We start from the raw sequence: 57,671 nt of genomic DNA, 5'->3' as shown, positions 1-57,671 counted from the left end.
ATTTCTATAAATCCTTTATTAGAAAAAAATTTTCGTATTATTAATGTAATTTCATGACGCAAAATAAGTTTATTTTTTATTATATTTCTACGTATATCAAGATAACGATACCTCATACGTAACTCATCATTACCATCAGTTTTATCTTCTATAAGAAATGGAGGTACACGTGATTTATTAAGTATTTTTACTTCTGATACTAATACTTCTATTTCACCAGTAGGATTATCTAAATTTTTGAATTTTCTTTCTACAACTTTTCCTTTTATTTGAATAATAAATTCTCTACCTAATTTAATTATCCTTTTTTTTAATGGATTATCTTTATAAAAGGTTAATTGAATTATACCTGAATAATCTCTTAAATCAATAAAACTAATAGAGCCTAAATTTCTATTTTTATGAATCCATCCTACTAATAAAACATATTTTCCAATATCTGTTATGCGTAACGTACCGCAATAGTGTTTTTTATACATTTAAATAATATAACAAAATAAGTTTTTTATCTTTGATAAAGATAAAAAAATATGAATTTTTTAAAAAAAATATTATATACTGTAATAGGATTAGGATTAGTTTTAATAACTTTATGTATAGCATTATACATAAGTTTATTTTCTTTTTTGATTCATTTTAATAAATATCAAAATTATAATTCATTTTATGAATTAGAAAAAACTAAAAATTTTTTAGTAAAAATTGGTGCTCTAATTGTAGATAAATTTATTTATAATGGTTCTTTTTTATTGCCATTATTATTAATTGGATTAATAATTTTATTTTGTATTAATTATATTAAATATATTTTAATACTTTTGATTCCTATTGTTATTTTATATAGTGGTACTATAAGTATATTATTTTTTTTATATATAATTTTTTTATTTAAAATTACTCCTTTTAAGTTAAGAACTCTAAAAAAACTTTATGATTTAAAAAACAAAACTTGTAGAGAAGAATTTAACAAAAAAGAATTTAATAAAAAAGTAGAATATAATAAGTACAAAATTGTTGAAATTTTTAAAAATTATAAAATAGAAATTAAAAATATAAAAGCTACAATAGGACATCAAATAACATTATATGAAATAGTTCCAGAAGTAGGAGTACGTATTGCAAAAATAAAAAATCTTGAAAATGAAATTGCTCTTAATTTGTCTGCAATACACGTCCGTATTATAGCTCCTCTCCCTGGAAAAGGAACAATTGGGATAGAAATTCCTAATAAAAATCCTATTCCAGTTTATATTAAACATGTTATTTTGTCACAAATTTTTAAAAAAGCAATAATGGAATTACCTATAATTATAGGTATAAATATATATAATAAACCATTTATAGTAGATCTTACTAAGATGCCTCATTTACTTATAGCAGGGGCTACTGGACAAGGAAAATCTGTAGGATTAAATGCTATAATAATATCATTATTATGTAAAAAGAAACATTATGAATTAAAATTTGTTATGATAGACCCTAAAAAAGTAGAATTATATCAATATAAAAAAATTGATTTTTTTTTAGCTAAAATACCTAACGATGATGAATATATAATAACTGATGCAAATCGAGCAAAAGATGTGTTAAATGCTTTGTGTAAAGAAATGGATAGAAGATATAATATTCTTAAAAAAAAGATGGTTAGAAATATTCAAGAATATAATAAAAAATATAAAATTTTGCCTTATATTGTATTGATTATTGATGAATTTGCAGATTTAATAATTAAAGAAATAGAAATTTATATTCTACGTTTATCTAGATTATCTCGTGCTGTAGGAATTCATCTAATAATAGCCACGCAACGTCCATCAGTTAATATAATAACAGGTATTATAAAAGCTAATTTTCCAGCACGTATTGCTTTTAAAGTAGCATCTAAAGTTGATTCAATAACTATATTAGATACTATAGGTGCTGATAAACTAATGGGTAAAGGTGATATGTTATTTTATAATGGAAGTGAAATAATACGTTTACAATGTCCTTTTATAGATACACATGATATTGAAACTATTATAAATAATTATAAAAAAACTAATAAAATTATGAAAAACGATAATTTTCAACTTCCTATGCCTGATTAAAATATTTCTGAATTTTATTACGAATTAAATCAATATTTATTGATTTTAAAAGTTGACCTTTAATCATAGCAAAAAAGTTATGTCCTACACATTTTCCCAAAATATAATTATCAAATAAATTAATAATCAATCTAGCATCAATTCCATTTTTAATAATATTGTCTGAAAGTGCTGTACAAAGTATTATTTCATTTTTAAAAATATTAAAAATAATAATGCATAAATTAAATATATCTTTACGTAATTCTAATGTAATAGTTTTAATTAAATTAAAATCTAAATCAGTTTTTTCCAAAATAATAGTATGTGATGTAGTTTTTTCTGCTCTAGATATCCATTCGTTTTTTAAAATATTAAGTTGTTTTTTTTCAATATTTTTAAGCTTAAATTTTAGTATTTTATTATTATTTTTAATATTATTAATAGCTTTTATTGGATCAATTGGATTTTTTAAATTATTGATAATAATATTATATTTTTTATAAATGTCTTTTAGATATTTTATAGCATTTATTGATGTAATGGCTTCAATACGCCGTATACCTAAAGCTACAGATGATTCGGAAATTATTTTAAATATTTGAATATCTTTTGTATTATGTACGTGGGTGCCAATACATAATTCTATTGAATTACCAAATCTAATTGTACGTACAATATTACCATATTTATTTCCAAAAAGTGCTATAGCTCCATCTTTTAAAGCTTGTTTTAATGATATATTTCTCTTTTCTTCTAAAGAAAATCCTTTATTAATTATTTCATCTACATTAGATTCAATAATCTCTATTATATTATCATTTAATTTATATGAATTAGAAAAATCAAATCTTATCTTATCTGGTCCTACGTAAGATCCTCTTTGTTCAACATGATTTCCTAAAATTTTTCTTAATACATAATGTAATAAATGTGTTGCAGTATGATTTTTTTCAATTTTTTTTCTTCTATCAATGTCTACTATTGCTTTAAAATTCTTATTAGGATTATTAGGAATTTTTGATACTATATGTAATATAAGATCATTTTCTTTTTTTGTATTTAAAATAGAAATTTTTTCATCATCATTTATAATAAAACCAATGTCTCCAACTTGACCACCACTTTCAGGATAAAAAGGAGTATTATCTAAAACAATTTGATAATATTTATCTTTATATGTTTCTACTAATCTATATTTAATAATATTAGCGTATGTTTCTAATTTATCGTAACCTACAAAATAAGAATAATCATTTTTATTAATGATCCAATCATGATATTGTATTATCCTATTTTTTCTTGAACGTTGTTTTTGTTCAAACATTTTTTTTTCAAAACCACTTTTATCAATAGTTAAATTATTTTTTTTTGCTATAGTATAAGAAAAATCATATGGGAATCCATAAGTATCGTAAAGCTCAAATATTTTAGCTCCATCAATAGTATTTTTATTTTTAAATTCCTTTATAATTTGTTTAATACGTATTAAACCATTATCTATAATTTTAATAAAAGAATTTTCTTCTTCTTTAATTACTTGTTTAATCAATAATTTATTATTGTTAATTTCAGGGAATACTTCATTTGTATTAATAGCTAATGTATCAACTAATTTATAAAGGAAAGGATTTTTTTGTTCAAGAAAATTATAAGCATAACTCATAGCACGTCGTAAAATACGACGTATTACATATCCTGCACCAGTATTAGAAGGACGTTTACCATCTGATATAGCAAAAGCAATTGCACGAATATGATCAGCAATAATACGTATTGCAATATCTTCATTTGTTTCTAGTCCATATATTTGGCCAGTATATCTTTCAATATCTTTAATTAAAGGCATAAATATATCAGTATCATAATTAGATGATTTTCTTTGAATAATTCTACATAATCTTTCAAATCCTAGACCAGTATCAACATGCTTTTTTGGTAATTTTTCTAAATTACCATCTTTTTTACGACAAAATTCTATAAAAACAATATTCCATATTTCAATAACTTCAGGATTTCCTTGATTTATTAATTTATAACCAGGAACTTTAACTTTTTCTTTATTACTTCGCAAATCAATATGAATTTCTGAACAAGGACCACATGGTCCAGTTAAACCCATTTCCCAAAAATTATATTTTTTATCAAATAAAAGTATGCGATTATCATTAATAATGTTTTTCCAAAATTTATATGTATCTTTATCAAAAGGTAATTTATCTTGCACATCACCACTAAAAATTGTTACATAAATATCTTCTTTTGAAATGTTATAAATCTCTGTCAATAGCTCAAAAGCCCAATAAATAGCTTCTTCTTTAAAATAATCACCAAAAGACCAATTACCAAGCATTTCAAACATAGTATGGTGATAATTATCATATCCAACATTATTTAAGTCATTGTGTTTTCCAGTAATACGTAAACATTTTTGAGTATTTGCAATACGTGGATATTCTATTTTTTTATTATCTAAAAAATAATCTTTGAATTGATTCATTCCTGCATTAGTAAATAACAATGTAGGGTCATCTTTAATTATAATAGATGATGACTCAACTATTTTATGATTTTTTTTTTAAAAAAATCTATAAATGCTTTCCGTATATATTTAGATTTCATAAGTTTTTTTATAAAAATGAGTTTTATGGAAATATTCCTAATATTTGATATGAATTATATATTTTTTGAATAGCTAATGTAAAAGCAGCTATACGCAAATTTTCTATATTTTTCTGTTTTTTTATGTTTAGCAATTCATGAAAAGAATTTATCATTGTATCTTCTAATCCACTATATACTAAATCAATTTCATATGGACTATGTAAAATAATATTTCTTTCATATTCAGATATTTTTTTTCCACTAATTTTTTCTATTGATTGTAAAATCTTTAAATTTTTATTTTCATTAAAACGTCTTTCAATACGACCATGTCGTACATGACTAATGTTTTTTAACCATTCAAAATAAGAAACTGTAACTCCTCCTGCATTAAGATATATATCTGGTATAATAAGTATACCTTTTTTATTAAGAATTTCATCTGCTTCTGTAGTTACTGGTCCATTAGCAGCTTCTCCTATAATTTTGGCTTTTATACGGTGTGCATTTTCACTATTAATAACATTTTCTAATGCAGCGGGAATTAAAATATCGCATTCAATTTCTAATGCTTCTAAAGTATTTTTAATATTTTTAGCTCCAGGAAAATTTAAAATAGATTTATTTTCTTTTAAATAAATCATTACTTCTTCTATGTTAAATCCTTTAGGATTATATATTGCACCTTCACGTTCTGCCAATGCTATTATGATAGCACCAGATTCATATAAAAATTTAGCAGAATGATAACCTACATTACCTAATCCTTGTATTATTACACGTTTTCCTTCTAATCCAACATCTAAACCTAGATTATTCATTTCTTCTTTAAGATTACAAAGTTCTTTTATACCATAAAAAACACCTAAACCAGTAGCTTCTTTACGTCCACGCACACCTCCTTGTGAAATTGGTTTTCCAGTTACACAAGCTAAAGCATTAACATCACCTGGATTTAATGAAATATAAGTATCTAATATCCAACTCATTTCTTGTTCTCCAGTACCATAATCTGGGGCAGGAACATCAATACCGGAACCTATAAAATTTTTTTTTATTAATTCATATGTATATCTTCTAATTAATTTTTCTTTAAATTCAGATTGTATTTTAGGATCTATTTTTATACCACCTTTAGCTCCTCCAAATGGTACATTTACTATTGCACATTTATAAGTCATAAGTGCGGCTAAAGCTATAACTTCATCTTGGTTAACATCTGTACTAAAACGTATTCCCCCTTTACAGGGTAATTTATGTTGAGAATGTTGAACTCTATAAGCCTCTATAACTTTTATTTCATCACCTAATTTTATAGGAAAAAATATTCGGTATACTGCATTACAAACTTTAATCTGTTCTAATAAACCTTTATCATATTCTTTATAAAATAGAGAAGCTTTTTCAAAATTTTTTTCTACAGATTTAAAAAAACTATTAGACATAATTTTATTATTTATTTTATTATTTGTTTTGTAATTTAAATTTTTTTTTAGTTAACCAAAATTTTTATATAACTATATTTATTATTTTATTTGGAATAATAATAAAATTTTTAATTTTTTTACCATTTAAAAAATTTATTATTTTTTTATCATTTAAAATAATATTTTTAATATTATCAGTTGTAACATTTATTTCAAAATCCATTTTGAATTTTAATTTTCCATTAAACATTATAGGATATGTAATATTTTTTTCTGATAAATATTCTGAACAAAACTTTGGAAGTTTAGCAAAGCTAACTGAATATTTATAACCTAATTGACACCATAATTCTTCAGTAATATGGGGTGCAAAAGGAGAAAGCAAAATTACTAATGGTTCTAATATAACACGTTTATTACACTTTAATTTTATCAAATTATTTACGGAAATCATAAAAGTACTAACTGAAGTATTAAAAGATAAATATTGCATATTTTCTATAATTTTTTTAATTGTCTTATGTAATATTTTTAATTCTTCAGTAGAAGGCGATTTTTTATCATCCACATAAAATGTCCCTTTATTATAAAATAACATCCAAAATTTTTTTAAAAAATTATGGACACCAGTAATTCCTTGTATATCCCATGGTTTAGAATATCTTAAAGGACCTAAAAACATCTCATATAATCTTAACGTATCAGCACCATATTTATTACAAATAATATCTGGATTAATAATATTAAATTTAGATTTTGACATTTTTTCCATTTTACGTTTACATAAAAACAATCTGTTTTTCATATATAAATTGGCTTTAAAAAATTCAGGGTGCCATTCTCTCAATTTTTTTACATCTAATTCATTATTTGTTTTTAACAAATTTATATCAATTGGTATATATTGTATATATGGTAAATGTTTTTTTTTAACTAAATCATAAGATATTAATATATTATTCTTAATATCACGTAATATATAAGCAGAATATCCTAATATAAGTCCTTGATTTATAAGTTTTTTAAAAGGTTCTTCTGTTTTTACAATACCAATGTCTTTTAAAAATTTATGAAAAAATCTAGCGTATATTAAATGTCCAGTAGTATGTTCAGATCCACCTATATATAAATCTACATTTTTCCAATAAGATTCATTTTCTGGGTTTACAATATTTTTTATATTTAAAGGATCCATATAACGTATAAAATACCAACTTGATCCTGCCCAACTGGGCATAGTATCAGTTTCTATAGGAAATACATGTTTTTGATCTATAAGATCATTAGAAACAACTTTTTGTTTTATTTCATCCCAAGCCCATATTTTAGCTCTATTAAGTGGAGATTTTCCATTTTTTAACGGCAAATAATAATCAATATTTGGAAGTACTAAAGGTAATTTATCTATTGTTTTAGGTATTCCTTCTTGAAAATATATAGGAATTGGTTCCCCCCAATAACGTTGTCTAGAAAATACAGCATCACGTAAATGATAATTTATCATAGAAAAACCTATACCTTTTTCTTCTATCTTTTTTGTAATGATTTCAATAGCAGCCTTTACATTTAACCCATTAAGAAAATAAGAATTTATGCAAACTCCTTCTTTAGCTTCATAAGCTTGATTTTGTACATTAATATTGTTTTTGCTTTTAATTACTTCTAATATATTTAATCCAAATTTTTTAGCCAATTTATGATCTCGTTTATCATGTGCAGGAACAGCCATAACAGCTCCAGTTCCATAAACATCCAAAATATAATTACTAATATATATTGGAATTTTAGTTTCGGTAAATGGATGCAAAGCATAAGCTCCAGTAAACTCTCCAGAAATATTATCTATATTTGCTATATTTGTTGATTCATTTATATATTCTTGTATTTTTTCATATTGTTCAATAGTAGTTATATTATTTACTATAGTATGATTAATAGATAATACAATAAATGAAACTCCAAATATTGTATCTGGACGTGTAGTAAATATTTGTATAGTATAATTATGATTTATTATTTTGAATATAATATTTACTCCATAAGATTTTCCTATCCAATTAATTTGTGCTTCTTTTATAGAAGTAGGCCAATCTAAATATTCTAATCCTTTTAAAAGACGTTCAGCATAAGCAGTTATTCTAAGATTCCATTGTATCATTTTTTTTTTATAAACAGTATTACCACAACGTTTACTTTTTCCATTACTTATTTCATCATTTGCAAGCACAGTTCCAAGTTCTGGGCACCAGTTTACTATAGATTCTGAATAAAATGCTAACCTATACATTTGTAATATATTTTCTTTAGTAGTTAAAGAAAAATCTTTCCATTCTTTAGAAGAAAATTTTTTATGATTCGTTTTAATAGATAAATTACCATTTTTTTCAAAAATTTTAATTAATTTTTTTATAGGTTTAGCACTATCAGTATTTTGATCATACCAATGGTTGAAAAGTTGTACAAAAATATATTGTGTCCAACGATAATATTTTGGATCACTAGTCCGTATTTCTCTATCCCAATCAAAAGAAAAACCAATATTATTTAATTGTTTTTTATATCGTTTTATATTAATTTTTGTAGTTTTCTTAGGATGATTTCCAGTTTTAATAGAATATTGTTCTGTGGGAAGACCAAAAGAATCAAATCCCATTGGATGAAGAACATTATAACCTTGTAAACGTTTGTATCTAGCCAATATATCAGAAGCTATATATCCTAATAAATGACCAACATGAAGTCCCGATCCTGAAGGATAAGGGAACATATCTAATATATAAAATTTAGGTTTTTTAGAAATATTCTTTGTTTGAAAAATTTTATTTTTTTTCCAATATTGTTGCCAATATTTTTCTATATACCTAAAATTATATTCCATAATATTTATTTACTATAAATAGATTTAGTAATTTTTATTGATAAATCAAATATAACTATTTTGCTATTAGCATTTTTATCTATATGATAAATTGCTTCATTAATTAATGAAATTATATTTTGTATATTTTTGATATTAATCATATTAATCAAATCTTTATTATCTATATTAGATATCTTTATATAAGAACTTAATAAAGCTTTTCTGAATATTTCTAAACAATAAATTAGAAATTTTTTTTGTTTTTCTTTTTCCCATTTATAAATAAATTCACTAATTTTTAGAAAGTTTTTTAAAACTTTAGGTGTTGATTTAGCTATAAAAACATTTTTAATAAAAAAATTAAAATAATTTTCAAAAATCTTATTATTTTCAATTCCTTTAGCTAGTTCTAAAGCCATATTCCAATTACCGTAAACTTTACTACTTATATATTCTGCTTTTTTTTTATCAAGCAAAATTTCTTGTTGTAAAGCATTTTTTATTTGATCAAATGTTAATGGGTTAAACCTAATAATTTGTGTTCTGGAACGAATTGTTGATAATACATTTTCTTCATTTTCTCCAACAAGTAAAAATATAGTTTTGGATGGAGGTTCTTCTATAATTTTTAACAATTTATTGGATGATGCTATGTGTAAAAGTTCAGGCATCCAAATTAATACAAATTTACGAGTATAAGTTTTTAAATAAATATTTTTGATTATTTCTTTAGTTTCTTCTACTCTTATTTGTACATGCTTATTTACCTTTATATAATTTATCCAATTATATAAACTACCATAAGGTTTTTTTTTTATAAATGTTTTCCATTCTGATAAAAAATTTTTATTATATAGTAGTGGAATTGGAAAAAGATAGTACACATCAGGATGATTAATAAAATCAAATTTATTAATTTTATATTCATATTCAAATAGATGTTTTATATAGACTAAAGCCATTAACAATGTTCCACAACCCTCTGGACCAACAAAAAATAATGCATTGGGAATTATATTAGTTTTAATAGTATTTAATAGATATTTTTTTATTTTTTCTTGTCCAATTATATTTTTGAATTCCATTTATATTTTTGAATTCAATCTTAAAAATTATTTTTTTCTTTTTTCTTAATTATCATTTTTTTTAAAGCATCAATAGCTAAATTTACAGATTCTTCAAATGTATGGCCTGATTTTTTTACAATTATATCATCTCCTGGAACAGATAAGCGGATCTCTATTATTTTTTGTTCTTTAATAGATTGTAAGTATACGTTAGCTGAAATGATTCTATTATAATAATTTTCTAATTTTGATAATTTATTTTTAATAAAATTGTTTAAAATATTATCATTTTCTACATGATTTAATATATTAATTTTCATTTATTTTATAATAAAATTAATGCGGAGAGAGAGGGATTCGAACCCCCGGAGGTTTTGACCTCTACGGTTTTCAAGACCGTCGCAATTGACCACTCTGCCATCTCTCCTAAATTCTATCTAAATCTATTTCAACAATATTTTTAATAATATCTTGTAAAGATTCTCTTTTTCTAATAAGAAAATCATTGCCTTTAAATATCAATACTTCAGCTGGACGATAACGTGAATTATAATTTGAAGCCATTGAAAAACAATATGCTCCAGCATTATTAATACATAATATATCTCCTTCACGTATTTCATTTATTTGACGATTAAATCCAAAAGTATCAGATTCACATATATAACCTACTACCGTATATAAACGAAAACGACCTAATGGATTAGAAATATTTTTAATATCATGATATGCATTGTAATACATTGGACGTATTAAATGATTAAAACCTGAATCTACTTCAGCAAAAACTGTAGAAATTGTATGTTTAATAACATTTACGCTTACTAAAAAATATCCAGACTCACTTACTATAAATTTTCCAGGTTCAAATATCAAAGTAGGTGTTTTTCCATATTTTTTACAAAAACTATTAAATTTTTTAGTTATAGTAGAACCCAATATTTTTATATTGGTTTTTTTATCTTCTTTTTTATAAGGAACTTTAAAGCCACTCCCCAAATCGATATAATCAATATTCATAAATTTGTTGGCTAATTCAAATAAAATATCTACTCCACGTAAAAATAAATTGATATCTAAAATATCAGAACCTGTATGCATATGAATACCCTCAACATTAATACCTGTATTATCAATAATTTTTTTAATATATGGAATTTGATAATATGATATACCAAATTTTGAATCTATATGTCCTACTGATATTTTATCATTTCCTCCAGCCATAATATGCGGATTAATTCTAATTCCTATAGGATAATTTATATTATGAAATCCAATATGTTCTAAAGTAGAACAGTTATCTATATTTATTTTTACTCCTAAATTTATTGATTTATTTATTTCTGAAAATGATACTCCATTAGGAGTATATAAAATATCCTTTGGATCAAAACCAGCTTTTAATCCAATTTCTACTTCTTGAATAGAAACAGCATCTAACCCACTTCCCATTTTTTTCAAAAATTTTAAAATATTTAAATTAGTATTTGCTTTGCAAGCATAATTAATTTTTAATTTTTCTATATTAGAAAATACTTTTAGCATAGTATTATATTGCAACGCTATTTTATCTGCATTATAAATATAAAGTGGAGTACCATATTTTTTTGCTAATTTTATTAATTGAGAATTTTTCATAATAATGCAATATTAATTACTTCATTCATATTATTAACGTATTTAAATGTAATACCTTTTAAATAATCTTTATTTATTTCTTTAATATCTTTTTTATTTCCTTTAGAAAGAATTATCTCTTTTATATTAGCACGTTTTGCTGCTAATATTTTTTCTTTAATACCACCTACAGGTAATACTTTACCTCTTAAAGTAATTTCTCCAGTCATTGCAATATGCGGTCTTAATTTTTTATTAGTATAACTTGAAACTAATGAAGTTAGCATAGTTACTCCTGCAGATGGACCATCCTTTGGAACAGAACCTTCTGGTACATGAATATGCACATTATATTCTTCAAACATTTTAGGATCAACTCCAAATTCTTCATAATGTGCTTTTATATATTGTAAAGCTATAGTAGCAGATTCTTTCATTATTTCTCCTAAATTTCCTGTTATACTCAATTCACCTTTACCTTTAGATAAACTAGATTCAATAAATAAAATATCTCCACCTATATTGGTCCACGCTAAACCTGTTACTACACCAGGATAATCGTTACCTTCATAACGAGTAATATCTTGGGGAGTACCTAAAATATCTTCTATTAATTCAATAGTTAAACGTTTTTTATATTGTTTTCCCATAGCAATATTTGTAACAGCGTTACGTATTAATTTGGTAATACATTTTTCTAAATTTCTTACACCAGATTCACGTGTATAACTTTCAATAATTTTTTCAATTTGTTTTATTCCAATTAATAAATCATTATGTTTTAAACAATGCTCTTTAAGTTGTTTAGGGAATATATGTTTTTTAAAAATCTGTATTTTTTCTTCAACAGAATAATCATTCATTTCAATAATTTCCATTCTGTCTAATAGTGGATTCGGAATAGTATAAAGTGAATTTGCTGTTGCAATAAACATTACTTTAGAAAGATCATAACTTAATTCAAGATAATTATCATAAAAATTCATATTTTGCTCAGGATCTAATACTTCTAACATTGCAGAAGAAGCAGAAGAACTTCCTAATTTATCAATTTCATCTAATATAATAACTGGATTAGAAGTACCAGATTTTTGTATTGATTGTAACATTCTTCCTGGCATAGCTCCAATATATGTTTTACGATGACCTCTTATTTCAGCTTCATCATGTACACCACCTAGAGAAATACGTAAATATTTTCTATTAAGCGCTAAAGCTATAGATTTTCCTAAAGAAGTTTTACCTACACCTGGAGGACCATATAAACAAAGTATAGGTGCCCGCATATCTTTTCTAAGTTTTAATACTGCTAAATGTTCTATTATACGTTTTTTTACATTTTCGATACCATAATGATTATCATCAAGAATTTTTTTAGCACGTTTTAAATCAAAATTATCTTTAGAATATTTATTCCATGGTAAATCAAGCATTAGATCTAAATAATTACGTATTACAGTATATTCTGTAATATTGGGATTTATACGTTGTAGTTTTAATAATTCTTTTTCAAATTGTTTTTGAGCTTCTTTAGACCATTTTTTTTTTTTACCTTTAATACGTATTTCATCAAATTCCTTTTCGTAAGAAATATCTCCTAATTCTTCTTGTATAGCTTTTATTTGTTGATGAAGAAAATATTCACGTTGTTGTTGATCAAGGTCATTACGTACACGAGATTGTATATCATTTTTTAATTTTAAATGTTGATATTCAATATTTAAAAAACGAAAAGTTTCCATAGCTCTTTTTTTTAATTTATCATATTCAAGTAATTTTTGTTTATTTTTAATTGATAAATGCATATTAGTAGCTATGAAATTAACTAGTAAATAATAGCTTTCAATATTACGTATAGCAAAATTAGTTTCTGAAGGTATATTAGGATTTTCTTGTATTATTTTAATTGTCAGTTCTTTAAGAGATTCTATTAAAGCAATAGATTCTTTGTCCTCTAAAGATTTGTCTTCATTTAAAGGTAAAATTTCTGCATTAAAGTAAGGTTTATTATGAATAATATTTTTAATTTTAAAACGATAAATTCCTTTTATTATTACTGTAATATTCCCATCTGGGAATTTTAATAATTTTAAAATTTTAGAAACTGTACCTACAGAATATAGATCTTTTTCAGTGGGATTTTCTATATTATTTTTTTGTGTAAGTATACCAACAATTTTATCTGAAGAATAAATATTCTGTATTAATTGTAATAATTCAATTGAAAAATTTTTAATTACTGTAATAGTAGTTACTACACATGGAAATAATACAATATTACGTACATTTAGTATATTTAAATTTTTCGAATTAGTATTATTAATAATATTGTCTTCTTCATCTTTACTCTCTTCATCTTGATTCAATAAAGGAATAAAATCTGATTCAGATTCTTCAATAAAGATATTTTCCATAATTTAAAATATAATGTTATAACAAGAACACAATAGTTATGCCAAATATATAACCATTATTTAAATAATGGATAATCTTTCATAAAATTATTTATTATATTTTTTATATTTTTAATTTTTGAAATATTTGATTTATTAATTATTACTTCATTTATCCAGTTAGCAATATTTTCCATATCATTTTCTTTTAATCCACGTGTAGTTATTGCCGCAGTACCTAGACGAATTCCTGAAGTAATTAATGGTGATTTATTATCAAATGGAACCATATTTTTATTACAAGTAATATCTGCATTCACAAGAATATTTTCTGCTTCTTTTCCAGTAATATTTTTATTTCTAAGATCCAAAAGTATACAATGATTATCAGTACCTCCTGAAATTACATTATATCCTTTATCTATTAATGATTTAGATAACGCTTTAGCATTACGTATAATTTGTTTTGCATAAAATAAAAATTCTTTTGTCATTGCTTCTTTAAAAGCAATAGCTTTTGCAGCTATTATATTTTCAAAAGGACCACCTTGGCAACCAGGAAATACTGCATTATCTATAAGTTTAGACATTTTTATAGGTGTTAACACACTTTTTTCACGTTTAATTTCAAAATCATTTCCTATTAAAATTAATCCTCCACGAGGTCCACGTAAAGTTTTATGTGTAGTAGAAGTTATTATATGACAATGTGGAAAAGGATGATTTAAAAGCCCTTTTACTATTAACCCTGCAGGATGAGCAATATCAGCAACAAGAATAGATCCTATATAATCAGCTACTTCACGAAATTTTTTATAATCTATGTCTCTAGAATATGCTGATGCTCCACAAATTATTAATTTGGGTTTTTTTTCTATAGCTAACCTACTCATTTGTTCATAATCAATTAATCCTGTTTCTTTATTTAATCCATAAAATATGCTACGATATATACTACCAGAAAAATTAACATTAGCACCATGTGTTAAATGACCTCCATGACTTAGGTCAAATCCCATTATAGTATCTCCAGGTTTAATAGTAGCTAAATAAACTGCTGTATTGGCTTGTGATCCAGAATGTGATTGAACATTTGCATAATTGCAATTAAATAATTTTTTTGCTCTATTAATAGCGATTTCTTCGATTTCATCAATTATTTCACATCCTCCATAATAACGTTTATTAGGATAACCTTCTGCATATTTATTTGTTAATATTGAGCCTATAACATTCAATATATCATCACTAACAAAATTTTCTGATGCAATAAGTTCTAAACCACGTAATTGACGATCTTTTTCCTTTTCTATTAAAGAATAAATATAATCTTTCATATTAAACATTATTTATTTTAAACAATATTTATTAATATTTTTATATATTAATAAATATTTATAAATATTATAATAATATTTTTTAAATATTTTTTATATGGCTAATCCAAAAAAAAAACAGTCTAAATCTAGAACTAATAAAAGAAGGACACATTATAAACTAAATTTAGTACAATTATCTATTGATACTAATACTAATCAAATACATCAATATCATAGAGCTTTTTGGCAAAATAATAATTTATATTATAAAGGTCATTTAGTTTTTACTAAAATTAAAAAAATTAAAAAATGATTGTAGAATTATAAAAAAGTAAAAATATTGAAAAATATAATTAAAATTTTGCCTAAAAATATTATAAATCAGATAGCTGCTGGAGAGGTCATTCATCGTCCTTCATCTATAGTTAAAGAACTTTTGGAAAATGCAATAGATGCAAAAGCTACAGTAATTGATCTTGTTATAAATAATTCTGGTAAAACATTAATAAAATCTATTGATAATGGTATAGGGATGAGTATGGATGATGCAGTAATGAGTATTAAACGATATGCTACTTCAAAAATTTATAATATTAATGATTTATTTAATATTTATACAAAAGGATTTCGTGGAGAAGCTCTATCGGCTATAGCTGCTATCTCAAAAATGGAAATTCGTACTAAAAATAAAATGGACGATTATGGAGCATATCTTATTATAGAAAATGGATTATTAATAAATAAATCATATTGTACAACTATTGAAGGAACTATAGTAAGTGTAAAAAATATATTTTATAATATGCCTGTTAGACGAAGATTTCTTAAATCAGACAGTATTGAATTTCATTATATAGTTTACGAATTTTATAAATTAGCTTTAGCACATGCAGATATAAATTTTCGTTTATATCATAATAATAAACTTATTTTTGATTTAAAAAAATCTTCAATTAAACAACGAATTATAGAAATATATGGAAAATATATTAACGATAATAATCTAGTTTTTTTTAATGAAAAAATTAATTCTGTAGCTGTAGAAGGTTTCATAGTTAAACCTACACATAAAAAAAATAAGGTTGAACAATTTATATTTGTTAATAATCGTTATATTAAAAATAACTTTTTACATAAAACTATTCTAAACGCTTTTTATGGACTTTTAAAAAAAATATATTATCCTTCATATTTTATTTTTTTAAATGTAGATTCTAAATATTTAGATATTAATATTCATCCAGCTAAAACTGAAATTCAATTTTATTACGAATATACTAATATTATATGTGATATGCTTTTATCAAATATAAAAAAAGCATTAGGACAATATAAAATAACAGAATATAATATTATATATGATAATTTTTTGCAAAAAGATTTTAAAGAATATGACAATCAAATTCAAATTTTTAAAAATTTATATGATCATAATAAAAAATCATTAGTTTCTTTAAAAGAAAAAAATTCATCTCTAGATAAAGAAATTTATTTTTTTCAATTTGATTATAAATATATTATTGCAATTTTAGAAAATGAATTAATAATAATAGACCAATATAGAGCCCATCAACGCATTTTATATGATCATTTTTTTAAAACTATTAATAATAATTTAGATATAAATAGTCAAAATTTTTTATTTCCTATTAAAATTAATCTTTTACCTAATGAAATAATTATAATTAAAGAATTAGAAGTTGATTTAATCAAATTAGGTTTTGCTATTGAATTTTTTAAAAATTTTATTTTGATAAAAGCATCATCAGTAATGATAAATCAAAATTGTATTATAGATTTTATACATAATGTAATAGATAATTATATTAATAATTCTTCTTTTAATTATAAAGAATTATTCGTTAATAATATTGCTAAATTAGCTGCTATAAAACGTGGTATTAAATTGAGTCGTATTGAAATGGAATACCTATTTTATAGTTTATTTGTTTGTAAACAACATAATTTTACTCCTTTGGGAAAAAAAATTTATTTTATTTTAAATAAAATAAATATTGCTAAACAATTCTATTAATTTATTAATTATTATTATTTATATTTAATTATTTATCAAATTACTTAAAAATTATTTTTTTAAAATATGTTAGATGAACATTTTGAAAATATTAATTATATAGGAGAATCAGATAAAACTAAAGATTTTAAAAAAAAAGGTACACCTATATTAGATAATTTTTCACAAGATTTAACTAGTCTTGCTTTAGCAGGTAAATTAGATGAGTTGATAGGACGTCACAAAGAAATAGAACGTGTATCTCAAATTTTAAGTATGAGAAAAAAAAATAATCCATTACTTATAGGAGAACCAGGTGTAGGAAAATCTGCTATAGCAGAAGGATTAGCTATTAGGATAGTGAAACGTCAAGTATCAAGAATTTTATATAATAAAAGGGTTATTTCACTAAATATATCTGATATAGTTTCTGGTACTAAATATAGAGGTCAATTTGAAGAAAGAGCTCTCGCTATATTAAATGAATTGCAAAAAAATACCAATATTATTATTTTTATTGATGAAATTCATACATTAGTAGGTGCAGGAGGTACTACAGGGTCTTTAGACGCTTCAAATATATTCAAACCAGCTTTAGCTAGAGGAGAAATTAAATGTATTGGTGCAACTACTTTAAATGAATATAAACAATATATAGAAAAAGATGGTGCATTAGCACGTAGATTTCAAAAAGTATTAATAGAACCTACTACTGAAGAAGAAACTATTGAAATACTTAATGAAATAAAAGACAAATATCAAAAACATCATAATGTTATATATACTGATGAAGCTATAAAAGCATGTGTCTCTCTTAGTTCTCGATATATAAATGATCGTTATTTACCAGATAAAGCTATTGATGCAATGGATGAAGCTGGTTCACGTGTACATATTAAAAATTTTAAAGTTTCATCAGAAATTATTGATTTAGAAAAAAAACTTAATGATATCCGTGATAAAAAATATAAAGTAGTAAAAACCCAAAATTATGAAGATGCAGCACGTTTACGTGATAATGAAAAATGCATAGAACAAGAATTATGCAAAGCTCAAGATTTATGGTATAAAGTTTCTTTAGAAACTAAAGAAATTGTTGTAAAACAAGATATAGCTGAAGTAGTATCAATAATAAGTGGTGTTCCAATTGGACGGATAAATGAAAATAAAAAAATTTTAAATTTAACTAAAAAAATAAAAAAACAAATTATTGGACAAGATAAAGCTATTGAAAAAATAGTTAAAGCTCTTAAAAGAAATATAGTGGGATTAAGAGATCCTAATCGTCCTATAGGTTCTTTTCTTTTTATAGGTGATACTGGGGTAGGAAAAACTCAATTAGCTAAAATAATTGCTAATGAATTTTTTAATACATATGATGCTTTTGTCCGTATTGATATGAGTGAATATATGGAAAAATTTTCTGTTTCTAGACTATTAGGAGCTCCCCCTGGTTATATAGGTTATGATGATGGTGGACAATTAACTGAAATTATACGTCGTAAACCTTATGCTATTATATTATTAGATGAAATAGATAAAGCTCATCCAGAGATTTGTAATTTACTATTACAAATATTTGATGATGGTTTTATTACTGATAGCTCTGGTCATAAAGTATTTTTTCATAATACAATATTTATATTAACTTCTAATATAGGTATTAGAGAATACAAAGAATTTGGAATAGGATTTAAAAAAAATAATATTAATTCTATTATAATAGAAAATACATTAAAACGTACTTTTTCACCTGAATTTTTAAATCGTTTAGATGATATAATCATATTTAATTCTTTAGAAGAAAAACACATTTATGAAATAATTAATATAGAATTAGAAAAATTAATTAATCGTATGCATAAATTAGGATACGAATTAAATTTATCTTCTAATATTAAAGAATATATCCTTAAAAAAGGTTATAATAAAAATTATGGAGCACGTCAATTGAAAAGGGTTATATATAATTATATAGAAAATATTATAGCAGAAAAAATTATTTGTGACGAAATTAAAACTGGAGATAAATTATCGTTTAAAATTAATAAAGATAAATTAGAATTAATAATAAATAAATAATTTTATTCTGTTTTTTCAGATTCTATTTTTTTAGATTCTGTTTTGTCAGAAGATTCTGTTTTTTTAGATTCTGTTTTTTTAGATTCTGTTTTTTTAGATTCTGTTTCAGACTCTACTTGCTCTACTTGCTCTACTTGATCATCAGAAGATTGTTGAGTAGCTTTTCTAAATTCTTTTAATCCTAAACCTAATCCTTTCATTAATTCAGGAATTTTTTTTCCTCCAAAAAGTAAAAGAGCCAAAATAATAATAACAATAATTTCTGTAGTTCCAAAAGTTCCTAATATCATGATTTTAATTTTTTAAAAAAAAATAATATGTTTTTATATTCAATTAATAATATACTTAAAAAGTATATAATTTGACCAATTAATCTTAAATTTTTTTTATTATATAATATATATACAATAAATATTGCTAATATAAAATGAATTATTATTTTTTTTTTATTAAAAGGAATATTAAAATACATTTTGTTAATACAAATATATGAACATAATAACATACTTCCATATGAAATTAAATTACCCCACACACAACTAATAAAATTTGATCCTGGCAATATTATTAAATTATATAATAATGTTATTAACATCCCTAAAATAGATATATATGTTGCTATAATTGGTTTATCAAATGCTTTATAGTAAATAGATAAATTATTATAAATACCAAAAAATAAATTAGACATAGTTGCCATTGGAACTATTAATAATGCTTGGTGATATTTAACATCTATCATTTTTTTAGCTATAAAATCAATGTTACTACATATAAATACATATATTATAATTCCAAACACAGTAAAAAAATAATTTATTTTTGCATAAATACTTTTAATATTACTATATTCAGCTATTTTTAATAGAAAAGGTTCTAGACCTAAACGAAAAATTGCAGTATAAAGATGCATAAAAGTGGCAATACGATAACAAGCTGCATAAGCACTATTAATTTCATCAGAAAAATATCTTTTAATAATTATTTTATCAAAATTTTCATTAATAGCAAATGCTAAAGTACTTAACATTATAGGGAATCCATATCTTATCATTTTTAATGCTATTACTATATCAAATTTTTTGATTTTAACTTCTTTCAAAAAAATTGGAATCAAAAAAATAAAATTTGATAATGATGATATTACATTCGCATAAAATATATAAGATGTATTATTTTTATTTTTTATAAAATTTAACGGAAATAAAATAATGTTAAATACATAATTAATAATATAATTATTTGTTGGATATAAGATATACATTATAATTCCAGATTGTACAAATACATTTAATATGCGGATTAATAAATATTTGATAGCTATATTATGTATTCGTAACCAAGCAATAGGTAATATGCAAATAGTATCCAAAAATATTATAATTAAAAACATTATCAAATAGTCGTAATTATTTTTATAATTGATTAAACTAATTATTTTTTTGAATGATACTATTCCAATTAGTACAAATAATAATGACAATGTAAATAATACAATTATTCCACTTGAAAATATTTTTTTTTTATCATTAATTTGTCGTTTATATAAAAAACGAAAATAAGCACTTTCTAATCCCAAAGTTAAAAATACTATAATTATACATGACATAGCATACATGTCAGTATAACTTGAAAATTCCTGTGAATTTAAAGTTTTAGTAAAAGATTTTAACAAAAAATAATTTATTATTTTAGGGAATACAGTTCCTAATCCAAATATTATAATTTGATTCAATAATTGTTTATACAAAATAACATTCTATTTATTTTTTTAAATATATTATATATTATATAATAAACACAATGTATCAAGAATTAAAAAAATATAATAAAAGTATAAATGAGTTAATATTTGATAAATATATTACTGCTATTGCTGCTTCTATGACTCCATATATTATAGAAGAACGAAAGTTAAATGTTGCTCAAATGGATGTTTTTTCTCGATTAATGATGAATAGAATTATTTTTATAGGTACAGCTATAAATGATCATATAGCTAATATAGTACAAGCACAATTATTATATTTAGAATCAGTTGATAATAGAGATATTAATATTTATATTAACTCTCCTGGAGGTAGTGTTTATGGAGGTTTAGGTATATATGATACAATGCAAATGATTAAACCTAATGTTGCTACAATATGTACTGGTGTAGCTGCTTCTATGGCTGCTGTTTTATTATGTTCTGGTACTAAAGGAAAACGGTCAGCATTAAAACATTCAAGAGTTATGATTCATCAACCTTTAGGAGGAGTACAAGGACAAGCTTCAGATATTGAAATAACAGCACGAGAAATTATAAAAATAAAAAAAGAATTATGTAATATAATTAGCTATCATACTGGACAATCAGTTAAAAAAATTGAAAAAGATTCTGATAGAGATCGTTGGATGTCTTCAAACGAAGCTTTATCATATGGTATGATTGATGAAGTTTTAAATCCAAAAAAATAAATTTTATGGAAAAAATGTGTTCCTTTTGTGGTAGAAAAAATAATGAAATATTAATAGGAATGTATATATGTGATATATGTATTACCGATAAATCAATAATAGAAAAAACAATAATAGAAAAAAAAAACAACACACAAAAAAATATTTTAAAAAAACCAAAAGATATAAAATGTTTTTTAGATCAATATGTAATAGATCAAGAAGAAGCTAAAAAAACACTTTCTGTAGCTGTATATAATCATTATAAACGAATCAATTATAATAAATATGATAAAAATAATGTAGAATTAGAAAAATCTAATATTCTTCTTATAGGAACTACAGGTATTGGCAAAACTTTACTGGCTCGTAGTATTTCAAAATTTTTAGATATTCCATTTGTTATCGTAGATGCTACAGGACTAACTGAAGCAGGTTATGTAGGAGAAGATGTAGAAAGTATATTAACTCATTTATTGCAATCCGCTAATTATAATATATATAAAGCTGAACAAGGAATTGTTTTTATTGATGAAATCGATAAAATAGCCAGAAAAGGAGATAATCCTTCAATTACTAGAGATGTTTCAGGAGAAGGTGTTCAACAAGCTTTACTTAAAATATTAGAAGGATCTATTGTTAATGTTCCTCCCCAAGGAGGAAGAAAACATCCAGAGCAAAAAATGATTCCAATAAATACTAAAAATATTTTATTTATAGCTGCAGGAGCATTTGAAGGTTTGGAACAAATTATTGCTAATAGATTAAATATGTCACCTATAGGGTATAAACAAAATTTTTTAAAAAAAATTAAACAAGAAAATATTTTAAATATGGTTATATCACATGATCTTCGTTCTTTCGGTTTAATTCCTGAATTAATAGGAAGATTACCAATAATTACTTATTTATATCCTTTAAATAAGATTTCTCTTAAAAAAATTCTTATTGAACCTAAAAATTCTTTGATTAAACAATATCAAAATTTGTTTAAAATGGATGGTATTACTTTAGAAATTACAGATGACGGTATTGAAGAAATTGTAAATAAAGCTTTAATACTTGGCTTAGGAGCAAGAGGTTTACGTACACTTTGTGAATATATATTTAAAGATTTTATGTTTGAAATAGACTCATTAAATAATGTTTTAAAATTAGATAAACATATAATATCTAATAAAATTAATAAAATATATTAATTAATACTAATATTAGTATAAGTATATATATAAATATTATTATTTTTTAATTGCAATAATAAATTTTTATTATCATTATATATTTGATAATAATTATTATTTTTAAATATATTAAATAATAATTTTTTAATAAATGATTCTTTTTTTATAGTAAAATTTACAATTGAATAATTTTTTAGATTTACTTGTTTGGCAGCAATTTTTATTGCATCATTTAAATTACCTAAAGAATCAATTAATCCAATTTTTAAAGCATCAATTCCAGACCATATTTTTCCTTGTGCTATTCTATTAATTTTATCTTTTGATATTTTTCTTTCTTTAGATATAGTTGTTATAAACTTATTATAAAAAAATGTCATGTTTTTTAACATGATATTTTTGTATTTATTTTTAATATTATTTATAGAAAATGGTCTACTATTTTTATTAGTCGATACATAATCTTGGGTAATACCTAATTTATTAGTCAATTCTTTAATTGTCATAATAATTCCAAATACTCCTATAGATCCTGTTATACTTAAAGGAGAAGCTAAAATTTTATTACCTGCAACAGCTATATAATATCCACCTGATGTTGCGTAATCTCCCATTGAAACAATTAATGGTTTTTTTCTTTTTAAAAGAACTAATTTATGATAAATATTTTCTGAAGCTATAGCATCTCCACCTTTAGAATTTATTTGTAAAACCACAGATTTTATTGATGGGTCATTTATTATTTTATTTATAATCAATTCATAATTTTTATCTTGAATATCATTAAGACCTTCACCTTGTTTTATTAAACCCTCAGCGTAAATAATAGCAATTTTATTTTTATAATTATCTTTTTTTGAATATAAATATTCTATATAATCATTTATTGATAAAAAATTTATTTTATATTTATTTTTATTTTTAATAGCATTTATGAATTCATCATAATACGCAATTTTATCTATAAAATTATATTTATATGATAAAGTTGAATTTTCTCCATAAAGTTCATTAGTAAAATGATTTATAAATTTAATATCTAAATTACGTGATTTACTAATATCATTAATTATATAATTCCAAATAGATGATAATAAATTTTTATATTGTTCACGACTTTCATGACTAATTTTATCATATAAAAATGGTTCTACAGCCGATTTATATTTTCCATGTCTAAATATGTTAAATTTTATTCCTATTTTTTTTGCCAATTTTTTATAAAACGTTTGTGATATACTAATACCTTTAATATCTAATTTTCCTGATGGATGTAAATATATTAAATCAGCTACTGAACATAAATAATATGCTAATTGAGAAATATATTGTCCATATGCATATATAAATTTTTTTGATTTTTTAAATTCTTTTAGAGCATCTCTTATATTTTTTACTTTAGAAAAGCCATTTAGGTTATGGTTATTTACTTCAATAATAATTCCTTTAATATTTTTATCGTTTTTAGCATTTATTATAGCATTTACATAATCATAATCATTATTATGAAAATTATTAATATATAATACATTATTATTAAATAATTTTATTTTTTTATTCTTATAAGAAGTATTATCAGTATAATTAGTATAATAATAAGGAATTATTAATATAATCATTAAACATAATATTCCTAATATTGTTCCTAATGCATATTTAAATATATTTTTCATATATATTATTTATATTATTTTATTATTATTTTATAATATAATAAAATTTATTGAATTGATTAATGAAGTTTACACCATTAATGAAGCAATATTATAATATTAAAGAAAAATATAAAGATGCTATATTATTATTTAGAGTAGGTGATTTTTATGAAACCTTTGGAGAAGATGCTATTAAATGTTCACAATTACTTGATATTGCTTTAACAAAACGTTATCCTGGATCAAGATATGATATTCATTTAGCAGGATTTCCATATCATGCTTTAGACAATTATTTATATAAATTGATTAAAGCAGGTATGCGAGTAGCTATTTGTGATCAACTAGAAGATTCTAATAATAAAACTGAAAATTTAGTAAAAAGAGGAGTTACTGAATTGATAACTCCTGGTGTTAATCTTAATGATAAGGTATTACATGTTAGATATAATAATTTTTTAACTGCTATACATATAGAAGAAAATAAAAACATAGGTTTAGCATTTTTAGATATTTCTACTGGAGAATTTTTTATAACAGAATGCAATATTGATAATACTATTAATATTATTAAACGTATTAATCCTAGTGAAATAATTTATCCAAAAAAACAACAAAAAATAGTTGACAAACTTTTTAAAAAAGATTTTTATCTATATGCTATAGATGATTGGTATTTTGAATACGATTCTTCATATGAAAAATTAATTAATCATTTTCAAATAAATTCACTTAAATGTTTTAAAATAGAAAATTTAAAATTAGGAATTATTGCATCTGGTGTAATATTACATTATTTATATAATACTTGTCATAATAATATTAAACATATTACATCTATTCGTAAGATTAATGAATCTAAATATATGTGGATAGATGATTTTACAATACGTAATCTTGAAATAAATAAATCTATAAGAAATCAAGGTGTATCTTTAATATCTATTTTAGATAAAACTATATCCCCAATGGGATCTAGATTATTAAAACGTTGGATAAATTTTCCTATAAAAGAAATATCATCAATTATTAATAGACAAAATATTGTAACCGAATTATTAAATAATTCTGATATATCTATTTTTTTATCAAAAAATTTAAAACAAATATCAGATATAGAACGTTTAATTTCTAAAGTAGCTACGGAAAAAATAAATCCCCGTGAAGTAATAACATTATCAAATTCATTAGAAATAATAAACAAAATAAAAAATTTTTTAGATTCTAAATCTAATTTATTAAAATTATTTAGTAACAAACTAAAAAATTGTGATAATTTACGAAATCATATAATTAATACATTAAATTCTGATCCTTCTTATCAAATAAATAAGGGCAATATTATTGCTAGTGGAGTATCAAAAGAATTAGATGAATTACGTAATATTGTATCTTCTAATAAAGACTATTTAATAAAATTATGTAATAAAGAACAAATACGTACAGGTATAAATAATATTAAAATATATTATAATAATATATTAGGATATTTTCTTGAAATAAGAAATACTTATAAAAATAAAGTTCCTTCAAACTGGATACGAAAACAAACTTTAGTAGGTTCTGAACGTTATGTAACTGAAGAATTAAAAAATTATGAATTAAAAATTTTAGGTTCAGAAAAAAAAATTATAACATTAGAAATACAATTATTTAAAGAATTAATACAATTCATTTCAAATGATATAAAATCTTTACAATTAAATGCCAAATTAATTGCAATTATAGATGTTTTGCACTCTTTTTCTATTTGTGCAAAACAAAATAATTACATTAAACCGATTTTAGATAAATCTTTTGATATATGTATAAAAGAAGGTCGACATCCTGTTATAGAAAAACAAATTGATACATATATTCCCAATAATATTATTCTTAATACAAAAGATCAACAAATAATTATAATAACTGGACCCAATATGTCAGGAAAATCAGCAATTTTACGTCAAACTGCTATAATAGCATTAATGGCACATATAGGTAGTTATGTTCCAGCAACATATGCAAAAATTGGGTTAATAGATAGAATATTTAGTAGAGTAGGAGCTTCAGATAATATTTCTATTGGAGAATCAACTTTTATGGTAGAAATGACTGAAACTGCTGGTATTTTGAATAATATTTCTAACAGAAGTTTAATAATTTTAGATGAAATAGGTAGAGGCACTAGTACTTATGATGGTATTTCAATTGCTTGGGCTATTGTTGAATATTTACATCAACATATAAATAGACCTAGAACATTATTTTCCACTCATTATCATGAACTAAATAAAATGATGTTATTATTTAATAGAATTAAAAACTATAATGTTTCTGTTAAAGAAATAAATGGTAATATTCTTTTTTTAAGAAAATTAATTCCTGGTGGCAGCACACATAGTTTTGGTATTCATGTTGCTAAAATAGCTGGAATACCATCTGAAGTAATAAAAAGATCTATAGAAATATTAAAAAATATTGAAAAGAAAAAAAAATAATATAATTTATTTTATATTATAATAATATGCGAGAATAGCTCAGATTGGTAGAGCACGACTTTGCCAAAGTCGGGGTCGCGGGTTCGAATCCCGTTTCTCGCTCATAATAAATACCCGAGTGATGGAATTGGTAGACATGCAAGACTCAAAATCTTGTGGCCTTTATTGGGCCATGCGGGTTCAATTCCCGCCTCGGGTACGTTACTACAACAAAAATGAATGACAAATCAAAATATTTATTAAAGTGGTTTAATACTTTAAGTAATAAAACTTTAATAAAAAATATTACTTATATTGAACTAGGAAGTCAATTTTTAATTGCTAAAATGCCTATACAGGACAATTTACGTCAACCTATGGGTTTTTTACATGGAGGTGTTATAGTTTACATAGCTGAAAGTATTGGTAGTATGCTTTCTATTAGCCAAATAGATTATAATAAATTTTATGTATTTACTTTAGAAATATCTGCTAATTATATACGTAACAAAAAAGATGGAGAAATATATGCAAAAGCTTATTTAATCCATAAAGGAAAAACTACTCATTTTATTCAAATAAAAGTATTAGATGAATATAATAATATTATAAGTCAATGTAAAATGACAAATATTATAATATCTAAAAATACATAATTATTATTTTTTATTATTATTAATTTTTAACATTATACTTTTATTATAATTATTGTATTGTATAATACAATTTGCTAAAGCAATTATTTTATTACGAAATCCAACCAAATTAATTATATGTATTATAATCCATATAAACCAAGCTATAAATCCTTTTAACCTAATAAACCTCAAATCACATACTGCTTTATTTCTTCCAATAATTGCCATATATCCCATATTTACATAATTAAAAGGCTGCATTTTTTTTCCCAACATCATATTATTTAAATTTTTTGCTAATCTAATCCCTTGTTGTATAGCTGGTTGTACTGTCATAGGATGACCTTTAGGGAATTTTTCATTTTTAATCATAGCTACGTCACCTATAGCAAAAATATTTTCGTATTTTTTAATCTTATTAAAATTATCTACTAAAAATCTTCCATGTTCTATAACTAATTTATCCAATCCATCTATTATTGCACCTTTTACTCCTGCTGCCCATATTACAGTGGAAGATTCTATTGAAATAGAATTATTAATAATATTTTTATTAATAATATTTACAATTTTACCATTATAATCAGTTACAACTGAATTTAACAAAATATTAACACCTAATTCTTTTAAATCTTTAAAAGCTTGTGAAGAAGATTTTTCAGACATATACTCTAATATTTTATTAGAAGCTTGAATTAAATGTATATTCATATGATTAATATCAATATCTGGATAATCACGTGGTAATACTACTTTTTTCATTTCAGCTAAAGATCCCGCTAATTCTACACCTGTAGGACCACCTCCAACAATTACAAAAGTCATTAGTAGTTTCCGTTTATTTACATCATTTGTTAATATAGCAGTTTCAAACTTTTGTAATATTATACTCCGTATATCTAAAGCGTCATGTATAGATGTTAATGATAATGATTCAATATTTTTTTTACCAAAAAAATTAGTTACAGAACCTGTAGCTATAATTAAATAATCATAATTAATATCACCAATATTTGAATATATTTTGTTTTGATTAGTATCAATACGATTAACTTGAGCTAATCTAAAGAAAAAATTTTTTTTATTTTTAATAATAGTTCTTATAGAACAAGCAATAGAATCCGGTTCTAATCCATATGTAGCAACTTGATACAAAAGTGGTTTAAAAGTATGATAATTGTTTTTATCTAAAAGTACAACTTGAAAATAATTTCTATTAAGTCTTTTAGCTATTTCTAAGCCAGCAAATCCAGCCCCAATTATAACAACTCTTTTTAAATTAGTATATGGAATATTCATAGCCATAATTTATTAATTAATTAATTAATAAATTAAAAAAAAAGGACATCTTAAATGTCCTTTTTTTTAAAATTTTTTTTACATCATACCTCCTACTCCACCACCTCCTGATGGCATTGGATGGGGACTTGGTTCATCTTTTTTAATATCTGTTATTACACATTCAGTAGTTAATAACATACCACCTACAGAAGTAGCGTTTTCTAATGCTGCACGAGCTACTTTAGTAGGATCTATAATTCCTTCATCTATCATATTTTTATATTTACCTTCTTTAGCATCATAACCAAAATCTCCTTCTTCACTGGCTACTTTAGCAACTATTACTGCTCCTTCTTCACCAGCATTATCAACAATTTGACGTAAAGGCTCTTCAAGAGCTCTTTTTATTATTTTAATTCCAGTATCTTGATCTACATTATCTCCTTTCAAATTGTCAAGAGCTTTTATAGCACGAACTAACGCAACCCCTCCACCTCCTACAATACCTTCTTCCACAGCTGCACGAGTAGCATTAAGAGCATCATCTACACGTTCTTTTTTTTCTTTCATTTCAACTTCAGATGCAGCTCCTACATATAGAACAGCAACACCACCAGCTAATTTTGCTAAACGTTCTTGAAGTTTTTCTTTATCATAATCAGAAGTACTATTTTTTATTTGAGATTTGATTTCATCAATTCTAGATTTAATTCTTTTTTTATCTCCTAATCCGTTGACAATAGTTGTATTATCTTTATCAATTGTAACTCTTTCAGCACGACCAAGCATATCTAACTTAGTATTTTCAAGTTTTACTCCTGTTTCTTCAGATATTACAATACCTCCTGTAAGAATTGCTATATCTTCTAACATAGCTTTTCTTCTATCTCCAAATCCGGGAGCTTTTACTGCGGCCACTTTTAATGTACCACGTATTTTGTTAACTACTATTGTAGCTAATGCTTCGCCTTCTACTTCTTCAGAAATAATTAATAAAGGTTTACCAGATTGTGCAACAGGTTCTAATATAGGAAGCAAATCTTTCATAGAAGAAATTTTTTTATCATAAAGCAATATATATGGATCATCTAAACCAGTAGTCATTTTTTCTGTATTAGTTACAAAATAAGGAGATTGATATCCACGATCAAATTGCATTCCTTCTACAACATCAACAGTAGTTTCTATACCTTTTGCTTCTTCAACAGTAATAACACCTTCTTTACCTACTTTTTCAAAAGCTTTTGCTATAAGATCTCCTATAGTTTCATCATTATTAGCTGATATAGAAGCTACTTGTTTTATTTTTTCATTACTTCCACCCACAGTTTTTGATTGTCTTCTTAAATCTGATACAACTACTTCTACAGCTTTATCAATACCACGTTTTAAATCCATTGGATTAGCTCCAGCCGCTACATTTTTTAATCCTTCACGAACAATAGCTTGAGCTAAAACAGTTGCTGTAGTAGTTCCGTCACCTGCAACTTCATTAGTTTTAGAAGCGACTTCTTTAACCATTTGTGCACCTAAATTTTCTATAGGATCTTCTAATTCTATTTCTTTAGCTACAGTTACCCCATCTTTTGTCACTTGAGGGCCTCCAAAAGATTTTTGAATAACAACATTTCTACCTTTAGGACCTAAAGTTTTTTTAACTGCATTAGCTAGTGTATCTACACCTTTTATTAATTTATTTCGTGCCTCTACACCAAATTTAATATCCTTTGCTGCCATAATATAATTTTTATATAATTTTTAAAGTTTATAATTATTAAATAATTGCAATAATATCAGACTCACGCATAATTAGATAGTCTTTTCCTTCCCATTTTAATTCAGTTCCTGAATATTTTCCATATAATACCTCATTACCTACTTTAACAGTCATAGGTTCATCTTTTTTTCCATTTCCAACAGCTATTACTTTACCTCTTTGAGGTTTTTCTTTAGCTGTATCAGGTATATAAATGCCTGCAGCAGTTTTAGTTTCTGCAGGAGCAGGTTCTATTACTACACGATCTGCTAAAGGTCTAATATTTAATTCTGTCATAATAATATAATTGTTTTATTCGCATATTATGTATGATCCAAAAATATGCCATTTTATTAAAAATTATTAAAAAATGACATAATGTCATTTTTTAATAATTAAATTAAATATTATAATAAATGTTATAATTAAAAAAACTAATATCCATGTTATTTTTTCAATAAAAGAACTAGTGTTAGATATACCAAAAATATTTTGTGTATTTTTTTGAAAAAATGATTTATAAAATCCTCCTTCTTTAGTATTTTGAATTAAAATGATTATAAGTAAAAGTATACATAAAATCATAATTATGATATATAAAAATAATCCCATTATTTCAATAATTTATAATCCATATTCTTTTATTTTTCTATATAAAGTCCGTTCAGAAATACCTAATTCTTGAGCAGCTATTTTTCGGTTACCGTTATTTTTTGTTAGTGCTTTACGAATAAATTCTAATTCTTTTTCTTTAATAAAAAGAGATTCATTTGAATTTAAATCATTGTTCTTTGTAATATGTTCTAATTGATATATTTTTTCAATTGAAAAATTTTTTTCATTATTTAAAAATGAAAATATTTTATTACCAAATATTTTTTCTATTAATTTAGAATTTTTTTTTAAAAAAATAGTAGCATTATTGTTATTTCGTATTAATTGTAAAATTAATATTTTTAGATTATTTAAATCTTTACGCATATTAAATAATGCTTTATATAAAAATTTTTTTTCTTCTATATAATCTTTTTTTATAATTAAAGAACTATTAGTAGGAATATATTCTTTTATTTTTTCTAATGAAATTGTATTTTTTTCTAAAATTGATAATTGTTCAACAACGTTGCGTAATTGTCTAATATTTCCATTCCAATGATATTGTTCAATATAATTAACAGCTTCTTCAGTAAGTTTTATTGGAGTTATATTATATTTTTCAGAAAAATCATTAGCAAATTTGTTAAATAATATATTTATGTCTCCTTTTCTATATCTTAAAGGTGGAATATCTATCTGAATAGTATTAATACGATAATATAAATCTTCACGAAATTTTTTATTATTAATAGCTTCTATAAGATTAATATTAGTGGCAGATACTATACGTACATTAGTTTTTTGTACTTTAGAAGATCCTACTTTAATAAATTCACCTGATTCCAATATACGTAAAAGACGAATTTGTGTAGATAATGGTAATTCTCCTATTTCATCTAAAAAAATTGTTCCACCATTTGCTACTTCAAAATATCCTTTTCTAGAATTATTTGCACCAGTAAAAGCACCTTTTTCATGACCAAATAGTTCACTATTAATAGTACCTTCTGGTATAGCTCCACAATTAATTGCTATATATACATTATGTTTTCTGTATGAAAGTTGATGAATAATCTTTGGAATGAATTCTTTTCCTACTCCACTTTCTCCAACTACCATTACTGAAATATCAGTAGGTGCTATTAATATTGTTTTTTCCAATGATTTATATAACAGATAATCATTTCCAATAATTCCATATCTATGTTTTATATTTTGAATCAAATTATGCATAATCAAATAATTTTGCCAATTAAAGTAGATGAAATAATATTATTAACTTTAACATTAACAAATGTACCTATTTTATAATTTTTTTGTTTAGGAAAAACTATTGTAAGATTTTGAGAATTTCTTCCTGACCAATAATCTTTACTTTTTTTAGATTCTTTTTCTATTAAAACTTCTTGTATATTACCTATATATTGTTGCATTCTAAAATATGAGTGTTGTTTTTGTAAATTAATAATTTCTTTTAGCCTACGTTTTTTTATATACATAGGGATATCATCTTTAAAATGTTTTTCTGCAATAGTTCCAGGACGTACTGAATATATAAACATATATCCATAATGATATTTTACATATTCCATTAAACTTAATGTATCTTTATGATCTTGTTCAGTTTCTCCACAAAAACCAGTAATTATATCATGAGAAATTGAGCATTCAGGAATAATATTACGAATTTTATCTATTAAATAAATATATTCTTCACGAGAATATTTACGATTCATTTTTTTTAAAATACTATTACTTCCTGACTGAAATGGTAAATGAATATTATTGCAAATATTCGGATATTTTTTTATTATTGTTATTACTTTTTCTGACATATCATGTGGATTAGATGTAGAAAAACGTATCCGCATATTAGGAACTGATAAAGCAATTAATTCCAATAATTTAGAAAAATCTATAATATTATTATAATTAATATTAGGCATTTTATAAATATCTCTTTTTATTCCACTACCATTATACCATATATATGAATCAACATTTTGTCCTAAAAGAGTAATTTCTTTATATCCTTTATTATATAATAGTTTGCACTCTTTTATAATAGAATCAGGATCACGACTTCGTTCACGACCTCTTGTAAAAGGTACTATGCAAAAGCTACACATATTATCACATCCCCTAGTTATAGTAATAAAAGCAGTTATTTTATTTTCAAAATGAACTGGATTGATATCTGCATATGTTTCATACTTAGAAAGTATAGTATTTACAGCACTTTTTCCATCTTCAACTCCATCTTCAACTGAAGAAATAAGATTGGGAATATCTCTATAAGAATCAGGTCCAATAACTAAGTTAACAAGTTTTTCTTCTTCTAAAAATTTATACTTAAGTCGTTTAGCCATACAACCTAAAATTCCAATTATTAGATTAGGTTTTTTTTTTTTTAATAAATTAAATTTTTCTAAACGTTTTTTTATTGTTTGTTCAGCTTTTTCACGTATAGAGCAAGTATTTATAAAAATCAAATCTGCTTCTTCAAGATTAAAAGTAATTTTAAAATTTTCTTTTATTAAAATAGATGTTACTATTTCACTATCAGAAACATTCATTTGACAACCATAACTTTCTATATAAAATTTTCTATAATTATTCATACATAAAAATTAATTAAAAAAAAAGCTATTCTATATAGAATAGCTTTTTTTAATTAAATTAGCTAATTATAAAAATTTTATTGATAATCCTATTTGAAATACTGAATTAGAATTAAATTTTTTAGCTTCAAAAACCTTTGTCAATCCTATTTTATAACGTCCTGTAAGAGATAATATAGGCAAATTAATATATTTTCCTACAGCAAATTCAGTACCTACTATAAAACTAATACCTATATTATTAATATCAATTATTTCTTCTTTTATTTCTTTTTTTAAATCTGTTATATTTTTATTACTTTTAATTGCAAAATTAAATTCAGGACCAATTTCTAATGAAATATCATTTAATGAATATCCAATTAATAAAGGAAGATTTATATATTCATTGCATAATCTATTTAATCTTACTTCTTTTACTTTAGATACTTCAGATTTTGGTTTTCCTTTAGATACTTCAGATTCTTGTTTAAAATTAGATCCTTCATTGGAATAAATAAATTCTTGTTTTATGAAAAGATTTTTATTTATATTAAATTTTAAATAAAAACCACTATTAAAATCAAATATTGGAATATTATTTAATCCTATTATTGTAGCAATATTTAATCCTTTTTTTGAACCTATTTCAAATCTATTTAATTTATATTTATCATAATTAATAAAATCTTTTACTAATGCAACAATTTTAATTACATCAGTTTGTGAAAGAGGTTTTATAGTTTGTTTTAAAGGAGATTTTTGTTGAGATTTTTTATTTATAGGTTGTTTTAAAGTAGGTTTTTGTAAATTTTTACAATTACCTATATCAGATGCTATTGCTATTGAAAAAAATAATGTCAATAATATTGTGTAAATTCTAACGATATTTTTTTTCATATTTTCATTTTTATTCATTTTTATTATTAATATATTAATATTAAATAAATTTAATAATTTTTTTAAATTTATTAATAAATAAATAAATCATTTTTTAAATGACATATAATATAATAATTGGAATATTATTTTTATTAGGATTAATAGTAAATTATTATTTACTTTTTAAAGTTAAAAAATATTCACAACATAAATTTCATTTAAATGGAAAAGAAATTGCTGAACAAATGCTCAATTATTATGGTATAATAGATATACAAATTAATTATATAGATGGACAATTAACTGATCATTATAATCCTTTATCTAAAACAATTAATCTTAGCTATGATACTTATCATAATAGAAATATTTCTTCTGTAGCTATAGCATCTCATGAATGTGCACATGCTATACAACATAAAATTTGTTATAATATGTTCATATTACGATCAAAATTAATTCCTATTATTAATTTTTGTTCTCAATATACTAATTTAGTTATTCTAACAGGATTATATTATCCAATTGATAATAATTTACTATTGAATATTGGAATAGGATTATTATTTTTAATTGTTATCTTTTCATTAATAACATTACCAATTGAATTTGATGCAAGTACACGTGCTTTAAATTGGTTAAATAAATCCCATTTAGTTTCAAAAAATGAATATTTTAAAATAAAAGATTCATTAAAATGGGCTGCTTTTACGTATATAATTACGGCTTTAGGATCATTATATGAATTTATATATTTTTTTTCAAAATTTAAAAACAAATTGAATAATTATTTTAAATAAATTCTTGCTAATTTAACAGCTTCTACCATATTTTTTAGAGATTGGATTGTTTCATTCCATTTACGTGTTTTTAGACCACAATCAGGATTTATCCAAATATTTTCTATAGGTAAAAATTTACTTAATTCTTGAATTAAAGAATATATTTCTTCTATGCTAGGTATTCTAGGAGAATGAATATCATATACTCCAGGACCTATTCCATTAGGATATTTAAATTCTTTAAAAGCTTTTAAAAGTTTTAGTTTAGAACGTGATGTTTCTATAGTAATTACATCCACATCCATCTTAACTATATAATCTATAATATCATTAAATTCACTATAACACATGTGAGTATGAATTTGAGTTTCATCTTTTACACAACAAGATGAAATTTTGAATGCTTTAATAGCCCAATTTAAATAATAATTCCAATCTTTTTTCTTTAAAGGTAATCCTTCTCGAATAGCTGGTTCATCAATTTGAATAATTTTAATTCCAGCTTTTTCTAAAGCTTCTACTTCATCTCTAATAGCTAATGCTATTTGTTGGGCTGTAATCTCACGTTTTTGATCATCACGTACAAACGACCATTGCAATATGGTAATTGGTCCTGTAAGCATTCCTTTAATAGGTTTTTTTGTATGAGATTGAGCCAATTGACTCCAATCAACGGTTATATTTTGTTTACGAAAGACATCACCATAAATAATAGGAGGTTTTACATAACGACTACCATAACTTTGTACCCAACCATTTTTAGTAGAAATAAAACCATTTAAATATTCACTAAAATATTCAACCATATCATTACGTTCAAATTCTCCATGTACTAATACATCTAATCCAATCTCTTCTTGACATTTAATAACATTTATTATATTCTTTTCTATATAATTATTATATTCTTCTTTAGTTAAAAGACCCTTTTTAAATTTTAATCTAATTTGTCGTAGTTCTAAAGTTTGAGGAAATGATCCTATAGTAGTAGTTGGAAATAATGGTAATTTTAAATTTTTATTTTGTAATATTTTCCTAATATTAAACGGATTTTTACGATTCATATCTTCATCTTTAACTGAATCAACACGTTTTTTAACTTCTAAATTATTTATAAAATTATAATGTTTCCATAATTTTTTATTATTTTCTAATAAATTATTATTTCCATTAATTATTTGATATAAATGATCAATTTCCTCTAATTTTTGTTTTGCAAATGCAATAATTTCTTTAATTTCAATAGGAATATCATTTTCAATATTTATATCAAAAGGTATATGCATTAGAGAACAGTTAGGTGCTATCATAATACGATCATCTCCTAATATATCTATAGATTTTTTAATCTTTTCTACAGATTTAATATAATTATTTTTCCAAATATTACGTCCATCAATTATACCTAATGATAACATATATTTTTCAGGAAATTTTTTAATAAAAAAATTTAATTGATCAGGAGATTTGATTAAATCAATATGCAAAGCTTTAATAGGAAGATCAAATATTAAAGACATATTATGGGAGATATCTTCAAAATAAGTAGTCAATAAAATATTTAATCCTTCACATTGTTTAGAAATTTCTTCATAAGCATATATAAAAGCTTTTTTTTCTTTTTCAGAAAGATCAAAAATTAAAAAAGGTTCATCTAATTGTATCCATTTTGCTCCATCATTCTTAAGCTTAATAAGTATATCAACATAAATAGGAATTAGATTTTTAATTAAATCTATTCTATGAAAATTAGATTCTTTTTCTTTTCCTAATAAAAGATAAGATATTGGGCCTATTAATACAGGTTTTGGTTCTTTTGATAAATATTGTTTAGCTTCAGCAAATTCATCAAAAATTTTTGTAGAAAAAATATTAAATTTTTGATTATAAGTAAATTCTGGTACCATATAATGGTAATTAGTATCAAACCATTTAGTCATTTCCATTGCAGTAATATCTAAATTATCTTTTTGATATCCTCTTGCCATTGCAAAATAAAGATCAATATTATTATTTGAAGCATTCCATAATGGATCATAACGTTCAGGTATTACTCCTAATAAAAAAGACATATCTAAAACATGATCATAAAAACTAAAATCATTACAAGGAATTAAATCTAATCCATAAAATTCTTGAATTTTCCAATGTTCATATCTTAATTCTTTTGCTACTTTAAAAAGTACTTCTTTTTCTATTTTACCTTCCCAATATTTTTCAGAATATTTTTTCAATTGTCGTTTAATTCCAAAACGAGGATAACCTAAATTATGTTTTAACATAATAATATTATTTTATTATTGTAATAATAAGTTTTTTATATTGTAAATACAAAAAATATTTATTATTCTTTTATTATATATTGAGCAGTATCTAAAGTTATTTTAGATAAAATAATTAATTTATTTTTTACAAATTCTTTAATACAATCATTATTATAATGATATACTGTATATAATGATACTTTGTCAAGTATTTTTATTTTATACTTTACACTAAGTTTTTTAATTATATCATTTATATGATATGTATCATTAATACAAATATTTAAATCAAATGCTGAATTAATAAGTAATCCTATATTTATAAAATATTTAGCAATATATATCAATATATTATTAATATCTTGTTCTGAAACAAATGAATAATATTTTTTAAAAAAAGTAAGTAATATTTGATTTTTTTTTACCATATAACATGGTATATCAGGATTAATTTTAAAATTTTTACTTACTAAAGTACCATTTTCTTTAGGATTAATAAATGAACGTACATAAAGAGGTATATTTTTTTTTAATAATGGTTCTAAAGTTTTGGTATGAATTACTGTTGCACCATAATAAGCTAATTTTATTGCTTCTTCATAAGAAAGATTATTTAATAATGATACATTTTTAAAATAACGTGGATCTGCATTTAATATACCAGGGACATCTTTCCAAATAGTTTGACTATCAGCATTTAAACAATAAGAAAATACTGAAGCAGTATAATCTGATCCTTCTCTACCTAAAGTTGTAGTATAATTAGAATCATAACCTATAAAACCTTGAGTTATATATAATATTTTTTTTTTTGAATTGAAAAAATTCATATATTCCAATGTTTTTTTCCAATTTATTTTTGCATAACTATATGAACTATCTGTTATAATATATTGACGGACATCTATCCATATATTTTTAATACCTATTAAATTAAAATATTCACTAATAATTTTTGTAGAAATTAATTCTCCACAACTTACTATTTGATCATATACAAAATTATAATTTTTAGATTTATTTTGTTTAAAAAAATTTTTAATTTTATCAAATTTATTATTTATAAATAAAAAAATATAATGTCCATTAGGAAATAAATCATTACTTATGTCAAAATGTTTTTTTTTGATATTGTTAATATCGTCTTCTATATTTTTATTTAAAAAATATTTTTTAACTATTTGTTCTAACGCATTAGTTGTTTTATCAATTGCTGATATTATCACTATAAATAAATTATTATTATTGCAATTTGAATATAAAATATTACTTATATTTTTTATATTTTTAGCATCTTTTACAGATGCACCTCCAAATTTATAAACTTTTATTTTCAAATTATTTTATATATAAAAATATTATTTTAATAAATATTAATAATATTTATATAATATATATTATATATATTTTATATATATTATATTTTTTTTTTTAAAATATTTAAATAAAATATTATTTTAATAAATATTAATAATATTTATATAATATATATTATATATATTTTATATATATTATATTTTTTTTTTTAAAATATTTAAATAAATAAATTAAAATATTTAAATAATTAATGTATTGTTACATTAAAAAAAAATTAGAGTTTAATATAAAAAATTTTAAATATAAATATATTATAAAATACCAATTTATAAACTCAATAAATAATAAAAAAAATTATAATAAACTTATAACAATATCTGTTTCAAAACTAAATTTAAAAAAAGCAGTCTCTAGAAATAGAATTAAAAGATTAATAAAAGCATCATTATTAAATAATACATTAATTAAAAATTTAATATATAAATATAATAACATTATAATTATTTACATAGATAATAAAATTCCACCATTTAATATAATTAATCAATGTATAACAGATATTATATATTTATTATTATATATTAATTAATTATTTACATAGATAATCCACCATATAATTAATCAATGTATATTAATTAATTATATTTTATGTTTTATTAATTCACCAATATTATCTCCAAAAAGTTTTAAAGAAAATGCTAATAAAATTATTCCAAATATTCTTTTTAATAAATCTAATCCACTGTCACCTATTTTTTTTGCTATAAAATCAGATTGTTCCAATACATAATAAACTATTATTATATTTAATAATAAAGAAATTATTATAATTTTTATATCAAAAATATTTCGTAATGAAATTAAAGTTGTTATAGATCCTGGTCCAGCTATTAATGGAAATGCAATAGGTACTATTGATATTTGAGAACTTTGTTTAATTTTATGTAATTCAATACCTAAAATCATTTCTACAGCAATAAAAAATAATACAATAGATCCAGCTACTGAAAAAGAATAAACATCAATACCTATAATTGTTAATATATTATTTCCAAATAATAAAAAAGATAAAAAAATACAAAAAGAAACCCATATTACTTTTTTAGTATTTATAATCTTTCCTGAAGATTTAAAACTCATTATAATTGGAGCATTACCTATAATATCTATTATGCTAAATAATATCATGAAACAAGCAATAAATGATTTTATTACTTCCATAAAAGTTTTTTTTTAAAAAAATTAATAAAAAAATGTACATATTTTTGTACACTGTTACAAATATATAATATATATATTATAAATATATATAATTAATATTATATATTTTATATATTTATTATTAATTTATTAAAATAAATTTATAAATGAATTAATAGTGGATGGTGGATGTAAAAAAAAATATCATTTCTTTATTTCTTTATTAACATTTATTATATTTTTTTTATCATATAATATTTACTATGCAGAAAAACCTATAGAAAAACCTATAGAAAAACCTATAGAAAAACCTATAGAAAAACCTATAGAAAAACCTATAGAAAAACCTATAGAAAAACCTATAGAAAAACCTATAGAAAAACCTATAGAAAAACCTATAGAAGGAAATTATGAAAATGGTGAAAAACTTTTTAAAAAACATTGTACTGCTTGTCATTCTTTAAATCAAGAATTAATAGGACCTGCTCTAGCTGGAGTTACTAAAAGGAGAAATATAAATTGGTTAAAAAAATGGATTAAAGATAATAAATCTCTTATAAAAAGTGGTGATAAAGATGCTATAGCTATTTATGAAAAATATAATAAAATAGAAATGAGTGCATTTCCACAACTATCTAATCAAGATATTAATGATATTATTTTTTTTATAGAAAAAAATTCTTCTACTCCTTCTACTACTTCTACTACTTCTACTACTACTACTACTACTTCTACTCCTTCTACTTCTACTCCTTATACTACTCCTTCTACCCAAAGAACTAATAATGTTTTAACAATCGAATTATTTATATTAATAATAATTATATTTTTTATCTTTCTAAGAATACGGACAATTTATTATTTAATAAATGTATCAAAAGAACCAAAAAAAAATGTAATTAAAAAAATATATACATATTTCTTTTTCTTAAAAAGAAATGCATATTTTTTTGGATATGTTTCTATATGCATAATAATTCTATTATCTCTTTATTTTATATTAAATTTTTCAATGAATATTGATGTTAATAAAGGTTATCAACCTATACAACCTATTCATTTTTCTCATAAAATTCATACTGGAATTAATAAAATTGATTGTAAATATTGTCATTCTAGTTCCCAATATGGAAAAGTTGCAGGAATTCCTTCTGTCAATTTATGTATGAATTGTCATAATACAATTACTGAATATAATGGCAATTATATTGCTAAAAATAAAAACAAAGAATTTTATACTAAAGAAATTCAAAAAATATATAAAGCAATAGGTTGGAATCCAAAAACTAGAGAATATTATGATAATATTGAACCTATACAATGGATTCGTATTCATAATATGCCCGATTTTGTTTATTTTGATCATTCTCAACATGTTATTATAGCAGAAGAAATTATTAAAAAACATAAATCTGTAGATATAGTCTGTAAAGCTTGTCATGGTGAAGTAGAAAAAATGGATGAAATTTTTATGGCTAATGATTTTACTATGAAATGGTGCATTTCATGTCATCGGACTATAGAAATAGTTAATAATACATATAATATTAATTATTTTAAAGAATTAATTAACAAACAAATACAAAATAAAAAACCTAATGTTAGCAATATAGGTGGTATTGATTGTGGAAAATGTCATTATTAATGTAATTAAATAAATAAAAAAATGAATAAACAATCAAAAGATAATTCAAAATCTTTTTTTAATCAAAAAATATCACGTCGTGATTTTCTTAAAATTATGGGATTTACAACAGCTGCAGCTACTTTAAGTGCATGTAAAGGACCTGTAATTCGTTCTATTCCATATGTCATAAAACCTGAAAGAATTATTCCAGGTATTCCTACATATTATGCTTCTACTATGTTTGATGGATTTGATTTATGTAGTGTTTTAGTTAAAACCCGTGAAGGTAGACCCATTAAAATAGAATCAAATATGATGTCAAAATATTTCAATACTACTTCAGCAAGAATACAAGCTTCTTTACTTTCACTTTATGACGACGAACGATTAAAAGAACCTTATATTAATAATAAAAAAGTATCATGGAATGATATAGATGAATATGTAATGAAACGTCTTAAATATAATTCCAAAAATGGTAAACAAATAATAATTTTATCTTCATCATTACCTAGTCCATCAACTAAAAAATTAATTAATGACTTTTCAAAAGTTTATAAAACTACTAAACTTGTTATATACGATGCATTTTCTTATTCGTATATATTAGATGCTACTAAAGAAATTATGGGTGTTCGTGCAATCCCTTATTATGATATAAATAAAATTAAATTAATTGTATCTTTTGATGCTGATTTTTTAGGAGATTTTAGTCCTCAAAATATGCAAAAAGATTATGCAAAAAACAGAATACCGGGGATTAACATGATGCGTCATATACAAATTGAAAGTAATATGAGTTTATCTGGAGCTAATGCAGATACACGTATTTCTATGAAACCATCAGAAATAAAAAAAATATTAATAGAAGTATTTCATATACTTAATGGTAAAAAATCAAAAAATAAAATTGCTAATGATATTGCTTTAGAAATTAAAAATAAAGGATCTAATACTGTAATATTAGCTGATGGTAGTCAAGAAATTTATGCTTTATCATTAATTATTAATTTAAAAATTAAAAGCAAAGCTTTATCATATAAAAAATTTATTCTAACCAAAGAAAGTGATAATATTCTATTTAATCAATTTATTAATGATCTTAAAAAAGGAAATATTGGAGCTTTATTACTTTATAATGTAAATCCTGTATACAGTTTTCCAAGTATTTTAAAATTAGAAAATTATTTAAAAAAAATTGATCTAAGTATTTCTTTTGCTATGAAAGAAGATGAAACTTCTAAATTGATGAAAGTTTGGGCACCTACACATCATTGGTTAGAAAGTTGGGGAGATACTAATCCTATGACAGGAATATATACACTTATACAACCTACAATACAATCTTTATTTAATACTAGACAATTTCAAGATTCTTTGATTATATGGAAAAATAATAAATCTTATAATCCATCTAAAGATAATAAAAATAATCCAGCTGATATATCAATAGGATATAAAAAATATAATAATAAATATATCAACAATTATTATGATTATTTAAGAAATTTTTGGGAACAAAATATTTTATCTAAATCAGATATAAAATCATTTAATAGAGCTCTTTTTAATGGTGTAATTCATACTAATGAAACTTCTAATAAATATCATAATAAATATAATAAGTTAAATTTTAAAAATTATAATAAAGAAAATAATAATAATTCTTTTGAATTAAGATTATATACTAAAACTAGTATAGGAGATGGTATAACACAAGCTAATAATCCTTTTTTACAAGAATTACCCGATCCTATTACACGTATATCTTGGGATAATTATTTAACAATCTCATTAAAAGATGCTCAAAAATTAGGTATAAAAAATTGGCATATTGGTAATGGTGGGGCAATAAATAGTAATTATGTTAATATTATTGTTAATGGATTAAAAATAAAAAATATTCCAATATTTATTCAACCTGGACAAGCTTCAGGATCTGTTGGTCTATCTTTAGGATATGGACATACAAAAGGTAAAGTGGCAACACATAGTAGTGGAATTAATGCATATTTAATTTACAATAATTTTAATTTGATACAAAATAATATTATTATAGAAAAAACTGAAGGAATTCATGAATTTGCTAGTATACAATTGCAAAATACTATGGTTGGAAGAGATGATATAATAGCAAAAGAAATTGATTTAAATACTTTTTTAAATTTTCCTAAAGAAATATGGAATAAAGAAGAAAAAATTGATTCTTTTAAAGGTAAAATACCTATTGACGAAATTTCTTTATGGAAAGAAAATGATAATAAAAATGGTCATCATTTTAATATTTCTGTAGATTTAAATGCATGTATTGGTTGTGGAACTTGTGTAATAGCTTGTAATATTGAAAATAACGTACCTGTAGTAGGTAAAAATGAAATTAGAAATTCTCGTGATATGTATTGGTTACGTATTGATAGATATTATTCGACTACAGATAAATATTTACTAGAACCTGAAAATAATCCTAAAGTTCGTTTTCAACCAATTATGTGTCAACATTGTAATCATGCACCTTGTGAAACTGTTTGTCCTGTATCAGCTACATCACATGGACAACAAGGACAAAATATGATGACATATAATCGATGTGTAGGTACTCGTTACTGTGCCAATAATTGTCCATATAAAGTAAGACGTTTTAACTGGTTTAATTATGTAGAAAATAAACAATTTGATTTTTATATGAATAATGATTTAGGTAGGATGGTTTTAAATCCAGATGTAGTAGTCCGTACAAAAGGAGTAATGGAAAAATGTTCTATGTGTATACAAATGACACAAGAAACAATATTAAAAGCAAAAAAAGAAAATAGAATAATTAAAGATGGAGAATTTAATACAGCTTGTTCTAAAGCATGTCCTACTGGTGCTATATATTTTGGAGATATTAATGATGATAAAAGTGAAATAAAAAAACAATTAAAAAATAATAGAACATATAAATTATTAGATTTTTTAGGTACACGACCTAATGTTACTTATCAAGTAAAAATTAGAAATAAATAAATTATGTCCTCTAATCATAGAAATGAATTAATTATAGGTTCAAAAACATACAGTAATCTTACAAAAGATATTTTATATCCTCTAGAAACTAAATCAGGTAAATTATGGTGGATAGCTTTTATTATAGCCAGTTTAGCTACCTTATTAGGTCTAGCATGTATAACATATACTATTATTACAGGAATTGGTGTATGGGGATTAAATCGTACAATAAATTGGGCTTGGGATATTACTAATTTTGTATGGTGGATAGGTATAGGTCATGCTGGAACATTAATTTCTGCAGTATTATTATTATTCCGTCAAAAATGGAGATTATCTATTAATCGTTCAGCAGAAGCTATGACAATTTTTGCAGTTATTCAAGCTGGATTATTTCCTCTAATTCATATGGGTAGACCTTTTGAGGCATATTGGGTCTTTCCAATTCCTAATCAATTAGGTTCACTTTGGCCTAATTTTAATTCTCCATTATTATGGGATGTATTTGCAATAAGTACATATTTTTCAGTATCTTTTATTTTTTGGTTTATAGGACTTATACCCGATTTTGCTATGATTAGAGATCGTACACAAAATATTATAAAAAAAAAAATATATGGTATATTAAGTTTTGGTTGGAGTGGAACAGCTAAACAGTGGTGTATGTTTGAAGAAATTTCTTTAATACTCGCAGGATTATGTACACCATTAGTATTTTCTGTACATACTATTGTATCTTTTGATTTTGCAACTTCAATTATCAAAGGATGGCATAGTACAATATTTCCTCCTTATTTTGTAGCTGGAGCTATTTTTTCAGGTTTTGCTATGGTACAAACGCTTTTAGGTGTAGCACGTAAAGTTTTACATCTTGAATCTTATATAACAATAAAACATATAGAAAATATGAATATTATTATTATGGTAACGGGAGGCATTGTTTCTTTAGCTTATATATCAGAATTTATTATGTCTTGGTATTCTGGAAGTATTTTTGAAGATTTTACTTATTTGTCTCCTGGAGCAGCTACAGGACCATTTTTTTGGGCTTTTTGGTCTCTTATTATATGTAATATATTAATCCCTCAACTTTTATGGTTCAAAAAAATAAGAAGAAGTTTTTTATGGTCATATGTTATTTCTATATTTATAAATATAGGTATGTGGTTTGAACGTTTTGATATTATTGTTTTAAATTTAAGTCATGATTATCTTCCATCTTCTTGGACTGGTTTTTTACCTTCTTTTGTTGATATTGGAATATTTATTGGTACTATAGGATTATTTTTTGTATTATATCTTTTATATACACGTACATTTCCAATAATAGCACAATCTGAATTAAAAACAATTTTAAAATCTCAAACAGATAATGAATAATATTATTTATGGATTATATGACGATGATAATATGTTATTAAAAGGAATTAATTTTTTAATTAAAAAAAATATATCAATATATGAAGTCTATACTCCTTTTCCAATACATGGATTAAATGAAATTTTATCATTTAAAACAAAAAATTTATCAATTTTAACATTTATTTATGGTTTAATAGGCACTATTATTGGAAGTTTAATAACATGGTATACTATGAATTATGATTGGCCTCAAAACATTGGAGGAAAACCTGAATTATGGTTACTTAATTTACCTTCTTATATACCTATAATATTTGAAATTACTATATTTTGTGCAGCTAATTTTATATGTATTACATATTTTATATTTTGTAAAATTTTTCCAGGTGCTAATAATACAAATCCTGATCCACGTACAACTGATGATAAATTTATGATAGAAATACGTACCAATAAAAATATTGAAGAATATATAACTGTTTTAAAAAACAGTGGTGCTATAGAAATTAGTGTAAAATGAAACATAATTTATTATTAATAGTATTACTATTTTTTATTATTTCATGTAATAGAGATCCTAAAATTGTATATATGCCTGATATGTATTATTCTTCAGCTTATGAACCATATTCTGATGCTATAAGACCTTATAAAAAAAGTAATAATGTTTTTAAAAAAAGAATAACATCACTTATTCCTGTGCCTGGTACAGTCCCTAGAAATGAAAATGGATTTTTACCTTATATGTTACCCAATACTAAGGAAGGTTATGAAGCATCAAAAAAAATTACTACTTCTCCTATTGATCCTAATATAGTAAATTTAAAAAGAGGTCAAGAAATGTATATAATACATTGTGCTATATGTCATGGTAATGATGGTAATGGAGAAGGATTTTTAGTAAAAAAAGAAAAAATTCTAGGTGTACCTAGTTATAAGTATATTGATATAACTATAGGTAGTATATATCATGTTATTATGTATGGAAAAAATAATATGGGATCATATGCATCTCAATTAAATACAGAAGATCGTTGGAAAATAGCTATCTATGTAATAGAATTAAAAAAAAATTTAAATAAATAATGTTAAAATATATAAAATATTATATATTTCTAATTATAGGATTTATACTGTTTAGTATAGGATTTTATCAAAATTTATCAATAACAAATTCTTTAGTAGATTATAAAGAATTAAATTTTAGACCTTGGTCAGCTTTATACATATCCGCATTTTATTTTACTAGTCTTTCATTAGGAGTTCTATTTTTTTTAGTAATACAATATGTTTCCCATGCAGGATGGGTAATAGTAATTATTAGAGTAATGGAAGGAATAGCTTCTTTTATACCTTATGGAGGTATAATCATTATGCTAATTTTAGTATTAAATAGTATAGGAATTATTCATATATTTCATTGGATGGATTTAGATAATTTATCTAATAATAAAAAATTTTATTTAAATAAAAGTTTTTTTCTTATCAGAAGTATTATCTATTTAGTAGGATGGACTATATTCATGAAATATATAAAATATTTTTCTAAAAAATTAGATGAAACACATAATAGAAAATATTTTAATAAACTTTATAAGGTTAATGTATTATTTTTAATATTTTTTGCTATTACATCTATGACTATGGGTTGGGATTGGATTATGTCTTTAGACATCAATTGGATTAGTACTTTATTTAGTTGGTATATATTAAGTAGTTATTTAGTAACAGGTATTACTACTATAACTTTAATTTCTATTTATTTGAAATGGAAAGGTTATATTCCATTATTTAATAATAATCATTTACATGATTTAGCTAAATATATATTTGCTACTAGTTTACTATGGTCATATTTATGGTTTTCACAATATATATTATATTGGTATGGCAATATACCTGAAGAAGTTGTATATTATTTTAATAGATCAGAACAATATAATAATATTCATTTATGGATGCTTATTCCTAATTTTTTAATTCCTTTCTTAGGATTATTAAGTAGTAAGATAAAAAGAAACTATAAAGCAATAACTATAATAGGATTTATTATTATAATAGGACATTATATTGATATATATAATATGATTATGCCTAGTTGTGTACATAAATTTTATGGATTTGGATTATTGGAAATTGGTTCATTTTTATTTATGATGGGATTTTTTATTTGTATAATACAAAAAACATTAATAAAAATGGAATTGGAGCCAAAAGGAAATCCATTTTTTTATAAAAGTAAATATTATAAATATCCTCATTAATGACATTACAAAAAATAGAAATAGAAATTATTAAAGAATTTGAACAATTAAATAATTGGGAACAAAAATATGAACACCTAATAGAATTAGGTAAACAACTTCCAAAAATGTCAAACCAATATAAAAATGTAAATACATTAATTAAAAATTGTCAATCTAAAGTATGGATAAATGCTCAATTATTTAATAATATTATTATTTATAAAGCTGATAGTGATGCACTTATCCCAAAAGGTATAGCGGCTTTAATGTTACGTTTATATTCTGGTAGACATCCTAAAGAAATTATTAATTCAAATAATTTTATTTTTTCTAAAATAGGTTTTGATACATTTTTATCTACTATACGTGCTAATGGTATGTTAGCAATGTATAAAACTATAAAATTATATGCAATTGCTTTTAATATTAAATTAAATAATATTTCTACTAAAGTATAATAATTATGATTAAAAAAGAAACAGATATTAAAATTAATATAAGTTTAGATGAAAATAACATACCTGAAATTATTAATTGGACTGCACAAGATGGAAATATTATAAAAGAACCTTGTCATGCTTTTGTTCTTTCTCTATGGAATTTTAAAAAAAAAGATTCATATAGAATAGATTTATGGACTAAAGAAATGCTTTTAAAAGATATGAATATATTTTTTTATCAAATTTTTGTTTCTATGGCAGATACATATAAACGTGCTACTTCAAATGATAATATTGCTATTGAAATATATAATTTTGGACAAAAATTTGCCAAATTATCTAGTTTAATTACAAATAAATAATGGCCATTATTCTTAATATAGAAACTTCTACTACAAATTGTTCAGTAAGTATTTCTAATAATGGCAAATTACTATCTTTAATAGAAGAAAATCCTCAAAATTATATTCACTCAGAAAAACTACATTTATTTATAAATAAGGCTTTAGAAATTGCTAATTTAAAAATTAAAAATTTAAATGCTGTTTGTGTTAGTAAGGGACCAGGTTCTTATACTAGTCTTAGAATAGGAGTTTCAACTGCTAAAGGTATTTGTTATTGTTTAAGTATTCCATTATTATCTATAGATAGTTTATCTATTTTGATGAAATCAATTGATTTAAATATAGTAGAAAATGAACTTATAATTCCAATGATTAATGCTTGTAATAATGAAGTTTATACTACAATATTTAATCATAAAAATGAAATGTTAATACCAATTACAACAAAATTTTTAAATAAAGAATTTATTAAAGAATATTATCTTTATAACAAAATTTGTATTTCAAATGAAATACAAAATGAAAATAAATGTAAAATGTTTTTAACAAATTTTAAACATTTTATATATGCTTATCCTTCTGCTAAGAATATGGTATTTTTTTCTTCAAAACTTTTTAAAAGAAAAGACTTTAAAGATATAACATATTTTGAACCTTTTTATTTAAAAAATTTTTATAAAATAAATCCATCAAAATAATTATTATTTATATTATTATTTTTATGTTTTTGTTCAAAAATGTTATCATAACATGGTCTTATTTCATCATATAATACACCAAATGGATATGGAAAACCATTTTTATCAGAAAATTGTGCTAAAATATTAGCTTTAGTACGATCTTTTTCATCATGTATCCATAGATCTTCAATAGTATATAAACCTTCTTCTAAAGAAATTATCTTAGGTTCTAATCCATCAAGTAATATTCCTTTATTATTTTTTTTACCAAAAATTAATGGTTTATTATGTTCTAAAAATATTGTTGTATCATACTTTGTAGTTTTTTCGGTAAAATGGTTAAAAACACCATCATTAAAAATATTACAATTTTGATATATTTCTAAAAATGAAGTTCCTATATGTTCATAACATCTTATCAACATTTTTTTAATATGTATAGTCTCTATATCTATAGATCTAGCTACAAAAGATGCTCCAGCACCTAAAACTAGAGTTAATGTATTAAATGGTTGATTACAATTTTTTTTTGTAGTAGGAGAATGTTGTCCTTTAGTAAGACCATAAATTTCATTATTAATAAGTAATAATTGCATATTTATATTACGTCTAAGTAAATGTATTAGATGATTTACACCAATAGCTAAACTATCACCATCTCCTGTAATAATCCAAATATTTAATTTTGGATTAGCTAATTTTACTCCTGTAGCTATTGCTGGTGCACGACCATGAATTCCATGAAAACCAAAAGTATTCATATAATATGGAAAACGAGAAGAACAACCTATACCAGATATAAAAACAATATTTTCTTTACTTACACCAAGTTTAGGTAAAATTTCTTGTACTTGTTTTAAAATTGAATAATTACCACATCCAATACACCAGTTAACTTTTTGAGATGATACTAAATCTTCAGTATTAAAATTATTCATAAATTTTTTTTCCTAAATGTTTATATGCTAATGCTGTTACTTCTCTACCACGAGGTGTTCGTATTAAATATCCTTCTTGAATAAGAAAAGGTTCATATACTTCTTCAATTGTTACAGCATTTTCACTTATAATTGTAGCAATAGTATTAAGTCCTACAGGTCCACCTTTAAATTTTTCAATAATAATATTAAGAATTTTATTATCTATTTCGTTTAATCCTTTAATATCAACATTTAGTGATTTAAGTCCCATTTCTGATATATATAAATCTATTTTACCATTACCTTTTACTTGAGCAAAATCACGAACGCGTCTAAGCAATATATTGGCAATTCTAGGAGTACCTCTACTACGATTAGCAATTTCTAATGCTGCCTCATCTTCAATAGAAATATTAAGAATATTAGCATTACGTATAATAATATTATTTAAATAATATTTAGAATATAATTGTAAATTACAATTAATACCAAACCTAGAACGCATAGGGGATGTTAATAATCCTGAACGAGTTGTAGAACCTAGAAGAGTAAATGGATGTATTTTTATTTGCACAGAACGTGCATTAGGTCCAGATTCAATCATTACATCAATTTTGTAATCTTCCATAGCTGAATATAAATATTCTTCTACAATAGGTGAAATCCGATGAATTTCATCTATAAAAAGTACATCATTTTTTTCTAAATTAGTTAATATACCAGCTAAATCACCTGGTTTTTCTAAAACAGGACCAGAAGTAATTTTCATATTAACACCTAATTCATTAGCTATAATATGAGCTAATGTAGTTTTTCCTAAACCTGGTAACCCATATAAAAGAACATGATCTAAAGCTTCTTTTCTTTGTTTAGCTGCTTTAACAAAAATTTTTAAATTTTCTATAATTTTATTTTGACCAATAAATTCACAGAATTTTATAGGACGTAATTTTTTGTTATAATTCATTCTAATATTTCAACATTTTTTAATTGTTATTACCCTAGTACGTTTACCTATAACTTCATAAAGTTGTATTAAGCTTAAATAATAATTCAAATTCTTTGCATTTTTACTTATAACGACTAAACTTTCTTGGAATACACAATAAAAAATATACAATTACACCAATTATTTTTCATTATGTAACATTTTTTTCTTTTTCAGTAATTCATCTTTTGATTCAATATTATTTATATCTAAAATACAACAATCAACTGGACATACAGACGCACATTGAGGTTCATTATTAAAGCCTATACATTCAGTACATTTTTCTGTTACTATAAAGTATACTTTATTACTTTTAGGAACTTGAACAGCATCAGCATCTATTAATAATGATTTAAATTGTACCATTCCTTTTAACGATGTTCCATCAGATAATTTCCATACAGTTCCTACTTCATAAATAGCTTTATTAGGACATTCAGGTTCGCAAGCACCACAATTAATGCATTCGGTTGTTATTTTTAACGCCATTTTATTTAAATTTAATTTTTTATTTCTTCATAATTAATAGTTTCTGCATCAGAATAATCATCATATATTTTTATCTTTTTTTATAAATAATAATTGTAATCATTATATTTTTTTTTATAAAACAAATAAAATCTTTTTAAAGATTCTTTAATTAAAAAAATAATAATGGTAAATATTAAAAAATACATATTTAAATATTAAAAAAAAATATTTATTTAAATATATTTATAACTTCCAAATCAAATTCTTTAGCTATTATTATAATATAATAAAATATATCATCCATTATTTTTTGATAATTATTATATTCCATTATAAAACAAGATATTTCAATAGGTAATCCAAATCCATTATATTCATTTTGTCTAACAATAATTTTTTCTGATTTAGAAATCAATGGATGTTGTTTAAGATAAAAAATAATATATTCGTTATATATACTAATATTAGTAATTATTTTTTTATTATTAATATTAAATATTGTTTTATTATTTTCAATTTCTAATTCTTTTTTTTTAATAAAATCATTTATTAAAGTAGATTTTTTATACTTACTTAAAGTATTACAAACTTGTAAAGATTTTAAATTAAAAATTAAGTATTTTTTTATTAAACGTATATTACGAATACGTATTAATTCATAATTTGTTATTGCTGTAGATAGAAAATCATAAACTGGTACAGTAGTTATTGTTTTATCAAAATTTTCTAGTTTTATTAAACTAAGATTTATTTCTAATATAATACCTTTTATATTATATTTAGGAATAGCAATATAGTCACCAACTTTTACCATTTTTGTTGAGTAAATTTGCATACCAGAAACAAAACCTAAAATAATATCTCTAAAAATTAATATAATAATAGCGGTTAAAGCACTTAAACTTGTTAAAATAGTTCCAGGTTGATTATTTGTTAATATTGATATTATAATTAATAAACAATAAATAACCGAAATTATTTTAAATAATTGTGAAAAAGAACGTACAGCAACTGTTTCATAATTATTTTTTATAGTAATAATTGGTATGATCCAGTTAATAATTCTAAATAAAAATTGTAAAAATATTAATATTAAAAGTATATAAGATATTTTTTTTAAAATAAAAATTAATAATGAATATGATTTAAAAAAATTAACAATTATTAAAACAGTTATTAAAAATAATATTATTATAATATTTAATATTTTTTTATTAAAAAAAATTTTTTGTTTTAAACAAAAATCTAAAAATCTGTTAAAAAATCTGTTCAATGTTGTAGACATAGACATACGTAATAATATTAATAAATTTATTATTAAATTATTATAATTATTATATATTTAATTTTTAATTAAATTAAATTAATTAATGGATAACATAGCTTTAATAGATTCTTTTATAGATTTAATTAAAAAAAAAAAAAATATTGATAAAGCAAATCTTATTCTAATATTAAAAGAATCTCTAAGAAGTGTTTTACAACGAAAATATGGTAATTCATACAATTATAATATAATCGTAAATACAGATAAAGGAGATATAGAAATTTGGAGAAATCGTATTGTTGTGGATGATAAAAATTTAAATAAAGAAATAGCACTTTCAATGGAACGAAAACAAGAATTTGAAATTGGAGAAGAAGTTACTGAAAAAGTTGAATTAAAAAATCTGGGAAGAAGAGCTATTTTTTTTTTAAAAAAAAATTTTTTATTTAAAATAAATGAATTCTATCATACAAATAGATTTAATATTTTAAAAAAAAAAATTGGAGAAATAGTTAATGTTGAGGTATATCATATTCTATCTCAACATATTATAATGAAAGATGAGGAACAAAATGAAATGATTTTGCCTAAAAACGAACAAATATATAGTGATTCTTTTAAAAAAGGTGATACTGTTATTGCATTGGTAAAAAATATATCGTTGAAAGATGGTAAACCTATAATTATTTTATCTAGAACTAATATAAAATTTATAGAAAAACTTTTTGAATTAGAAATACCTGAAATAACTGATAAAATAATTAAAATTAAAAAAGTTGTACGTGTTCCTGGAGAAAAAGCTAAAATAGCTGTTGAATCTTATGATGATCGTATAGATCCAGTAGGTGCTTGTGTAGGTATTAAAGGATCCAGAATACATTCTATAATAAGAGAATTAAAAAATGAAAATATTGATATAATTAATTATACTTCTAATATTCAACTTTATATTACTAGAGCATTAAATCCAGCTAAAATTTCTATGATTAAAATAGACGAAAAAAATAAATTAGCTAATGTTTATTTAAAAATGGAAGAAATATCTAAAGCGATTGGACGAGGAGGATTAAATATTCGTTTAGCAATACAATTAACAGGATATAAAATAAATCTTTTAAAAGATTTTATCATTAATTAAATAATTATTTTTAATTATTTAAAATCAGATTTATTTCTCAATAGAATTATATAATATTTGTTATAAACAATTTAAATTTATGCCCAATAACGAAAATAACGATAATATCAAAAATAAACCTGATATAATCCGTAATAAACTGATTAATATAAAAACATTAGGAAATATTAATCTTGATAAAATTAAAAATATTGAAAATAGAAATAGATATAAAAAAATATTAAAAACATTAAATACTACAAATAAAACTCAAAAATTTAATTATACTCAATCAAGTAAAAAAGAAAATTTTTTAAATAAAAAAAATAATATTAAAAAAAATAATATTAGTAAAAATAATAATATTAAAAAAAATAATATTAGTAAATATAATAATATTAATAATATTAGTAAAAATAATAATATTAAAAAATATAATAAAAAAAATAATATTAAAAAATATAATACTAATAAAATAATTAGTACTAATAAAAAAATAGTAAAAATAACAGAATTTGCAACAGTCAATGAATTATCTGCTATAATAAATATTTCTGAAACCGAAATTATAAAAACATGTCTTTCATTAGGTATTATGGTTACAATGAATCAACGTTTAAATGCTGAAACAATTACATTAGTTGCACATGAATTTGGATATTTAGTAGAATTTATAGGGTTAGAATATGCAATTCAAGATGAAAAAGATTTTGAAACTAATCTTAAAAATCGTTCACCTATAGTAACAATAATGGGACATGTAGATCATGGTAAAACTTCATTAATTGATTACATTAGAAAATCTAATATAATCGTTGGAGAGGTTGGTGGAATTACTCAACATATAGGAGCATATAGTGTTGATTTTGAAGGAAAAAACATAACTTTTATTGATACACCTGGACATGAAGCATTTACAGCTATGCGTGCAAGAGGTGCTCAAATTACCGATATTGCTGTAATTGTTATTGCAGCAGATGATAAAATTATGCCTCAAACAAAAGAAGCAATAAGTCATGCTCAAATATCTGGTGTATCAATGATATTTGCTATAAATAAAATTGATAAACCTATGTCTCAACCTGAAAAAATACGTGAACAATTAGCAGGAATGAATCTTTTAGTAGAAGAATGGGGAGGTAAATATCAATCTCAAGAAATATCTGCTAAAACAGGGATTGGGATAAATAAATTATTGGAAAAAATAATAATTGAATCTGAAATTTTACAACTTAAAGCTAATCCTAATAAATTGGCAACCGGAACTGTTATAGAAGCCAGTTTAGATAAAGGTAGAGGTTTTTTAACTAATGTTATTATACAAAATGGTACACTTAAAAAAGGTGATTATGTATTAGCAGGTAATTATCACGGAAAAATAAAAGTTATATTAGACGAACGTGGACAATCTATTAAAGAAGCTGGTCCTTCTAAACCAGTAATAATTTTAGGGTTAAATGGAGCTCCTGTAGCAGGAGATAAATTTAAAGTTTTTAAATATGAGAAAAAAGCTAAAGAAATTGCTTATAAACGAATGCAATTACAACGTGAACAAAATATTCGTACTCAAAAATATCTAACATTAGATGAAATTGGTAGAAGAATTGCCTTAGGTAATTTTAAAGAAATTAAAATTATAATAAAAGGAGATAAAGATGGTTCTATAGAAGCTATAGCCAATTCTTTGCAAAAAGAATCTACAGATAAAATTATGATTAATATTATTTACAAAAATGTAGGAGCTATTACTGAATCTGATGTATTATTAGCTAGTGCTTCAAATGCTATAATTATAGGTTTTAATGTGCGTACAGCTAATAATAATATTATTAATATTGCATACAAAGAAAATATTGAGATACGTACATATTCAATCATATATGATATAATAAATGATATTAAAAAAGCTATAGATGGATTAAATAAAAATAATAAAAACAAAAAAGAAAAAATTATAGGTAATGCACAAGTACAAGAAATATTTAAAATACCAAAAATAGGTATTATTGCTGGATGCATAATAACTAAAGGAAAAATAGTTTTTAATTCTAAAATTAGACTTATTAGAGAAGGTATAGTTATACAATCTAATTGTGATATTCTTTCTTTAAAAAGATTTAAAGAAGATATTAAAGAAGTACAAAAAGGTTATGAATGTGGTATAAGTCTAAAAAATTATTCCAATATTAAAACTGGAGATATAATAGAAAATTATGATTATGAATAATTTATTTTTTTAACATTTTATTTGCTTTTAAAATTGCTTTATAAAGATAATCTATTTCTTCAAATGTATTATATATAGATATACTAATACGTACTGTACCTAAAATTTTAAAAAAATCAATTATGGGTTGGGCACAATGATGTCCTGTACGAACTGCAATACCTAAACGATCTAAAATAAGACCTATATCAAAAGGATGAATATCAGATATATTAAATGAAATAATACCAATACGAGGTATATATTGTGAATATATAATAATTCCATTAATTTTACTTAACATATAAGTTATATAATCCAATAATTTTTTTTCATATAAAATTATATTATTCATACCTATATTTTCTATGAAATCTATTGCATAAGACCATGCTACAATACCTTCTATATTGGGTGTTCCTGCTTCAAATTTATACGGTATATCAGCATATATAGTTTTTTCAAAAGTTACATTTTTAATCATTTCTCCTCCACCTTGATAAGGT

General features: G+C 22.7%; 47 protein-coding genes, 3 tRNA genes and 1 pseudogene (2 of these 51 running past the window's edge). 23 read left to right on the top strand and 28 right to left on the bottom strand.

From position 1 onward, the window contains the following. Positions 1 to 479, bottom strand: partial view of an aspartate--tRNA ligase gene (gene aspS / locus NHG04_01185; GenBank protein WGH27269.1) — the start only. Its footprint begins 1,255 nt before the window's first position; 479 of the gene's 1,734 nt are visible here — the first part of the coding sequence; it begins with the start codon at positions 477 to 479; its stop codon lies beyond the left edge, outside the window. A gap of 507 nt (positions 480 to 986) precedes the next feature. Between aspS and NHG04_01180 the strand changes: the two are divergent. After that, positions 987 to 2,090 (top strand): annotated as a pseudogene (locus NHG04_01180) (FtsK/SpoIIIE domain-containing protein). Here NHG04_01180 and alaS read toward each other — a convergent pair. The 9 genes from alaS to NHG04_01135 form a co-directional block, all read right to left on the bottom strand. Continuing rightward, entirely contained in the window at positions 2,077 to 4,590 is a 2,514-nt protein-coding gene (alaS, locus tag NHG04_01175; protein WGH27268.1) for an alanine--tRNA ligase, read from the bottom strand. The pseudogene NHG04_01180 and the gene alaS sit on opposite strands and share 14 nt — an antisense overlap. 124 nt (positions 4,591 to 4,714) lie before the next feature. Further along, on the bottom strand, positions 4,715 to 6,118 hold the full coding sequence (locus NHG04_01170; protein WGH27267.1) for a Glu/Leu/Phe/Val dehydrogenase: 1,404 nt from the start codon (positions 6,116 to 6,118) through the stop codon (positions 4,715 to 4,717). A gap of 64 nt (positions 6,119 to 6,182) precedes the next feature. After that, entirely contained in the window at positions 6,183 to 8,978 is a 2,796-nt protein-coding gene (gene leuS, locus NHG04_01165) for a leucine--tRNA ligase (protein WGH27266.1), read from the bottom strand. A gap of 5 nt (positions 8,979 to 8,983) precedes the next feature. After that, positions 8,984 to 10,045 carry a DNA polymerase III subunit delta' gene (locus tag NHG04_01160; protein ID WGH27265.1) on the bottom strand — a complete coding sequence of 354 codons (1,062 nt, stop codon included), beginning with the start codon at positions 10,043 to 10,045 and terminating at the stop codon, positions 8,984 to 8,986. Between the two features lie 20 nt (positions 10,046 to 10,065). Further along, positions 10,066 to 10,347, bottom strand: coding sequence for an HPF/RaiA family ribosome-associated protein (locus tag NHG04_01155; GenBank protein WGH27264.1), 282 nt, complete (start codon positions 10,345 to 10,347; stop codon positions 10,066 to 10,068). Positions 10,348 to 10,369: 22 nt separating this feature from the next. Beyond that, positions 10,370 to 10,454 (bottom strand) — tRNA-Ser (locus NHG04_01150). Next, positions 10,454 to 11,668: a diaminopimelate decarboxylase gene (lysA, locus tag NHG04_01145; GenBank protein ID WGH27263.1), complete on the bottom strand. Its 1,215-nt coding sequence runs from the start codon at positions 11,666 to 11,668 to the stop codon at positions 10,454 to 10,456. The genes NHG04_01150 and lysA overlap by 1 nt, the downstream gene beginning before the upstream one ends. Beyond that, on the bottom strand, positions 11,665 to 14,061 hold the full coding sequence (gene lon / locus NHG04_01140; protein ID WGH27262.1) for an endopeptidase La: 2,397 nt from the start codon (positions 14,059 to 14,061) through the stop codon (positions 11,665 to 11,667). The genes lysA and lon overlap by 4 nt, the downstream gene beginning before the upstream one ends. A gap of 56 nt (positions 14,062 to 14,117) precedes the next feature. Next, on the bottom strand, positions 14,118 to 15,377 hold the full coding sequence (locus NHG04_01135) for a serine hydroxymethyltransferase (protein ID WGH27261.1): 1,260 nt from the start codon (positions 15,375 to 15,377) through the stop codon (positions 14,118 to 14,120). A 97-nt stretch (positions 15,378 to 15,474) separates the two neighbouring features. On the opposite strand from NHG04_01135, the gene rpmF reads away from it, so the two are divergent. The 3 genes from rpmF to NHG04_01120 all read left to right on the top strand — a co-directional run bounded on the left by rpmF (position 15,475) and on the right by NHG04_01120 (position 19,455). Then, positions 15,475 to 15,672: a 50S ribosomal protein L32 gene (rpmF, locus tag NHG04_01130; GenBank protein WGH27260.1), complete on the top strand. Its 198-nt coding sequence runs from the start codon at positions 15,475 to 15,477 to the stop codon at positions 15,670 to 15,672. 27 nt (positions 15,673 to 15,699) lie between these two features. Then, on the top strand, positions 15,700 to 17,394 hold the full coding sequence (gene mutL, locus NHG04_01125) for a DNA mismatch repair endonuclease MutL (protein WGH27259.1): 1,695 nt from the start codon (positions 15,700 to 15,702) through the stop codon (positions 17,392 to 17,394). 66 nt (positions 17,395 to 17,460) lie between these two features. Further along, positions 17,461 to 19,455 (top strand): ATP-dependent Clp protease ATP-binding subunit, encoded by a 1,995-nt coding sequence (locus NHG04_01120; protein WGH27258.1) that lies wholly within the window; start codon positions 17,461 to 17,463, stop codon positions 19,453 to 19,455. A 2-nt stretch (positions 19,456 to 19,457) separates the two neighbouring features. On the opposite strand, the gene NHG04_01115 is transcribed toward NHG04_01120, so the two are convergent. Together NHG04_01115 and NHG04_01110 are read right to left on the bottom strand one after the other, a co-directional pair. After that, on the bottom strand, positions 19,458 to 19,745 hold the full coding sequence (locus NHG04_01115) for a twin-arginine translocase TatA/TatE family subunit (protein ID WGH27257.1): 288 nt from the start codon (positions 19,743 to 19,745) through the stop codon (positions 19,458 to 19,460). Next, positions 19,742 to 21,205 (bottom strand): oligosaccharide flippase family protein, encoded by a 1,464-nt coding sequence (locus NHG04_01110; GenBank protein WGH27256.1) that lies wholly within the window; start codon positions 21,203 to 21,205, stop codon positions 19,742 to 19,744. The genes NHG04_01115 and NHG04_01110 overlap by 4 nt, the downstream gene beginning before the upstream one ends. Before the next feature lie 134 nt (positions 21,206 to 21,339). Between NHG04_01110 and NHG04_01105 the strand changes: the two genes are divergently transcribed. Both NHG04_01105 and clpX read left to right on the top strand, forming a co-directional pair. Beyond that, a complete protein-coding gene (locus NHG04_01105; GenBank protein WGH27544.1) occupies positions 21,340 to 21,915 on the top strand; it encodes an ATP-dependent Clp protease proteolytic subunit in 576 nt (191 codons plus the stop codon). A gap of 5 nt (positions 21,916 to 21,920) precedes the next feature. Further along, complete coding sequence (gene clpX, locus NHG04_01100; GenBank protein ID WGH27255.1) at positions 21,921 to 23,093, top strand: ATP-dependent Clp protease ATP-binding subunit ClpX; 1,173 nt, start codon at positions 21,921 to 21,923, stop codon at positions 23,091 to 23,093. On the opposite strand, the gene sppA is transcribed toward clpX, so the two are convergent. Further along, positions 23,090 to 24,748 carry a signal peptide peptidase SppA gene (gene sppA, locus NHG04_01095; protein ID WGH27254.1) on the bottom strand — a complete coding sequence of 553 codons (1,659 nt, stop codon included), beginning with the start codon at positions 24,746 to 24,748 and terminating at the stop codon, positions 23,090 to 23,092. The two genes, clpX and sppA, sit on opposite strands and share 4 nt — an antisense overlap. Positions 24,749 to 24,810: 62 nt before the next feature. Here sppA and mutS point away from each other — a divergent pair, with 62 nt between their 5' ends. The 4 genes from mutS (at position 24,811) to NHG04_01075 (ending at position 27,845) form a co-directional block, all read left to right on the top strand. Beyond that, the gene (gene mutS / locus NHG04_01090) at positions 24,811 to 27,210 is read left to right on the top strand and encodes a DNA mismatch repair protein MutS (protein WGH27253.1); all 2,400 of its coding nucleotides are present in this window, start codon (positions 24,811 to 24,813) and stop codon (positions 27,208 to 27,210) included. A gap of 28 nt (positions 27,211 to 27,238) precedes the next feature. Further along, positions 27,239 to 27,312: transfer RNA gene (locus NHG04_01085), tRNA-Gly, on the top strand. A 10-nt stretch (positions 27,313 to 27,322) separates the two neighbouring features. Then, positions 27,323 to 27,409: transfer RNA gene (locus NHG04_01080), tRNA-Leu, on the top strand. Positions 27,410 to 27,425: 16 nt separating this feature from the next. Next, entirely contained in the window at positions 27,426 to 27,845 is a 420-nt protein-coding gene (locus NHG04_01075) for a PaaI family thioesterase (protein WGH27252.1), read from the top strand. A gap of 3 nt (positions 27,846 to 27,848) precedes the next feature. On the opposite strand, the gene NHG04_01070 is transcribed toward NHG04_01075, so the two are convergent. The 7 genes from NHG04_01070 to NHG04_01040 form a co-directional block, all read right to left on the bottom strand. Further along, positions 27,849 to 29,126: an NAD(P)/FAD-dependent oxidoreductase gene (locus tag NHG04_01070; GenBank protein ID WGH27543.1), complete on the bottom strand. Its 1,278-nt coding sequence runs from the start codon at positions 29,124 to 29,126 to the stop codon at positions 27,849 to 27,851. A 78-nt stretch (positions 29,127 to 29,204) separates the two neighbouring features. Next, a complete protein-coding gene (gene groL / locus NHG04_01065; protein WGH27251.1) occupies positions 29,205 to 30,845 on the bottom strand; it encodes a chaperonin GroEL in 1,641 nt (546 codons plus the stop codon). A gap of 37 nt (positions 30,846 to 30,882) precedes the next feature. Then, a complete protein-coding gene (locus NHG04_01060) occupies positions 30,883 to 31,161 on the bottom strand; it encodes a co-chaperone GroES (GenBank protein WGH27250.1) in 279 nt (92 codons plus the stop codon). An 84-nt stretch (positions 31,162 to 31,245) separates the two neighbouring features. Continuing rightward, the gene (gene secG, locus NHG04_01055; protein WGH27249.1) at positions 31,246 to 31,449 is read right to left on the bottom strand and encodes a preprotein translocase subunit SecG; all 204 of its coding nucleotides are present in this window, start codon (positions 31,447 to 31,449) and stop codon (positions 31,246 to 31,248) included. A 39-nt stretch (positions 31,450 to 31,488) separates the two neighbouring features. Then, the gene (locus NHG04_01050) at positions 31,489 to 32,694 is read right to left on the bottom strand and encodes a sigma-54 dependent transcriptional regulator (protein WGH27248.1); all 1,206 of its coding nucleotides are present in this window, start codon (positions 32,692 to 32,694) and stop codon (positions 31,489 to 31,491) included. A 2-nt stretch (positions 32,695 to 32,696) separates the two neighbouring features. Next, entirely contained in the window at positions 32,697 to 34,082 is a 1,386-nt protein-coding gene (gene miaB / locus NHG04_01045; protein ID WGH27247.1) for a tRNA (N6-isopentenyl adenosine(37)-C2)-methylthiotransferase MiaB, read from the bottom strand. Between the two features lie 66 nt (positions 34,083 to 34,148). Next, complete coding sequence (locus NHG04_01040; GenBank protein ID WGH27246.1) at positions 34,149 to 34,979, bottom strand: PorT family protein; 831 nt, start codon at positions 34,977 to 34,979, stop codon at positions 34,149 to 34,151. An 80-nt stretch (positions 34,980 to 35,059) separates the two neighbouring features. Between NHG04_01040 and NHG04_01035 the strand changes: the two genes are divergently transcribed. Further along, positions 35,060 to 35,743, top strand: coding sequence for a zinc metallopeptidase (locus NHG04_01035; GenBank protein ID WGH27245.1), 684 nt, complete (start codon positions 35,060 to 35,062; stop codon positions 35,741 to 35,743). On the opposite strand, the gene metE is transcribed toward NHG04_01035, so the two are convergent. After that, on the bottom strand, positions 35,731 to 38,007 hold the full coding sequence (gene metE / locus NHG04_01030; GenBank protein WGH27244.1) for a 5-methyltetrahydropteroyltriglutamate--homocysteine S-methyltransferase: 2,277 nt from the start codon (positions 38,005 to 38,007) through the stop codon (positions 35,731 to 35,733). The genes NHG04_01035 and metE overlap by 13 nt on opposite strands. A gap of 62 nt (positions 38,008 to 38,069) precedes the next feature. Then, positions 38,070 to 39,326: an aspartate kinase gene (locus NHG04_01025; protein ID WGH27243.1), complete on the bottom strand. Its 1,257-nt coding sequence runs from the start codon at positions 39,324 to 39,326 to the stop codon at positions 38,070 to 38,072. Between the two features lie 230 nt (positions 39,327 to 39,556). On the opposite strand from NHG04_01025, the gene NHG04_01020 reads away from it, so the two are divergent. Further along, positions 39,557 to 39,895, top strand: coding sequence for a ribonuclease P protein component (locus NHG04_01020; GenBank protein ID WGH27242.1), 339 nt, complete (start codon positions 39,557 to 39,559; stop codon positions 39,893 to 39,895). 50 nt (positions 39,896 to 39,945) lie between these two features. Here the strand turns inward: NHG04_01020 and NHG04_01015 are convergent, their stop codons facing one another. Continuing rightward, the gene (locus NHG04_01015; protein WGH27241.1) at positions 39,946 to 40,527 is read right to left on the bottom strand and encodes a MarC family protein; all 582 of its coding nucleotides are present in this window, start codon (positions 40,525 to 40,527) and stop codon (positions 39,946 to 39,948) included. A 157-nt stretch (positions 40,528 to 40,684) separates the two neighbouring features. Here NHG04_01015 and NHG04_01010 point away from each other — a divergent pair, with 157 nt between their 5' ends. The 9 genes from NHG04_01010 to tsaB are packed head-to-tail and all read left to right on the top strand — an operon-like array spanning position 40,685 to position 50,211. Further along, positions 40,685 to 42,151: a c-type cytochrome gene (locus tag NHG04_01010; GenBank protein ID WGH27240.1), complete on the top strand. Its 1,467-nt coding sequence runs from the start codon at positions 40,685 to 40,687 to the stop codon at positions 42,149 to 42,151. 21 nt (positions 42,152 to 42,172) lie between these two features. Further along, a complete protein-coding gene (locus NHG04_01005; GenBank protein ID WGH27239.1) occupies positions 42,173 to 45,139 on the top strand; it encodes a 4Fe-4S dicluster domain-containing protein in 2,967 nt (988 codons plus the stop codon). Positions 45,140 to 45,142: 3 nt separating this feature from the next. Then, positions 45,143 to 46,501 carry a polysulfide reductase NrfD gene (gene nrfD, locus NHG04_01000; GenBank protein WGH27238.1) on the top strand — a complete coding sequence of 453 codons (1,359 nt, stop codon included), beginning with the start codon at positions 45,143 to 45,145 and terminating at the stop codon, positions 46,499 to 46,501. Continuing rightward, positions 46,494 to 47,003 (top strand): DUF3341 domain-containing protein, encoded by a 510-nt coding sequence (locus NHG04_00995; GenBank protein WGH27237.1) that lies wholly within the window; start codon positions 46,494 to 46,496, stop codon positions 47,001 to 47,003. Before nrfD ends, NHG04_00995 begins: the two co-directional genes overlap by 8 nt. Continuing rightward, positions 47,000 to 47,569: a cytochrome c gene (locus NHG04_00990; GenBank protein WGH27236.1), complete on the top strand. Its 570-nt coding sequence runs from the start codon at positions 47,000 to 47,002 to the stop codon at positions 47,567 to 47,569. Before NHG04_00995 ends, NHG04_00990 begins: the two co-directional genes overlap by 4 nt. After that, positions 47,569 to 48,747 carry a hypothetical protein gene (locus NHG04_00985; GenBank protein WGH27235.1) on the top strand — a complete coding sequence of 393 codons (1,179 nt, stop codon included), beginning with the start codon at positions 47,569 to 47,571 and terminating at the stop codon, positions 48,745 to 48,747. Before NHG04_00990 ends, NHG04_00985 begins: the two co-directional genes overlap by 1 nt. Continuing rightward, entirely contained in the window at positions 48,747 to 49,187 is a 441-nt protein-coding gene (locus tag NHG04_00980) for a SufE family protein (GenBank protein ID WGH27234.1), read from the top strand. Before NHG04_00985 ends, NHG04_00980 begins: the two co-directional genes overlap by 1 nt. A 5-nt stretch (positions 49,188 to 49,192) precedes the next feature. Continuing rightward, positions 49,193 to 49,531, top strand: a complete 339-nt coding sequence (gene gldC / locus NHG04_00975; GenBank protein WGH27233.1) for a gliding motility protein GldC — start codon at positions 49,193 to 49,195, stop codon at positions 49,529 to 49,531. Beyond that, positions 49,531 to 50,211 carry a tRNA (adenosine(37)-N6)-threonylcarbamoyltransferase complex dimerization subunit type 1 TsaB gene (gene tsaB / locus NHG04_00970; GenBank protein WGH27232.1) on the top strand — a complete coding sequence of 227 codons (681 nt, stop codon included), beginning with the start codon at positions 49,531 to 49,533 and terminating at the stop codon, positions 50,209 to 50,211. The genes gldC and tsaB overlap by 1 nt, the downstream gene beginning before the upstream one ends. On the opposite strand, the gene NHG04_00965 is transcribed toward tsaB, so the two are convergent. From NHG04_00965 to NHG04_00950, 4 genes are all read right to left on the bottom strand, one after another. Further along, a complete protein-coding gene (locus NHG04_00965) occupies positions 50,187 to 51,131 on the bottom strand; it encodes a 2-oxoacid:ferredoxin oxidoreductase subunit beta (protein ID WGH27231.1) in 945 nt (314 codons plus the stop codon). The genes tsaB and NHG04_00965 overlap by 25 nt on opposite strands. Then, on the bottom strand, positions 51,124 to 52,080 hold the full coding sequence (gene ruvB / locus NHG04_00960) for a Holliday junction branch migration DNA helicase RuvB (GenBank protein WGH27230.1): 957 nt from the start codon (positions 52,078 to 52,080) through the stop codon (positions 51,124 to 51,126). The genes NHG04_00965 and ruvB overlap by 8 nt, the downstream gene beginning before the upstream one ends. A 162-nt stretch (positions 52,081 to 52,242) precedes the next feature. Next, a complete protein-coding gene (locus tag NHG04_00955) occupies positions 52,243 to 52,593 on the bottom strand; it encodes a 4Fe-4S dicluster domain-containing protein (protein WGH27229.1) in 351 nt (116 codons plus the stop codon). A 211-nt stretch (positions 52,594 to 52,804) separates the two neighbouring features. Next, positions 52,805 to 53,866 (bottom strand): mechanosensitive ion channel family protein, encoded by a 1,062-nt coding sequence (locus NHG04_00950; GenBank protein WGH27228.1) that lies wholly within the window; start codon positions 53,864 to 53,866, stop codon positions 52,805 to 52,807. A 79-nt stretch (positions 53,867 to 53,945) separates the two neighbouring features. Between NHG04_00950 and nusA the strand changes: the two genes are divergently transcribed. Further along, positions 53,946 to 54,980 (top strand): transcription termination factor NusA, encoded by a 1,035-nt coding sequence (nusA, locus tag NHG04_00945; protein WGH27227.1) that lies wholly within the window; start codon positions 53,946 to 53,948, stop codon positions 54,978 to 54,980. 79 nt (positions 54,981 to 55,059) lie between these two features. Continuing rightward, positions 55,060 to 57,186, top strand: a complete 2,127-nt coding sequence (gene infB, locus NHG04_00940; protein WGH27226.1) for a translation initiation factor IF-2 — start codon at positions 55,060 to 55,062, stop codon at positions 57,184 to 57,186. Position 57,187: 1 nt separating this feature from the next. Here infB and NHG04_00935 read toward each other — a convergent pair whose 3' ends face one another. Then, positions 57,188 to 57,671 carry the 3' portion of a cysteine desulfurase gene (locus NHG04_00935; GenBank protein WGH27542.1) on the bottom strand. Its footprint extends 743 nt past the window's final position, so the window shows 484 of its 1,227 coding nt (coding positions 744-1,227); its start codon lies off the right edge, out of view — the gene reads right to left on this strand; it ends in the stop codon at positions 57,188 to 57,190.

Origin of the sequence: Candidatus Bostrichicola ureolyticus (assembly GCA_029851125.1) — a bacterium.
GTDB classification, from domain to species: Bacteria; Bacteroidota; Bacteroidia; order Flavobacteriales; family Blattabacteriaceae; genus Bostrichidicola; species Bostrichidicola ureolyticus.
This window is presented reverse-complemented; position numbering and strand designations above follow the sequence as displayed.

Excerpts from the sequence above, each read along its gene's own strand:
- NHG04_01170 (WGH27267.1), bottom strand. The coding sequence starts at position 6,118 with ATGTCTAATAGTTTTTTTAAATCTGTAGAAAAAAATTTTGAAAAAGCT.
- leuS (WGH27266.1), bottom strand. The coding sequence starts at position 8,978 with ATGGAATATAATTTTAGGTATATAGAAAAATATTGGCAACAATATTGG.
- NHG04_01160 (WGH27265.1), bottom strand. The coding sequence starts at position 10,045 with ATGGAATTCAAAAATATAATTGGACAAGAAAAAATAAAAAAATATCTA.
- NHG04_01155 (WGH27264.1), bottom strand. The coding sequence starts at position 10,347 with ATGAAAATTAATATATTAAATCATGTAGAAAATGATAATATTTTAAAC.
- lysA (WGH27263.1), bottom strand. The coding sequence starts at position 11,668 with ATGAAAAATTCTCAATTAATAAAATTAGCAAAAAAATATGGTACTCCA.
- lon (WGH27262.1), bottom strand. The coding sequence starts at position 14,061 with ATGGAAAATATCTTTATTGAAGAATCTGAATCAGATTTTATTCCTTTA.
- NHG04_01135 (WGH27261.1), bottom strand. The coding sequence starts at position 15,377 with ATGAAAGATTATATTTATTCTTTAATAGAAAAGGAAAAAGATCGTCAA.
- rpmF (WGH27260.1), top strand. The coding sequence starts at position 15,475 with ATGGCTAATCCAAAAAAAAAACAGTCTAAATCTAGAACTAATAAAAGA.
- NHG04_01120 (WGH27258.1), top strand. The coding sequence starts at position 17,461 with ATGTTAGATGAACATTTTGAAAATATTAATTATATAGGAGAATCAGAT.
- NHG04_01115 (WGH27257.1), bottom strand. The coding sequence starts at position 19,745 with ATGATATTAGGAACTTTTGGAACTACAGAAATTATTGTTATTATTATT.
- NHG04_01105 (WGH27544.1), top strand. The coding sequence starts at position 21,340 with ATGACTCCATATATTATAGAAGAACGAAAGTTAAATGTTGCTCAAATG.
- clpX (WGH27255.1), top strand. The coding sequence starts at position 21,921 with ATGGAAAAAATGTGTTCCTTTTGTGGTAGAAAAAATAATGAAATATTA.
- sppA (WGH27254.1), bottom strand. The coding sequence starts at position 24,748 with ATGAAAAATATATTTAAATATGCATTAGGAACAATATTAGGAATATTA.
- mutS (WGH27253.1), top strand. The coding sequence starts at position 24,811 with ATGAAGTTTACACCATTAATGAAGCAATATTATAATATTAAAGAAAAA.
- NHG04_01075 (WGH27252.1), top strand. The coding sequence starts at position 27,426 with ATGAATGACAAATCAAAATATTTATTAAAGTGGTTTAATACTTTAAGT.
- NHG04_01070 (WGH27543.1), bottom strand. The coding sequence starts at position 29,126 with ATGAATATTCCATATACTAATTTAAAAAGAGTTGTTATAATTGGGGCT.
- groL (WGH27251.1), bottom strand. The coding sequence starts at position 30,845 with ATGGCAGCAAAGGATATTAAATTTGGTGTAGAGGCACGAAATAAATTA.
- NHG04_01060 (WGH27250.1), bottom strand. The coding sequence starts at position 31,161 with ATGACAGAATTAAATATTAGACCTTTAGCAGATCGTGTAGTAATAGAA.
- secG (WGH27249.1), bottom strand. The coding sequence starts at position 31,449 with ATGATTTTATGTATACTTTTACTTATAATCATTTTAATTCAAAATACT.
- NHG04_01050 (WGH27248.1), bottom strand. The coding sequence starts at position 32,694 with ATGCATAATTTGATTCAAAATATAAAACATAGATATGGAATTATTGGA.
- miaB (WGH27247.1), bottom strand. The coding sequence starts at position 34,082 with ATGAATAATTATAGAAAATTTTATATAGAAAGTTATGGTTGTCAAATG.
- NHG04_01040 (WGH27246.1), bottom strand. The coding sequence starts at position 34,979 with ATGAATAAAAATGAAAATATGAAAAAAAATATCGTTAGAATTTACACA.
- NHG04_01035 (WGH27245.1), top strand. The coding sequence starts at position 35,060 with ATGACATATAATATAATAATTGGAATATTATTTTTATTAGGATTAATA.
- metE (WGH27244.1), bottom strand. The coding sequence starts at position 38,007 with ATGTTAAAACATAATTTAGGTTATCCTCGTTTTGGAATTAAACGACAA.
- NHG04_01020 (WGH27242.1), top strand. The coding sequence starts at position 39,557 with ATGTATTGTTACATTAAAAAAAAATTAGAGTTTAATATAAAAAATTTT.
- NHG04_01015 (WGH27241.1), bottom strand. The coding sequence starts at position 40,527 with ATGGAAGTAATAAAATCATTTATTGCTTGTTTCATGATATTATTTAGC.
- NHG04_01005 (WGH27239.1), top strand. The coding sequence starts at position 42,173 with ATGAATAAACAATCAAAAGATAATTCAAAATCTTTTTTTAATCAAAAA.
- nrfD (WGH27238.1), top strand. The coding sequence starts at position 45,143 with ATGTCCTCTAATCATAGAAATGAATTAATTATAGGTTCAAAAACATAC.
- NHG04_00995 (WGH27237.1), top strand. The coding sequence starts at position 46,494 with ATGAATAATATTATTTATGGATTATATGACGATGATAATATGTTATTA.
- NHG04_00990 (WGH27236.1), top strand. The coding sequence starts at position 47,000 with ATGAAACATAATTTATTATTAATAGTATTACTATTTTTTATTATTTCA.
- NHG04_00985 (WGH27235.1), top strand. The coding sequence starts at position 47,569 with ATGTTAAAATATATAAAATATTATATATTTCTAATTATAGGATTTATA.
- NHG04_00980 (WGH27234.1), top strand. The coding sequence starts at position 48,747 with ATGACATTACAAAAAATAGAAATAGAAATTATTAAAGAATTTGAACAA.
- gldC (WGH27233.1), top strand. The coding sequence starts at position 49,193 with ATGATTAAAAAAGAAACAGATATTAAAATTAATATAAGTTTAGATGAA.
- tsaB (WGH27232.1), top strand. The coding sequence starts at position 49,531 with ATGGCCATTATTCTTAATATAGAAACTTCTACTACAAATTGTTCAGTA.
- NHG04_00965 (WGH27231.1), bottom strand. The coding sequence starts at position 51,131 with ATGAATAATTTTAATACTGAAGATTTAGTATCATCTCAAAAAGTTAAC.
- ruvB (WGH27230.1), bottom strand. The coding sequence starts at position 52,080 with ATGAATTATAACAAAAAATTACGTCCTATAAAATTCTGTGAATTTATT.
- NHG04_00955 (WGH27229.1), bottom strand. The coding sequence starts at position 52,593 with ATGGCGTTAAAAATAACAACCGAATGCATTAATTGTGGTGCTTGCGAA.
- NHG04_00950 (WGH27228.1), bottom strand. The coding sequence starts at position 53,866 with ATGTCTATGTCTACAACATTGAACAGATTTTTTAACAGATTTTTAGAT.
- nusA (WGH27227.1), top strand. The coding sequence starts at position 53,946 with ATGGATAACATAGCTTTAATAGATTCTTTTATAGATTTAATTAAAAAA.
- infB (WGH27226.1), top strand. The coding sequence starts at position 55,060 with ATGCCCAATAACGAAAATAACGATAATATCAAAAATAAACCTGATATA.